This is a genomic window from Pedobacter sp. CG_S7, assembly GCF_040544395.1.
Lineage (GTDB): Bacteria > Bacteroidota > Bacteroidia > Sphingobacteriales > Sphingobacteriaceae > Pedobacter.
Genome location: NZ_JBEONS010000004.1, coordinates 1 through 57,671, shown reverse-complemented (window position 1 = coordinate 57,671; position 57,671 = coordinate 1). Strand labels below are relative to the sequence as shown.

Genomic DNA, 57,671 nt, shown 5'->3' with positions numbered 1-57,671 from the left:
GGATCAATCCTTCTGATGAGATAAATTCCGTATACATCATATCTACACCACTTTGTTTGCATACGAAACGAAAAGGTGGATCGCTCACATCTTCCATCGGTGCAAGCAATAAAGGGAAGGCTCCCAAATCTATATTTCCTATCTTTACAGACATTTCTTTATCTTCAAACCAAAATTAAAAGTACAAATGTACAAATAATAACAATAATGAATTTTTTATACCAAGAAAAGCATGAAAAAAGTGCTTATATACAATTACTTATCCTTTGCTCTTATGCTTTAGCGGGCATTATTTTCTTTTCCATTTTGGGAATGGGAATTCTTTATGTCTACTATGGTGATGGATTTTTGGTAGATCAGGCTGCATTAATTAATGGGAACACAAAATATTTGAATGGTTTAAAATTTGTACAAATATTATCTACTATAGGTTTATTTTTAGTTCCACCGATCCTATTAGCTATAACCGAACATAAGAAGATTAAAGTTTTTTATGGTTTTAAAAAACCACAGGCAACTTTACTTGGAATGGTATTTCTGCTTATGATTATTTCTATGCCTTTTATGGAATGGACGGCTTTGTGGAATCAGAAAATGCACTTTCCATCATTCTTAAATTCCTTAGAGCTTTGGATGAAAGCAAAAGAGGCTGATGCCATGCGGATGACTATTGTTCTGTTAACTGTAAACGGTGTTGGGGACTTTCTGGTCAATCTTTTTATGATTGCATTATTGCCGGCTGTAGCAGAAGAATTGATGTTTAGGGGTGGTGTACATCGGTCTTTTAACCGCATGTTTGATAATCCTCACACAGCTATTTGGCTTTCTGCATTTATTTTTAGTGCTATACACATGCAGTTCTATGGTTTTATGCCCCGTTTATTGTTAGGTGCTGTATTTGGCTATATTTATTTTTGGAGTGGCAGCTTATGGTATGCCATGTTAGCTCATTTTTTGAATAATGCCTTTGCTGTTTGTATGGCCTGGTATTTACAAATAAAACATTTGCCTCTGAGCGAAGCAGAACAGACGTTTCATTTTCAATGGTATGGCTATGTAATAAGTCTGCTGTTATCTTTTATATTATTAAGGAAATTTAAGCAAAAAGCAAGTTATGGAAAACAATTGGATTAAAGTATATACTACGGAGAATGCTTTTACAGCAGAAGTTATTAAACAAGGTTTGATTGAAAATGAAATTCCTGCAGTCGTATTAAACAAGCAGGATTCTTCTTACCGGAGTTTTGGAGTATTGACGGTAATGGTACGTCCGGAGGACTTAGAAAAGGCTAAGGCTTATATTTTAGAAAACGAATTATAATGAAGACTCGTGCAATTACAGCCTTCTTTTTTACGCTGGTGATGTTAGCTTCTATCTTCTTTGGTGCTTATACTTTTACTTTTTTTTACCTCCTACTGAGCCTGGTGGCATTAACAGAGTTTTATAAGCTGATTAAAACGGCTGGATATAAACCTCAGGTAGGTATTGGTGTGGTTACCAGCGCTGTGATATTTTTGGTATTGGCTTCCTATTTTTTTTTAACATTTGAAACCCGCTATTTACTTTTATTGATTCCGCTTATCTTTTCTGTCTTTATTTCAGAGCTTTACAAAAAAGAAGCGTCCCCTTTTGGGGACATCTCTTACACCTTTGCGGGGTTTATTTATGTCACCATACCATTTTGTTTCTTCTATTCCCTGGGTTTTGTTTTCTCAGATGAAGGCTATAATTTTCATTTACCTCTTGCTTTTTTATTAATGTTATGGGCTAGTGATACGGGTGCATATTTATTTGGCAGAAAACTTGGCAAGACCAAGTTGTTTGAACGCCACTCTCCTAAAAAATCCTGGGAAGGTTTCTTTGGAGGTGTGTTTACCAGCGTGCTTGTTGCTTTTATTATTTCTTTGTTTTTTAAGGAAATTAGCTTAGCTGTTTGGATAGGAATGGCCGTATTAGTGGTCACTTTTGGAACCCTGGGTGACTTGGTAGAGTCAATGTTGAAACGTAATCTTAATGTGAAAGATTCTGGTAATATATTGCCGGGACATGGTGGCATCCTGGATCGTTTTGATGGTTTACTTATCGCCGCACCTATTGTCTTTACTTATTTATATTTAGTGCTTAATTAAGTTTTATTTTCCTGCCCTTAGAGGCTTTAATAAGTATTCAAGACCATTAAGCTTAATTTCATAAAGTGTACCCAAAAGTTCTCCAAGTTTACCTGGAGGAAAGCCTTTGCTGTGGAACCACACCAGGTAGGTTTCTGGCAGGTCGCACATCATCCAACCCTTGTGTTTTCCAAATGGCATGCGCATGCTGACCAGGTCTTTTAGTATTTGAGGATTCATTGTTTAAGGTTTTAATGCTGTTTCAGTATTATTTTACGACCATATTGAGCATATCAACAGCCTCATCTACATTATTTAAATTTTCAAAGGCAATTCTTAAAGAATTTTTTACTTCTTTTAAATTACATATTCTAGGATGCATTTGTGCAAAATGCAATATTTTATTGAACATCGTAGAATCAAAAAAAGCACTCTGCTTATCAGAAATGAAATAACCTCTCACTACCCCTTTCTTAAAGCTCAATTTTTCAAAACCCAGTTGTTTGGCCACCCATTGTAAACGTAATACGTTTAGCATCGTTTTAACGGGTTTTGGTACTGGTCCGAAGCGGTCTTTCAATGAGGATTCAAAAGCATTCAACTGCGCTTCATTATCTAATTTAGACAGGGCTGTGTAAAGATTATACCTTTCTGTGATATTCGTAACATAATCATCAGGTATATACAGCTCTAAATCGGTGTCTATTTGTGTAAAATGCACAAAAGGACGTTGAGGTTCATCTTTAAAAAGACCCTTAAATTCATCTTCTTTCAGTTCTTGAATAGCTTCATCAAGTATCTTATGATACATCTCAAATCCAATTTCTGCTATAAAGCCACTTTGCTCTGCTCCCAATAGGTTTCCACTGCCTCGGATATCAAGATCTCTCATTGCAATGTTAAAGCCGCTCCCAAGGTCTGAAAACTCTTCAATTGCACTGAGTCTTTTGCGGGCTTCAGAAGTTAATGTTGCCAATGGAGGACTCAATAAATAGCAAAATGCCTTTTTGTTGGATCGGCCAACCCTACCTCGCATTTGGTGTAGGTCACTCAAACCGAACATATGAGCGTGGTTAATAAGGATAGTATTTGCGTTAGGAATATCTAAACCGGCCTCAATAATGGTAGTAGCTACCAGCACATCTTTTTCGCCATTGATAAAATCAAGCATTACGTCTTCCAGTGCATCGCCATCAAGTTGTCCGTGTGCAATACCGATACGTGCTTTTGGGACCAGCTTTTTAATTAAACCTCCCAGTTGAGGCAAATCATTTACCCGGTTATGGATAAAAAATACTTGTCCACCGCGGTCTAGCTCAAATTGTACGGCTTCTTGAATCAATTTATCATTGAAAACATGCAGTTCCGTATTTACTGCCTGTCGGTTTGGAGGTGGGGTATTAATAATGGAAAGGTCTCTTGCTCCCATTAAAGAGAAATGTAACGTTCTTGGAATTGGGGTAGCTGTGAGGGTTAGCGTATCTACATTAACCCTTAAAGCCCTTAATTTCTCTTTGGAGGTAACGCCAAACTTCTGTTCTTCATCAATGATCATGATGCCCAGATCTTTGAACTTTACGTCTTTACTCAATAAACGATGGGTACCAATAACGATATCCACTTTACCGTCAACTAGTTTTGCCAACGTCTCTTTAATTTGTTTATTAGTCTTAAAACGGTTAATGTAATCTACAGTTACCGGGAACTCTTTTAGTCGCTGAGAGAAAGTTTTAAAATGCTGTGTGGCCAAAATGGTTGTTGGCACTAAAATAGCCGCTTGTTTGCCATTGGCAACCGCTTTAAAAGCTGCTCTGATTGCTATTTCCGTTTTACCGAAACCTACATCACCACAAATTAAACGATCCATAGGATAAGGTGCCTCCATGTCCTTTTTAATGTCATTTGTCGCTTTTTCCTGATCAGGAGTATCTTCATAAATGAAGGAGGCTTCTAATTCGGTTTCCATATAGCCATCTGGCGCAAATGCTGTACCTACCTGCGACTTCCTTAAAGCATAAAGTTTAATCAGGTCTCTGGCAATGTCTTTAACTTTTTTTTTAGTTGTTTTTTTGAGTTTATCCCATGCTTCAGTGCCTAATTTGTTGAGTTTGGGTGCTGAAGCATCTTTACCACTGTATTTGGCTATCCTGTTTAAAGAGTTGATATTAACGTAGAGCAGGTCATTGTCGGCATAAACCAAACGAATCATTTCCTGGGTTTTTCCATTAACCTCAACCTTTTCCAATCCGGCATATTTACCAATACCGTGGTCAATGTGAGTTACAAAATCTCCTGGTTTTAAATCACGGAGTTCTTTTAAGGTAATTGACTGACTACGCTGGTAGCCTCTTTTAAGTTTATATTTATAGAACCGATCAAAAATTTGATGGTCTGTATAAAAGGCAAGATGTTGTTGTGAATCAATAAAACCTTCTCTTAAAGCAAGGTTAACCGGGGTAAATTTAGCGGTTTTATCAATGTCATCTAAAATGGCAAAGAGTCTTTCTGTTTGCTTCGGCGCACCACTAAAAATAAAGTTATGAATACCCTGTTTTTCATTTTCCTTAAGATTATGAATCAAGAGATTAAAATCTTTATTGAATGATGGCTGAGGCTTGGTTTCGAAGTCGAAAACAAATTCGGTTTTATAAAAGTACTGCTTTCCAAATTCTACAAGATAGAAATCATGAAACATGTCACCAATCATCTTTTCATCTGTAAAGCCATATTTTGGGTCTATCCAATCCTGATTTTCATTTTTCTCTTTTACAGGTAGCGCTTTCCAAAGTTCAACCGCTTTTTTATAACCGCTTTTTACAATATCAAGGGTAAATGCGGCATCTTTGATCCAAAGTTGCGTATCTTTTTCAATGTAATCTAATAAACTGATGTTGTTTTCAGTAAGGTATTTTGATTGTACATTTGGAATGATCATCAAACTTTTAACATCTTCAACTGAAAGTTGCGTCTCAATTTCAAAAGTCCTGATACTCTCTACAATATCGCCGAAAAATTCAATCCGATATGGAAGATCATGAGAGAAAGAAAAAATATCTACAATGCCACCACGAATTGAAAACTGACCCGGTTCGTAAACGAAATCTGTCCTAGAAAAATCATAATCAATCAGGAATTCATTGATAAAATCGATACCTAACTTTGTATTGATACTTATTTCAAGAGTATTTTTTTCTAAAATAGCTCTGTCGATTACCTTTTCTGCCAAAGCTTCGGGGTAAGTAACCACTATTTTTCCAAATTCAGAATGATGGTTGAGTTCATTGAGTACTTCTGCCCTTCCCAGCACATTAGCTGTGTCAATTTGTGTGAAGTCAAATGGTTTCCTGAACGATGAAGGAAAAAAGAGGACTTCTTTTTCTAAGATATTTTCTAAATCAGACAAAAAATAGGCAGCTTCTTCCCGATCGGGTAAAATAAAAAGCTGTGGTTTATGTAATAACAAATAAGTGGCTGCTGCAACTGTAGCATCGGCAGAGCCTACTAATCCTTTTAATTGGATTTTGTTACCTTTTGCTCCGTTGAGGGCCTTTGCCAATGCGACAATGCGCTCATCTGTTTTATATCTGTTAATCAGGTCGCGGATGTTCACAATACAAATGTAAGATTTAAGAATTGCTATCCTGTAACAAAGGGTTAAGATTTCCATCTAAAATTAAAGTACAAGATGAAAATGCGGCATCAATTACCAATAGAACTGATCTTTTGGATCACAGCCTTAGTAATTCTCGCCAGTAATAAATTGCCAGATCAGCCTATAAAACATCATTTTTCGGTGTGTCCGTTGGCGAACCTTGGCTTTAGCTGGTGTCCTGGTTGCGGTATAGGAAGATCCATTACAGCATTGTTACACGGAAACTTTAGTACAAGTTTTCAGCTGCATTGGTTTGGTATTCCTGCATTGCTAATCTTGTTGTACCGGATTTGTCTTTTGATCAGGGTGCAATTTAATACCAGCAATAAAGTTAATTTAGAGAGAAAGGATAACAATTATGTTTAATTCACCATTTATGATGCTGCCGGGTATCACGCCCCGGGAATTTTCGTACTTGCAATCTGCAACTACCGGATTTAGTGAACCACAATTAAGGGGTTTTTTAATGTTTTATAGCAGTAAACGAAGAAATCCAGATGATATGGTTTTATATTGTATCCTGGGATTTTTTATACCTGGTTTACCTAGGTTTCTCCTTAACCAAATCGGTATGGGGATTTTGTATTTTTTTACCGCAGGTTTATGTTTCATTGGAACCATCATAGATTTGGTTAATTACAAGAACCTGGCTTTTGAGTACAATCAAAGAATGGTATTTGAAAGTTTACAAATGATTAAAATGGGAAATTTAATGTAAATTTACCTTTATGAAATTATCGCTGTTAACTAAATTTCTGGAAAGCTATGCCCCTTTAAATTATCAGGAGGACTACGATAACTCCGGGCTGATTGTTGGCGAGGGTGATCTGGAGATTGCAGGTGTTTTAGTAGCGCTAGATTGTACAGAAGAAATTGTGGAGGAGGCTATTCTGCATGGTTGCAATGTTATTGTTACCCATCATCCAATAGTCTTTAAAGGATTAAAAAGATTAAATGGCTCAAATTATATTGAAAGAGTAGTCATAAAAGCCATAAAAAATAATATTGCTCTTTATGCTATCCATACCAACCTTGATCATGTACATAATGGCGTAAGCGGCGAGATTTGTAAAAGATTAAATCTAAAAAACCCCAGAGTACTTCGGCCTAAAACGGGTTTATTAAAAAAGCTTATTACCTTTTGCCCTAATGAACAGGCTTTACAGGTACGAGGTGCTCTTTTTAATGCTGGTGCCGGGCAAGTTTCTGATTACAGTGAGTGTAGCTTTAATACGGAAGGTTATGGTACTTTTAAAGGGAGTGCCAATACCAATCCTTTTGTTGGGGAAAAAGGAATACATCACCAAGAGTTGGAAGTTAGGATTGAGACTATTTTTCTGGCTCAGGATGAGCGTAAAATCATAGTTGCTTTATTAGAAAACCACCCTTATGAGGAAGTGGCCTATGATATTTATTCCTTAAATAATAAGTTACATAACGTTGGTGCTGGAATGGTTGGTTGGCTGGACCAGGGCATGGAAACAGAAGAATTTTTGATTTATTTAAGGGATAAAATGAATGCCTCTGTGATTAGGCATACCCAACCTCTGCCCAAAAAAATCAGAAGAGTTGCCGTTTGCGGTGGCTCTGGTAGCTTTTTACTCCCTGATGCACTTGCTGCAAATGCTGATGTCTTTATTACAGGAGATTTTAAATACCATGAATTCTTTGACGCAGATAAAAAATTGATGATTGCAGATATCGGACACTTTGAAAGTGAACAATTTACCTCAAATTTGTTAGTGGAAATTATTCAAGAAAAATTCCCTAACTTTGCAATCCGTTTAACGGAGCATAATACAAACCCCATAAATTATTTCTTTTAATGGAACAAACTGTAGAGCAAAAGCTTAAAGCTTTATACGAATTACAAACACTTCATACAAAAATCGATAAAATACGTCAGATCCGTGGTGAACTCCCTATGGAAGTAGCTGATTTAGAGGACGAAGTTGCAGGATTGGAAACCCGCATTCAGAAATTTAAAAGCGAACTTGATGAGATTGAAGATGCAATTGTAACGCGTAAAAACATGATCAAAGAGTCTCAGAACCTGATCAAAAAGTATGAAACCCAGCTAAAGGATGTTAAAAATAATCGTGAATACGATGCTTTAACAAAAGAGGTTGAAATCCAAACATTGGAAATCCAGGTTTGCGAGAAAAAAATCCGTGAACATGGATTTGAAATTGCTCAGAAAACTGAAGTCTATGAAAAAGCTTTGGCTGATCAAGTATCCAGAAAAAAAGACCTGGATATTAAAAATGGGGAATTACAAACGATTACTTCTGAAACGGAAAAAGAAGAGTTAAACTTAACCAAAAAATCTGATAAGGCAGAAACACTCATTGATGAGCGTTTGCTGATTGCTTATAACAGGTTAAGAAAAAATGCGAATAACGGCCTTGCTGTTGTAACCATTGACAGGGATTCTTGTTCAGGTTGTTTCAACCAGATTCCTCCTCAACGTCAGTTAGATATTCGTCAGCGTAAAAAAATCATTGTGTGTGAGCACTGTGGAAGAATTTTAGTTGATGAGGCTTTAACTCAAGAGTTAGCGGAACAACAATAAGATTTTTATAGAAAAAAACGGCCTGGTAGCAATACCATGCCGTTTTTTTCTATAAAAATCTTATTGTTTAAAGAGAGATTTTAATCGTTTCTTAAAATTTATATACGAACGCATTGATATGCATGCCTGCGCCAACGGAGGTAAATACAGCATATTCACCTTCTTTAATTTTATAATCAGCTATTTCTCCTTTTCTAACTAAATCCAAAAGTGTGGGTATGGTAGCTACAGAACTATTTCCTAACCAGGAAATGGTCATTGGTACGAGTTTTTCCGGAACTTTGTCAATATTATAAAGCTTGAAGAGGCGTTTCATAATGGCATTATCCATTTTGCCATTTGCCTGATGAATAAAAACCGTTTTTATGTCTTCAATACTCAACCCAGCTTTATCAAGTGCCTTTTTAACTACTTGAGGAACATTAATTACTGCAAATTCGTACAGTTTCCTGCCGTTCATTTTAAGGTAGGTATTGGTTTGACAAGCATCGGGGTTATTACTTTTTCCCATCACCAGCAGCGAGCCATAATCTGCAGCAAAAGATTGTGTTTTATGGGATAGAATTCCTATAGGTTGTTCAGATTCCCTTGCTTCATAAATCACAGCACCCGCTCCATCAGAAAAGATCATACTGTCTCTGTCGTGCGGGTCAATAATTCTGGATAATGTTTCCGATCCAATAACCAGTACGCGTTTAGCATCTCCGCTTTTAATAAGATAATCGGCCTGTATAGAGCCTTGTATCCAACCGGGACAACCAAAAATGATGTCATATGCCACACAATCAGGATTAGTGATGTTAAGCTCTTGTTTAACTTTTGCAGCAAGAGCGGGAAGCATGTCCATCCTGTTGCTATCCAATTTTACATCGCCAAAATTATGACAAAAAATGATGTGATCTAAGGTTTCCTTGTCTATTCCGGCATCATCAATTGCATTTTGTGCCGCGAAAGAACCAATAGTGCTGTTGATGTGTAATGGGTCAACATACCTTCTTTCTTTAATTTCAGTAATTTCAGTGAATTTTGTAATAATTTCTGCATTTTCCTTTTCCAATTTAAGGCCGTTTTCGTAAAACGTAGCGTTTAAAAAGGCGTCGCCGGCTATTTTGTTTTCAGGAATAAAACTCCCGGTACCAACGATTACAGAGTATAGATGCTTTTTATTGTCCATTTTGTACTAGATACTATTTTGGTATACAGTATAAAATTAAGAATATTTAATCAAAGAACAAAATTAACTAAAATCGTCAACTAGAAAAACGAATAATTCTTTAGGACCATGAGCACCCAAAACAAGTGTTTTTTCGATGTCTGCCGTCCGGCTGGGCCCGGTAATGGTACTGATCATTGAGGGGAGTTGATTACTATATTTTTTTTTGATCAAGGCAAAAGCCTCTTTCAAATCTGGCACTAATTGTCCGGTACGTGCAATAACAAGATGATGATGAGGATAGATGCTTAATCTTCTACCAGCTGCCCCATGATTGGAGACCATTACAGAGCCGTTACGGGCAATTAAGGCTTCGCAGAGTGTTATGCCAACTTCAGCCATTTCAAAGTCCTTATCGGTCTTATAAAAAGGGAATTCATAATTACTCAATAGTGCTTGCAATTCAGGTTCCCAGCAATATATTTTCCGCCAGTTGTATTTTTCTGCAAGTTCCAGGATATTTTCAATAAAATCCATTCCATTCTCACAAAAAATAAAATTGCCAGAAACAGCGCTTAGCTGTTCGGCAAATTGTATTTCAAGGATTTCCTCGTTATTTTTATAAAGTGCCGTATCTTCTAAATTAGGATATGGGTTGTCTCTTTTTTCTAAAAGGGCCTTCCGGATCTTCTTTAGTATCAACTCTTTTGAAGAAATGTTTTCTTGCATAGGAATTAGATTTGCTGCCGTTCGTTAGAACGGCAGCTTACCATAATTAATTAGTCGCTGTTGGTGAAATGGTTTTAATTTCTGATGGGTCTGTAGTTTCCTCAACACCATCATGAACTAAACCTTCAGCTGCAGCAGTTTGGTCACCCGTACCGTTCACAAATTCATCATAAGTAGTGCGGTTATCAAATGGGCGTTTACCTAAAATCTCTTCTAGATCAGCCTGGAATAAGATTTCTTTTTCCAATAATTTCTTAGCCAATTTTTCTAAACCTTCCCGGTTATCAACAAGCAATTTCTTAGTTGCTTCATAAGCATCAGTAATTATTTTTCGAACTTCCTGATCAATTAATTCAGCTGTTTTATCTGAATAAGGCTTGTTGAAATTGTATTCATTTTGCGGATCATTAAAAGAAACGTTACCAACTACAGCGTTCATTCCGTAAATAGTTACCATAGCATAAGCTAATTTGGTAATCCGTTCAAGGTCATTTTGAGCACCTGTAGATATTTTACCAAAAACAATTTCTTCAGCAACACGACCACCAAGAGTCATACACATGCCATCTGTTAGCTGCTCAGTGGTATATAAAAACTGTTCCTTAGGCAAATATTGTGCGTAACCAAGGGCAGCAACGCCACGAGGTACAATAGATACCTTAACTAAAGGATCAGCATGCTCTAGATACCATCCGGCAATAGCATGACCAGCTTCATGGTAGGCAACAATTTTCTTCTCTTCAGGAGAAATGATTTTATTTTTCTTTTCTAAACCTCCAATAACACGATCTATTGCATCCTGAAAATCCTGCATGTCGACTGAAGTTTTATTGCGTCTTGCAGCAATTAAAGCTGCTTCATTACAAACATTGGCAATTTCAGCACCTGCAAAACCTGGGGTTTGCGCAGAAAGTTTTTTAGGATCAACGGCTTCAGCGGTTTTAATAGGCTGTAAGTGGACTTTAAAAATTTGCTCCCGACCAACTAAATCTGGCTTATCGATAGAGATCTGGCGGTCAAACCTTCCAGGTCTTAATAGTGCCGAATCTAATACATCCGGACGGTTTGTAGCGGCCAGGATAATGATACCTGAATCTGTACCAAACCCATCCATTTCTACTAGCAATTGGTTTAAAGTGTTTTCCCTTTCATCATTTCCGCCCATCATGCTGTTTTTACCACGAGCACGACCAATGGCGTCAACCTCATCAATAAAGATGATACATGGTGCTTTATCTTTAGCCTGCTTGAATAAATCACGGACTCTTGAAGCACCAACACCAACAAACATCTCCACAAAGTCAGAACCTGAAAGAGAGAAGAATGGCACCTGTGCTTCTCCGGCAACAGCTTTAGCAAGTAAAGTTTTACCCGTTCCTGGTGAACCCACTAAAAGTGCTCCTTTAGGAATTTTACCCCCAAGATTGGTGTATTTTTTAGGGTTTTTAAGGAAATCTACGATTTCCATTATCTCCAGTTTAGCCTCTTCAAGACCGGCAACATCATTAAAAGTAACATTTACCTGGCTTTCTTTATCAAATAAAGTCGCTTTAGATTTACCAATATTGAAAATCTGTCCACCACCACCACCTGCACCACCACTCATGCGGCGCATAATGAAAATCCAGAAACCAGCAAACAATAGTATTGGAACTATAATAGTAAAGAACCAGGAGTTAAAAGTACTTTGTCTGGTTTCTTTAACAGCTAAAACACGTGTACCTTCTGGGATATCTTTTTGTGATTCCTTAAGCTGTGTATCCAGCCCGTCCATAGAGCCTGCAGTAAAATAAACAGTAGGGCCATCGGCAGCACCAAAATTGCTTTTGGTACGATAAGGATCATATTTAGGATCCTTTACCTTATCTTTTTTAATAAAGACATCAGCCCTAACTAAGTCTTCATATTTATAAGCAATAATTTTCTCTACATCACCTGTTAAAAGCATTTCTGTTTCAAAAGTTTTATAGGGCACAGGCTTACTGGTGTCGGCATTAAAAAGGAATTGAAGTAAGATCAATCCCAAAATAATTGCGGCATAAACCCAGAAGATATTGAATTTTCCACCTTTTTGGGGCTTCTTTGGAATATTGGGTATCCTCTTAATCAACTTCTGTTTTGTATTTTCTTTATCTTTTATCATTGATTCAAAATGTTATATAAAAATTAAGCGCTTTGATAAGAAGTGGACTGGGCATCGCCCCACAAGTCTTCAATTCCATAGAAATTTCTTTTCTCGGTCTTAAAAATATGAACTACAACGTCAAAATAATCAAGAATAATCCACTCCGCATTTTCCTGACCTTCTTTACGCCATGGATTGGATTGTGTTTTCTTGTAAATTTCATCTTCTACACTATCTGCTATTGCTTTTACCTGGGTAGTAGAATCTGCATTACAGATAATAAAATAATCTGAAGCAGCACTATTAAGGTCTCTTAAATCCAAACGCACAATATCATTACCTTTTTTTTCCTGTATACCGTATACAGCTATTTCAGATAAGTATGTTGAGAGGTTTCCTATTTTCTTATTTACCATTAAATTTTTTAGTTTTGATAATCAACAAATATAAATCAACACTTGCAAAATAACACTTTTTCAACACTATTTGTTGGTCAAAATCTTATCAAATTAGCTGAGGTTGATTCTACTAATAATTATTTAAAATTATTGTTGTCAAAATCCGAGCCATTACCCGAAGGGACTGTAATTATGGCAGATAATCAATTTGCTGGGAGAGGCCAACAACATAATTTATGGCAGTCTGAACCCGGGAAAAACCTAACTTTTAGCCTCTATTTGAAGCCGAAATTTTTGCCCGTGCAGCAGCAATTTTTACTTAACATGGCGATTAGTGTGGCCTTAAATAATGCTTTGAGCGAGTTTCTTGGTGACGAGGTTAAAATTAAATGGCCTAACGATATCTATTACCAGAAGTTAAAACTGGGTGGTATACTGATAGAAAACCTGTTGAGCGGCCAAACCTATAAATCCGGAATTATCGGCATAGGTTTAAATGTTAATCAGGTTGAATTTTCAGGTGATTTAAATTATCGAGCTATTTCTCTATCACAAATTTTACATAAAAATGTTGATTTGACAGCGCTATTAGCAGTTATTTGTAGTCATATAGAGTCTCAATACTTAAAATTAAGAGGGAATAATTACTTTTTACTGCAAGTTGAGTACCAACAAAAGCTTTTTCAATTCGAGAAGACGAGTAAATACCGGTACAATGGCCGGATAATTGAAGGTATGATCACAGCGGTAACTGAACAAGGTTTATTGGTGATCAATAGTAAAGGAGTAGAAAAAGCTTATAATTTTAAGGAAGTAGAATTTATTATTTGAAATAGAAGTTCGCGATAGCTTCATCACCTTTGAAAAAACAAATTATATACTCATGAAAAAATTAACATTAATTTTAGCTATTTTATTTTTCTCTGGCGCAGGTGTTTTTGCACAGATTGAGAATCCTGTGACCTGGTCGTATGGACAAAAGAAAATTAGCAAAACAGAAGCTATCATTTATTTAAAAGCTACTATTGAAGATGGCTGGCATATATATTCGCAAGAATTAAAGCCTGGGGGGCCAATTAAAACCAGTTTTACCTTTGCGCCGTCTAAAGATTACGTAAAAGTTGGGAAAACAATAGAGCCAAAAGCTTCAAGTAAATTTGAAAAAGTTTTCAATATGAACGTGGGTTATTTTGAAAAACAAGTTATCTTCCAACAAAAGGTAAAACTCTTAAAGCCAACAGCAACCGTAAAAGGTAAGTTAGAATACATGGTTTGTGATGAGACTAAATGTTTGCCCCCAACAGAAGTTGATTTTATGGTGCAAGTCAAGTAATCTCATTCACATATTTTATATTTGAATGTAACAAGCGCAGCCAAATCGGCTGCGCTTGTTTTGTTCCCAAATAATTATCGCTAGTTTTACCACCTTAATAAAAACTATGCGCAGGTTTATACTCATTTTAGGCGTTCTTCTTTGCCTTTTCACTTTAAATTCAGTTAAAGGCTTTGCTTTCCAGCAAAATCAAGATTCGACTATTGTTGCGGAAGATATTGAGTTTACAGAAATAGGCTCTGCTGCCGATAGTGCCGCCAACAAGATTGAAAAAGATACGGTTCAAAAAACTAGCCTTACAAAAGAAACGTTGCAAGCCGATTCTGAAAATATACCAAATACTTTAGGTATAGCTATAGAAAAAACGCTTTGGCAAACCTTTATGCAGGGATTGGTAGGTGGGTTTATTGCTTTCTTGATGCCCTGTATCTTCCCTATGGTGCCATTAACGATCAGTTATTTCACAAAAAGAGCGGGTAGCAGGAAAAAAGGAATTTGGCAAGCTATAATTTACGGAATTTCCATTATCATTATTTATGTGGCCTTTGGCTTGCTGATTACAGTGTTGTTTGGTTCAGCAAAGCTTAATGAATTAAGTAGTAGTGGCTATTTTAACTTTGCCTTCTTTATTTTGCTGGTCGTTTTCGCCATCTCCTTTTTTGGGGCTTTTGAAATTACCTTGCCTAGTTCGCTGGTCAATAAAATTGATCAGAAAGCAGACGACAGTAAAGGTCTTGGTGGTATTTTCTTTATGGCTGCCTCGTTGGCACTAGTCTCCTTTTCATGTACAGGACCGATTATAGGAACGTTATTAGTACAGGCTAGCTCAAAGGGAGAAATTCTAGGGCCTGCAATCGGAATGTTTGGCTTTGCTCTTGCGCTAGCATTACCCTTCACCTTATCAGCCATTTTCCCCGGCTTTTTAAACAGCATGCCTAAATCAGGTGGTTGGCTAAACAGCCTTAAAGTTTGTTTGGGCTTTTTAGAATTGGCATTAGCCTTGAAATTTCTCTCTGCGGCAGATTTAGTCTGGCATTGGGAGTGGTTTGACCGAGAAATATTCCTCGTGTTATGGATCGTCATATTTATCTTAATGGGCTTCTATATTTTAGGGAAAATTAAGTTTTCTCATGATAGTGACGTCCCTTACGTTTCAGTACCACGATTGTTTTTCGCCATATTGTCGTTAGCCTTTGGATTGTATTTAGTACCGGGATTATGGGGGGCACCAGTAAATATTTTAAGTGGTATTGCCCCACCATTAAATACCCAGGATTTTATACTCGGAGGTAGCAGCCAAAGTAGCGGATCCACTAGTTCTAGCGATTTTCCAGCTAAAGTAAAATACGATGACGTATTGCATCCGCCCCATGGCTTCCAATCATTTTTTGAATTGGATGAAGGGATGGCTTATGCTAAAAAGATGAATAAGCCAGTGCTGATTGACTTTACCGGACATGCATGTGTTAATTGCCGTAAAATGGAAGACAAAGTTTGGGTAGATGCAGAAGTAGGTAGGTTAATAAAAGAAGAATTTGTGCTGATACAGCTTTATGTTGATGAACGCAGCGTGAAAATGCCTGCAGATAAGGTACATTACTCTGAAGTGTTGCGTACAAATACCAATGATTTGGGCAGGTGGAATGGTGATTTTCAGGCCACACAGTACAAAAGTAACTCCCAACCATTTTATGTTATGGCCGGACAAGATTTAAAACCATTAGTATCCCCACAAGGTGCTATATTTGATGCTAAAGCCTACGCTGCTTATTTGCAAAGTGGGTTAGCTATTTTTAAAGCAAAATAAATGAATAAAATTAAAAATATAGGAGTTTTAACTTCAGGAGGCGATGCTCCAGGAATGAATGCAGCGATAAGGGCTGTGGTGAGGGCTGGAATTTATTATGATTTAAAAGTTACTGGTATCTTAAGAGGATTCGAAGGACTTGTAATGGGCGATTTTATTGATATGGATCGTAAATCTGTAGCAAATATTATTCAGCGCGGTGGTACTATTTTAAAAACTGCCCGCAGCGAAAGCTTTCGTACGCCAGAAGGAAGAAAAAAGGCCTATGATCAACTTATTGCCAATAATATTGATGCGCTGGTCGTTATTGGTGGTGATGGTACTTTTACAGGTGCCAATGTTTTTATTAAAGAGTATAATTTTCCGATTATCGGGTTACCTGGAACGATTGATAATGATCTTGCCGGTACAGATTTTACCATTGGTTATGATACCGCTATTAACACGGTAATCAATGCTGTCGATAAAATCAGGGATACCGCAGAATCGCATAACCGCTTGTTTATTGTGGAAGTAATGGGTCGCGATTCGGGTTTGATTGCTCTTCGAAGTGGAATTGGTGTAGGTGCCGAAGCTATATTGATACCTGAAGCGGAAAAAGGCATGGAAGACTTGATTACCAGGTTGGAGCATGGGCGTAAAGATAAAGCATCGAAAATTATAATTGTTGCAGAGGGCGATGAAGTTGGTGGTGGTGTCTTTAACATTGGGGAGATCTTAAAAGATAAATTTCCGGGATATGACATCCGCGTTTCTGTATTAGGCCATATCCAAAGAGGGGGCAGTCCAAGTTGCATGGACAGGGTTTTAGCCAGTCGTTTAGGTGTTTCTGCGGTCGAGGGGCTGCTAAATGGCCATTCTGGCGAAATGGTGGGCCAAATAAATCTAGAGATTGCATTTACTCCTTTTGACCAAGCCACTAAGCACATCAATATTGAAGAGGTAGGACCTGCATGGTTAAAATTAGTGGAAATTTTATCCCTATAAATAAAGGTAGGCCAATACTTGAATTTTAATTTATTGCATCTTGCTTGCCATTAGTATTTTACTTACTTTTGCAACCCCGCAAGCATGAAGCTCCGGGAACTATGTTGAATACATAAATTAAAGAAACTATGGCAACTAAAATCAGATTGCAAAGATTCGGTAAAAAAGGGAAACCTTTTTTCCACGTAGTGGTAGCGGATTCCCGTTCACCAAGAGATGGTAAATTTATTGAGCGTTTAGGTTCATACAACCCAAACACCAATCCTGCTACTATTGAAATTAACTTTGAAAAATCATTAGACTGGATAAACAAAGGTGCACAACCTACGGATACTTGTCGCGCTATTCTTTCTTACAAAGGTGTTTTATACAAAAAACACTTAGAAGGTGGTGTTAAAAAAGGTGCATTAACCGCAGAACAGGCAGAAGCTAAGTTTGCAGAATGGTTAGGTGCTAAAGGTGAGCAAATTGAAGGTAAAAAAGATAATTTAACTAAATCAAAAGGTGAAGTTAAAATTGCTGCTTTAGCTGCTGAAGCTAAGAAAAATGCTGACCGTGGTGCTGCCATTGCATTGAAAAATGCTCCTGTAGTAGAAGAAGTGGTAGAAGAGCCAGTTGCTGAAGAAGCTACTGAAGAAACTGCTGTTGCTGAAACTCCATCGGAAGAAAACAAAGAAGAAGCATAGTCTTTTTTTAATGCTAGAAAATAGCGAAGGAGTCATTCAACTGAACCCTTCGCTATTTTTATTTAATGAAATTTGGCCATCGCCCTGAATTAAGGGAAATATTGATCGCAATGAAACCTGAAGAAGCATATTACATCGGTTATATTACCAAAACAAAAGGACTGAAGGGAGAGCTGCAGCTCTATTTTGAATATGATGCACCTGAACTGCTGGACTTGGATGTAGTTTTTGCTGAAATTAGTGGTAAATTGGTCCCTTTTTTTGTTTCTACCTATAAATTACAAAATAACAGTACTGGCAATTTCTATTTTGATGATGTTGATCATATTGATAAGGCGCAGGCGCTTGTAAAAAAGAAAATATATATTCCATTAAACAAGCTGCCCGACCGTGATGATGAAGATTTCCATTACAACGACTTAGTAGGCTTTACAGTATCTGATGATACCCAGGGCCAACTCGGTGTAATTACTGAAGTCAACGAATATCCTCAACAATTTGTGGCCACTGTTTCTTTTCAAAGTAAGGAAGTACTGTTTCCGTTGAATGATGATATGATCCTTGAAATTGACGAAGACAATAAAACTCTCTTGGTAGACCTTCCTGAGGGCTTGCTCGACTTATACCTTAATACTTAACCTGCCATATAATGCGTTTCGACATCATTTCTGTGTTACCAGCTTTATTAGACAGTCCTTTTGCTCATTCCATTTTGCAGCGCGCCCAGAAGAAAGGTATTGTAGAAATTGTGGTACACAATTTAAGGGAATATGCAGATAACAAACAAAAGAGTGTAGATGATTATCCTTATGGTGGAGGCTCTGGCATGGTGATGTCTATACCACCTTTTGCAAAATGCATCGAAGCCTTAAAATCGGAGCGGGAATATGATGAAGTGATCTTTATGAGTCCTGATGGTGTTACACTGAACCAGACCATTGCTAACGAACTTTCCTGCAAAGGAAACATTATTGTTCTTTGTGGTCATTATAAAGGCATAGACCAGCGCATTAGAGACATTTACGTAACCAGGGAGATTTCTATTGGAGATTATGTTTTGTCGGGTGGAGAGTTGCCTGCAGCAGTATTAGTCGATGCAATTGTTCGGTTGATCCCTGGTGTTTTGAATGACGAAACCTCTGCGCTGTCAGATAGTTTCCAGGGAGAGCTGTTGGACGCCCCCGTTTATACCCGTCCGGCAGATTGGAAAGGCCATAAGGTTCCTGCTATTTTATTGAGCGGGCATGAGTCAAAAATTAATGAATGGCGCCATGAGCAAGCGGTGGCAAGAACCCGCAAGCGCAGGCCAGATTTGTTAGGTGAGTAGTTATTTGCTCAGCAAGAATATAATCTTGTCTTTATCCTTTAACTGTTCTTTTAAAGTGCTGATCATTTCCTTATAACTTTTTAATTCTAATTCTGTATGTGCCGAAAGATGGTTGCTATCGGCCATTTTCAATGCTTCTTTTTCAGTAACATGACTTGGGTTTGTTTCCTCAAAAAATATAGTGGGGGGTATATCTAAAATCTTTGCCATTAAAAGCAGGTCATTGTACTTCATTGAGCCTTTCAGAAGGCTTAATTTCAAGCCGTCGAAGGTTTTATTCATCTCTACAGAAAGCCAGCTCAGAGACCTGTTGTTCTTCTTTAAGATTTCAGCCACTATAGTTTTCAAATACATAATATTAAATTGAGGTTAAGTTGATTTTTATTTTAGCTAAATCCATTAGGAGCCTAATCTAAAGCTTTGTTGCATGCTTATAAATTTAAGCAAAATACCAGAGGATATAACAAATATTTAAGGAAATAGGTCAACAATTAATAGCACAATTTGTGTGAAATATTTAAAGATTCCGGAAAAAATCAAAATTCGCTTTTATATGTAAAATAAAATCCCTAATATTGCAATCCGATTTTCAATCAACAGAAAGTCGGCTTAATAGCTTAAAATCATGGATTTAGTAAAATTTGTTGAAGAGCAGGTAATTGTAAAAAATGAATTTCCTGCATTCAAATCAGGAGATACAGTGAGTATTCACTATAAAATTCGCGAAGGTAATAAGGAGCGTATCCAAATTTATCAAGGCGTAGTGTTACAACGTAATAGTGTAGGTGCTAATGAAACGTTTACTGTTCGTAAAATGTCTAATGGTATAGGTGTTGAACGTATTTTTCCGATCAACTCTCCTAACATTGCAAAAATTGAAGTTAACAGTCACGGTAAAGTGCGTAGAGCGAAATTATTCTATCTTCGTGCATTAACTGGTAAAGCTGCCCGTATTAAATCTAAAAGAGTTTAATTTCTCTTCAAGCATACATAACCTTCCTGGTTTTACCAGGGAGGTTTTTTGCGTTTAACGCATCACCCACAATTACTTCTTTATTCCACTAATGATTTCTTTTGTATTATCGATCAATATGGCGATAGCATCAGCTTGTGTTTTATTAAATACTTAACCGCAGTTAGTACGGCCCTTATAGGGGGCTGGTAGGGACCTTGTTCGGGAAATCCTATACGAGGTGCCTATGAGCTCCGGAGTACCTTAGGCAGAGGTATGTATGGGCTATTAGCCAAAGTAAACTTCTTGTTCCATAAAAAAAGAGCACCATCAAGTGCTCTTCTATAGGCTAATGTTTAGCTCGTTTATTTTAACTCGCCTAATACGGTGATACCACCTTTAACCATTTGGTTAAGCTCAACATTAACCTTGGTTCCCTGTGGTAAAAAGATATCCACCCTGGAACCAAATTTAATAAAGCCAAATTCTTTTCCTTGTTCTACTATATCGCCCTCTTTTACATACCAAACAATTCGCCTGGCCAGTGCTCCTGCAATTTGCCTGTACAATACCTCTACGCCCGAACTGTGTGCTACCACAACAGTGGTGCGTTCGTTTTCGGTAGAAGATTTAGGGTTCCATGCGGCTAAATACTTTCCTGGGTGGTATTTAAAAAACTTTACTACTCCAGAAATAGGGTTTCTATTGATGTGCACATTAACCGGGGACATAAAAATAGAGACTTGTAACCTCTTGTTTTTAAAATATTCTCCTTCTTCAGTTTCCTCAATAACTACAACTTTACCATCAGCCGGACAAATTAATAAGTTGTCATCCGTAAAAAATGCTCTTTTCGGATTGCGAAAAAATTGAAGCACAATTAAAAATAAGGAAAAAGACAAGATGTAAATCAACCAGCGAAGCCAGGTAATGTCTGCATATCGGTAATCAATAAAAGCATTTATAACAAAAATAAACAACAAAGTGATTGCAATCGTTGTATAGCCTTCTTTATGTATCGTCATTGGTTAAAAAGTATTTTGCGTAAAATTGGTAAAATTTATCCAACAGAGACGCATATCGTTAAAATTATAAGTTTAAATAAGTGTTTATCCTTTAGTTAACAGCACTATAAATGTCTTTCAAGTTTCTGCCCAGTCCATTATAATCCAGGCCATAGCCTACCACAAACTCATTAGGGATTTCAAAACCTATATATTCCAGTTCTGGAACAGGAGCTAGTAATGCGTCGGGTTTTAAAAGCAGCGAACAAACCTTAACCGAAGCCGGAGCTTGCAAACGCACTTTTTCTAGTATATATTTCAATGTTAAGCCTGTATCTACAATATCTTCCACTAAAATAATATCCCGGTTATGCAGGTTGTCTGGCAGGCCAAAGGCTTCTTTAATTATTCCTGTACTTTCCGTGTCTTTATAAGAAGAAACACGGATAAAAGCTATTTCACAAGAGATCTCAATTTCTTTCAAAAGATCAGCCATAAAAACAAAGCTGCCATTTAGCACACCAATAATAATGGGGCAGCGATCCTCGTAATCTACGTTGAGCTGTATGCCTATTAAACGGGTGCGTTTATTGATCTGGTCATTCTCCAGAAAGAGTTCGAAATTTTTATCCTCTATTTGTACGCTATTCATGATGTGATGGCTAAAAACTACTGTCCGTCGTTTTTCTGTTTCTCTAAATCTTTTTCTCTCTGCCGTTGTTCTCTTTTTTCCTGGCGCAATTGTTTATTTGTTTTCTGTAAAGTATCTGTTTTTACTGTAGGCCTTGTTGCAGTATCTTTTTCTTTATTACCCCCAAATATACGGTCAAATAACGTTTTGGAATCATCCTGAGTTTCAATTACAGGCATTTCGCCGTCGTCATCAAAGGCCGTGGTATCTAAAGTAGTGGAGTCTGGCAACAGGTATTGTCTTAATCCCTCTCTTAACCTTACGTTATAAAAACCATAACCACTGCTATCACGAGGTGTTAGGCCGCGATTGGCCATAATATTGCCCATATATTTAAAATAGGGGTACAGGTAGTCTTTAAGGCCACCATCCCCACGAAATTTATACATTGCAATTTTTGGCCGTGGAACAATATTCGCTAAAAATATGCCTTCGCCAATGTTTAAACTGGCCGGGGTTTTACCAAAATAATGCCTGGAAGCCTCTCCGATGCCATATACATTTTGCCCCATTTCAATAATATTGAAATAAACTTCCAACATTCTTTGTTTGCTGATCAGGCGGTTATTTTCTATCAGCCATACAATAAGTATCTCTTCTGCTTTTCGGGCCAGTGTTTTATTCCTGCTCAAAAACACATTCTTAACCAATTGCATAGAAATGGTGCTGCCACCCCTTACAAATTTCTTTTCTTTGAAATTTACTGCAAATGATTTACGGATAGATTCCATTACAAAGCCTTTGTGGGTAAAAAATGAAGGGTCTTCTGAGGTTAACAGTGCATTCTTGAAATTGCTGGATACTTCAGATAAGGGGGTGAAGTTTGGGTTTGCCGGACCAATGGTGATCTTACGCATCGGTTTTCCATACTCATAAGGGGTATAGACGAAAGGCTTGTTAATTTTCTGTAAATTGGTTTTGCCCCAGCTTAAAATTTTGAAATTGTTTGGTGTTAAGCCTGAATTAAACTTTACGCTATCAGGAATAGCGGTGTTGAGGTAAAAATTAAGGTCGTATTTTACCTTCCCACTTACTTTCAGTCCTTCTAAAGATTCAAAAAGCCCTTGTGGGAAGCCATTTAAAACACCTTGTGCCTCTTGCTCATCCAAATGAATTTTAACTTCATATATTTTATTGGGCGATAAAGTGTATTTTAAAAAGGGATGAAAAGTAGCCTCTTTTAAATAAACTGTAGAAGTGCTGTCTAATGCTGCGTAATTTTTTCCAAAGATGATGTTTGCGTCAATTTTCGCATCGGGTACTATGACATCGTTGGCGGCTATTTTTTTATGATTGATCAATAAGTTTTTGATTGACCAGGATCCTTGCACCAAAAATCGGTCACCTTTTTTATCTGCTTCCTTTAAAACCGTTCTAATCGTATCAAAACTAAGTTTTGCCTGTAGTTTTTTGTTCAAGTACGGCAGTTCCACTTTTTTATTATCTGCAAAAAATAGCACATCCAGGTGTTTTCTTGAAGGATTAACCATGCCGTTGATATGCCAAATCGATTCCTTGTCATTGACAACAAGGGTTGATTTTAAGTCGCCATTATCAATAGTGGCTTTGCTGACCATAAAATTAAGTTTGGCCGTGTCATTATCGTTATACTGTAGCAAGAGGTTTTTCACCTCCATGTTATCCGGTATTTTGTATAAAACCTGGTTTAACAAGTTTTGCGCCAGGTTAGCCAGATCAATTTTACCCTTGGTTGCTGTACTATCTTTCTTTTTTCTTTTCAGAATAAAATCCAGGTTAGTTAAAGTATCCCTGGAAACCACGGTGATTTTACCGCTATTGAGCTTCATTTCCGACAATTTCACATTACCAAAAAGCAGGGGAAAAAGCTTAACACCAATGGTGAGGTCTGCAATGGTAGTAAGGGTATCGCGGTCTTTGGGAACCACAGATATTTTGGTCATGTGTACAGTACTCAATCCATTAAAGCCGGCAGAACCGATTTTAACTTCCAATCCGTAGCTTTTATCAGCTTTAGCTATTGCTTTGGCCATCATGGTTTTCAACAAGATGGATCTTTTACTGTAGGCAATAGCGCCCATGGCAATAAACAGGATAATAAAGACGCCTAATACCCATGCGCCAATTTTTATATATTTTTTAGGGACCTTGATTTTCGATAAATCCATGCGATAATATTGCGGTATTTTGATTAACGGTAAACACAAATGTTTATTTCGTGTTAAAATTACGCTTAAAAACCCTAAACTCAAGTTATTGTAAGGTGCTTTTCTTATTTTTGGGTAATGATAATCACGAACGAACAAGTTTTAGCTGCTTTGCGAAATGTGGAAGACCCCGATCTTAAAAAAGACTTGGTTACTTTGAACATGATTAAGGATGTTAAAATTAAAGATAAAAACATCAGCTTTACGCTGGAATTAACAACGCCGGCTTGTCCGTTAAAAGACATGCTAAAGAATGCTTGTTTAAATGCCATTAAATATTTTGTGGCCAAAGATGCCGAAGTTCAAATCAACATCACATCAAGGGTTACCAAACCTGCAGATACCACACAGTTGAACAATATCCGTAACATTATTTTGGTGTCATCGGGTAAGGGTGGTGTTGGTAAATCTACAGTTGCCAGTAACCTTGCTGTTGCTTTAGCGGCAAATGGGGCTAAAACAGGTTTAATTGATGCAGATATCTATGGCCCTTCGGTACCTATGATGTTTGGATTGACAGGAGCAAAGCCATTGGCGCGGGAGACTGAAGATGGTAAAACGCTTATCCTTCCTGTAGAAAAATATGGCATTAAACTACTTTCGTTAGGTTTTTTTGCCGATCCTGATCAGCCTGTGCCATGGCGCGGGCCAATGGCTTCTAAAGCTGTTAAACAGTTGTTTAATGATGCAGACTGGGGTGAGCTTGATTACTTGATTGTAGATTTGCCGCCAGGTACGGGCGACATACATATTACCATTACCCAAAGTTTTCCAATTGCGGGTGCGGTCATTGTGACCACACCACAACAAGTGGCTCTTGCCGATACCAGGAAAGGTTTGGCGATGTTCAGGATGCCTGGAATTAATATCCCAGTATTGGGGGTTATTGAAAATATGTCTTACTTTACGCCGGAAGAACTGCCTGATAAAAAGTATTATATTTTCGGTAAAGATGGTGGAAAAGCCCTTGCTAAGTTATTTGATGTGCCTTTTCTTGGAGAGATACCAATTGTTCAAAGTATAACTGAAGGTGGCGATAATGGCACGCCGGTAGCCTTGGAAAAAGGGAGTATTTTGTCGGCTTGTTTTTCAGAAATAGCTGGTAAAGTTGCACAACAAGTGGCAATAAACAATGCACAGGGGGGTAAAGTGCTAAATAATTAGTATTTTTATAAAAGATGGAAGAATTAAAACATAGCCAGATGAATTTAATAGAGCAAGTAGAGCAGGCATTGGAAACGATAAGACCATATTTAATAGCAGACGGTGGAAATGTTGCCATAGAAGAAATTACATCAGAAAATGTAGTAAGATTAAAATTATTGGGTAATTGTGGCTCTTGTAAAATGAGTTTCATGACTATGAAAGCTGGAATAGAACAAGCAATAATGAAGTCTGTACCTCAAATAACCGCTGTTGTTGCTGTAGATCTGGCCGAACCGGTTTAATTTCATTTAACAATTTTTAACGATCGTCTGTTATAGATACCTTTACTTTTGTACAATGAAGTATATTTTTACCTTATGGTTGTCGTTTTCTTTTCTTGGTGGTTTTGCACAGCAAAAACTAACCAGTATTAAACTGATACAATTCTCTGGAATTATTACGGATATAGATAGTAATAGGGTAGTGCCTTATGTAACTTTGAGTAACCTGAGTACTAACGAACAGCGCTCAGCCAATTATAAAGGTTACTTTTCATTTGTTGCGCACCCGGGTGATACCATTTTGTATACTGCGGTAGGTTTTACCAAAACGCAAATCATCATTCCGCAAGACCTTAAAGAAAATAAGTATACAGCGATGGTTAAAATGCAATCTGAAATTGTATACCTGCCCACGTTGAATGTTTATCCCTGGGCAACGTCAGAGGAATTTACCAAAGATTTTTTGTCTATGAAAGTAGCGGATGATGATATGGAAATAGCAAAGAAAAACTTAAATGCACAAAGTTTGGGAGGTATGGCCCAAACGTTATCAAGAGATGCCGGTGAAATATCGGCGATAAACTGGCGCTTAAATCACGACAGGTCCTTAAATAAAAATATGGTGCAAACGAATCCATTACTAAATCCGTTTGCATGGGGTAAATTTATGCAGCAAATATTTAACGGGGATAAAACCCGAGCTGATAATTAACGCTTTTTTGTAACTTTAGGGAAGCGCATTTTGTATTCTGTATGCACATTTCCTTTAGTAATGTTGTCTAATTTAGACTTCAACATTCTTTTACGTAGCAAGCTTAGTTTATCAGTAAACAATTTGCCCTCAATGTGGTCATACTCATGTTGGATAACACGTGCAGACATACCTGAAACTCTTTCCTGGTGTAAATTCCATAGTTCATCATAATATTTGATCAGGATGACTGGTTTGCGCATCACATCTTCTCTGATGTCAGGAATACTTAAACAGCCTTCATTAAAAGCCCATTCATCACCAGATTCTTCTACAATCTCTGCGTTGATCAGTACTCTTTTGAAGCCTTCTTTTCCCTCTTCATCTACACCTGTATCAATAACAAACAGACGGACGGGTAAACCAATCTGAGGGGCCGCTAATCCTACTCCACTCGCTGCATACATCGTTTCGAACATGTCGCTGATGAGTTGTGTTAGATCAGGGTAAGTTTGCTCAATATCTTTACAAACTTTTTTTAAAACCGGGTCGCCGTAGGCTACTATTGGTAACTTCATGGTACAAAAATACAAATATTAGCTTAAAGGATAAAAGGTTAGGGCACTTAGATTTTTTTCATCGAGTATTTCATTGCTGATTTCGGCCATTTCTGCCCTGCTAACGGCCTGAATTTTTTTAAATACGGTCAGTAAATCGTCAATTTTATCGTAATCAATTAGGCTTTTTGCCATAGAAATGATTAATCCTATCCTATTTTCTTCTCCCAGAGCAATCTGACCGATAAACTTATGCTTTGCTTTTTGCAGCTGCACTTCAGTAAGTGGTTTTTCTCTAAGTTTTTTTAATTCTTTAAAAATTAAGGTAAGGGCCCGATCTACTTTTTCTTTATCGGTGCCGAAATACACCGTAAATAATCCGGTATCACTCAAAGGGCTATAGCCGCTTTCTATGGTATAAGCAATGCCGTATTTTTCCCGGATTTGCAAATTAAGAATAGAACTCATCCCGTTGCCACCTAATAGGTTGTTGAGCAATAATAAGCCAGTTTTATGGGGATGATGTAAACTGTATGCCTGACTCCCTAAAACGGTATGTGCTTGTGAAATTGGCTTTTGAAAGGTTTTTTCTACTACCGGATTTTGATGTGGTGCGGTCCTTTTCTGTTTTTTTAAATTGGCGGGGATCTCTCCGTAATATTTTTGGCCTATTTTAACTAATTTGGACAGGGAGTAATTGCCAATAACGGCAATTACTATTTGATCGGTAAGGTAGTTTGTGGCAATAAAATCTTTAACGTCTTTTTTAGATAAATTGCCCACACTTTCTACAGTACCTAAGATGTTGCGACCCAAAGGGTGCCCTTCAAAAAGAAGATCTTCAAAATCATCATAAATGGCTTCCTCTGGTTGATCAAGGTAAGATGCAATTTCATCTAAAATTACACTTTTCTCCTTATCCATTTCTTCTTCAGGAAAGGTGGAGTGAAAAACGATGTCGTTAAATAATTCCAGCGTCCGGTCTAGATAAGGGTTTAGAAAAGAAGCATGAATGCAAGTATATTCTTTGGTGGTATAGGCATTTAAGTCTGCCCCCACGCTTTCCAGCCTGTTTAAAATTTGGTTGGTGCTTCTTTTTTCTGTACGCTTAAAAATCAGATGCTCAATAAAATGCGCCAGGCCTGATTGAGATGCGCTCTCATCTCTTGAACCACTATTTAAAATGATACAAGCATGAGAAATGGCAAATACAGAGGGCACGTGCAAAAGCCGTATGCCATTGGGTAAAGTATGAACGTTATATTCCATATTAAGGGCAAAGATACACAACTGCAGGATAAGCTGTTTACTGTCAAAATGTCAAATTTCAAGATTGGAACAACGCTTGATAGAACGCTGGTATAAAACAAAAATTAGTCTAAAGATATGAGCATAGAAGAAAAAGGAAGTATTTCCATACACACCGAAAACATTTTCCCAATCATTAAAAAATTCCTGTATTCAGACAATGAGATTTTTTTAAGGGAATTAGTTTCCAATGCGGTTGATGCCGTTCAGAAAATAAAACGTTTAGCAGCACTTGGTCAATACAATGGCGAGTTGGGTAATACACAAGTGGAAATTGCTTTGGATGAGGAGAAAAAAACCATTACTATTTCTGATAGTGGTTTAGGAATGACTGCCGAAGAGATCAAAAAATACATTAATCAGGTGGCTTTTTCTGGTGCAAGTGAGTTTGTAGAGAAATTTAAAGATGCAAAAGATGCCAATGAAATTATAGGTAAATTTGGTTTAGGCTTCTATTCTGCCTTTATGGTGGCTGATTTGGTGGAAATTCAAACTTTGAGTTACCAGGATGGAGCCGAAGCTGCACGCTGGGTTTGTGATGGTAGTACTTCTTATGAAATTACTGCTGGTACCAGAACCACCCGTGGTACTGATATCATCTTGCACGTTAACGAAGAGTCTGCAGAGTTTTTAAGTAAACATAAACTGGAAGAAATTCTAGAGAAATATGCTAAGTTTTTACCCGTGCCCATTAAATTTGGTACTAAAACTGAACAAGAGCCTGATGGCGAAGATGAAGAAGGAAAACCTAAATATACTTCAGTAGAGGTTGATCATATCATCAACACTACTAATCCGATCTGGACAAAAGCACCTGCAGATTTGTCAGACGAGGATTACCTTGATTTTTATAAACAATTATATCCTTTTTCCGAAGATCCTTTATTTTGGATACACCTGAATGTAGATTATCCTTTTAACCTTACCGGCGTATTGTACTTCCCGAAAGTGAAGAATGATTTCGAGATGCAGCGCAATAAAATTAAATTGTATTCACGCCAGGTATTTATTACGGATGAAGTAAAAGATATTGTTCCTGAATTTTTAATGTTATTGCATGGGGTGATTGATTCGCCAGACATCCCTTTGAATGTTTCCAGAAGCTTTTTACAAGCCGATAGCAATGTTAAGAAAATCAACAGCTATATTACTAAAAAAGTAGCCGATAAGTTAGGTGAGCTTTTTGTTAAAGACCGTAAGGGTTATGAAGATAAATGGAGCGATATTGGTCTGTTTGTGAAATATGGTATGGTGAGCGAAGAGAAGTTTTATGATAAAGCTAAAGACTTCGCTTTGTTAACCAATACTAAAAATGAAAACTTCACTTTAGAAGAGTATAAGGAAAAAGTAAAAGGCTACCAAACAGATAAAAATGGACAGTTGGTTTATATTTACACTAATGATCCGGCAAAACAGGATAGCTTTATCCAGTCTGCGAATAAAAAAGATTATGATGTTTTGTTGATGAATTCTCCTATCGACAACCATTTTATCCAAAGTTTAGAGCAAAAACTAGAAAAAACGGCATTGAAACGTGTTGATTCTAGCGTGGCTAGTAAGCTGATTGAAAAAGATGAAAGTACAGAATCGGTATTGACTGAAGAGCAATCTAAAAAAATACAAGCTGTATTTGAAAAGGCCATTACTAAACCGGGTATGCATGTGGAGGTTGTTGGTTTAAACGCTGAAGAACTTCCTGTAACGGTAACGATGGACGAATTTATGCGTAGAATGAAAGATATGTCGCAAATGGGTGGTGGAATGGGTTTTTATGGCAGCATGCCTGATAATTATAAAGTAGCTATCAATGGTAACCATAAATTGATTTCCCGCATCTTAAAGTCGGAAGACGAAGAGGAGCAAACTACATTGGCAAAACAGGCTGTCGATTTAGCATTATTAACGCAAGGAATGTTAACTGGTGCCGAATTAACGGAATTTGTGAGTAGAAGTGTTGAGTTGATTTAATGCCTTCTCCTAAATGATTGAGCCCATTGCGTTTTGTGCGCAATGGGCTTTTTTATGGTGCCGCTTTCGCCAATTTATCCTATTCTTTCCGTTATTTTAGGGGATGCTGAGTGTCTTAAAATAAACTCGGATATTAATTTAGTAAATTTAAAAATGAATAAGAAGATTTTTAGTAAAAAAGGAATAGGGAATATTATATTCATTTCGGTTATACTCGTGCTACTTTTTGTGCCTTCTGCAAAGGCTTTATTGCTGCAGGGCTTAATGAAAGCAGGGCTTTTTAAGCCAGATACATCACTCCCGACAACAAATAATACGGCAGATTTATCTGGCATTAGTTTTAAAGACAGCAAGGGTAATGTGGTTGACCTCGGTAACCTGAAAGGCAAAGTGGTATTTGTAAATTTCTGGGCTACCTGGTGCCCGCCTTGCATAGCTGAAATGCCTGCTGTAAACAAGCTTTATGAACTTTATAAGGATCATAAAGACGTCGTGTTTTTGATTGTTGATGCTGATGGTGCTTTTGAAAAATCACAGAAATTTATGGATAAGAAGAGCTATAAACTTCCTATATATGCCGTTGCCAGTGCTATTCCAGAAAGTATCTTTAAAGGCTCTTTGCCAACAACGGTGGTCTTTGATAAAATGGGTAGAATGTCTTACCATGGTGAGGGTGCTGCAAATTATGCAGATCAGAAATTTGTTGCCTTCATGGAAAAGTTAATCAAGATGTAAAATTTCTTTTAAAACCAACTTTAGGGAGTTGTTATTGCAATATATGAGTTAATTTTGTAAAGCTTTAAAACAAGAAACCTTTATCAGCTTTTAGCGTAGCATCAGCAATGAATATAAAGCTACTGATCGTTTTGAAACCTTTAAAAATGATATGATGAAGAGGAATTCAATGATGCTATTGTTCATTTTCGGAATAATGGCAATTGTATAGCCTGCTTTCTGAGAAGTCTGACACCCGGAACTGGCTAAAATTATGTATTATAAGAATACCATTGCAGAAGGGTAAAAATACCATTACGCTAGAATTAAAAACGGCAAGCGGTGAGGTGGAATTGAAGATAATTAAAGTTATTGGTAATGGTAGGCTTCAGATCTATAATTATCCCACTTTACGATAGTAAAAAATTTTTCAAAGCATTAGCTTAGGTCAACCTTATCAATGCGTTTAATCAATTCAATATTTAAAATAAATAAAAATTATGCAACAACCATTTGACATTACCATAGGAAAAATCGATTATGCTGTTTTCCCTGAAGGAAATGATACCTACGTGATCTTTAAAGATGGCATTGAATATGTTCATCTTCAAAAAGACACCGATTTGCAATGGATAAAACTTGATCAGGAAACGGGAACTCCATTATTTGAAACCAATGACGAAGTTAACCAGATAGGAAAAGAAATCCTTGCCCATGTTCCAGATCCTGATGACGAGGATGGTGAAATAACAGTAGGTCTTCCTGAAGAAAACTAACCTGCCCAACTTTCTCGGTCCAGGCTGCGGTAATGAATGGCTTCGGCTAAGTGTTCCAGTTCTATGGTTTCACTTTCGGCAAGGTCAGCGATTGTTCTGGAAACCTTAAGGATACGATCGTAAGCCCTTGCAGAGAGGCCTAGCTTTTCCATCGCCTTCTTAATTAACATTCTGCCGGCATCATTGATTTCACAAATGCTCCGGACCATTTTAGGGCTCATTTGCGCATTACAATGTAAGGTTGGGTTTTCTACAAAACGCAAGTCCTGTAATTCCCTGGCTTTGATAACTCTCACTCTTATGCAGGCACTCTTTTCTGTTTCTTTTAAAGAAGAAAGATCGTTAAAATTTACAGGGGTTACTTCTACATGGAGGTCTATTCGATCTAATAAAGGCCCCGAAATTTTGCTCAAGTATTTTTGTACGATGCCAGGCCCACAAATACACTCTTTATCGGGGTGGTTATAAAAGCCACACGGACAAGGGTTCATGGAGGCTATGAGCATAAAGCTTGCAGGGTATTCTACGCTAGATCTGGACCTGGAAATGGTAACCTGCCGGTCTTCCAGGGGTTGTCGCATTACCTCCAAAACCGAACGTTTAAATTCTGGCAGCTCATCTAAAAAGAGTACGCCGTTGTGTGCCAGAGAAATTTCTCCAGGCTGGGGGTAAGCACCACCACCAACCAGCGCCATGTCAGAAATGGTATGATGTGGACTACGGTAAGGTCTTTCTGTCATTAAAGAATCTGCCGCATTTAACTTTCCTGCTACAGAATGAATTTTGGTAGTTTCTAAAGCTTCCTGTAAGTTTAAAGGGGGTAAAATGGTGGGTAATCTTTTGGCCAGCATGGTTTTTCCCGCACCTGGAGGTCCAATTAATATTAGGTTATGACCGCCAGCGGCGGCTATTTCCAACGCTCTTTTAATGTTCTCCTGTCCTTTAACGTCACAAAAATCCTGTTCGTAATGGTTTACATTTTCGTAAAATAACTCCCGGGTTTTAACAACTACAGGTTTAAAAGTGCTGGCATCTTTAAAGAAAGCAATTACCTCCTGCAGGTTTTTCATGCCATAAACTTCTAGCTCATTCACTATGGCGGCCTCTCTGGAATTGCCGACAGGAAGAATAAACCCTTTAAATCCAGTAGATCTGGCTTGGATAGCAATGGGGAGTGCCCCTTTTATAGGCTGTAAGCCCCCGTCTAAGGACAGTTCGCCCATGATGAAGTACTGATGAAGGTCTTTTTGTTCTATTTGTCCTGAGGCAGCTAAAATAGCTATAGCGATGGGGAGGTCATATGAAGAGCCTTCTTTGCGTATATCGGCTGGCGCAAGGTTGACTACTATTTTTTGTCTGGGCATTTTCAGTCCCGCAGTTTGAATAGCACTTTCAATTCTACGTAGACTTTCTTTAATGGCATTGTCGGGCAAGCCAACGATATGATATCTGTTACCGCCGCCGATACTTACCTCAATGGTAATGGTTAGGGCATTGACACCGAATACGGCACTTCCAAAAGTTTTTACCAGCATATTTATAAAATCAAATAAGCCAATTTAAACTAAAAGGAAGTGATGTTGGTTAGAAAATTGCTTACATTTTTCCCTGGGGCATTTTAGGCATATTTCTCATCATTTTAGCAGCGGCAGCGGGGTTAGAGAATTGCTTCATTACTTTCCGCATATCTTCAAACTGTTTAATAAGTTTAGTAACATCGTCTACTTTATTTCCAGAACCATTCGCAATGCGGATACGTCTGCTTTGCTGAATGCTATCTGGGTTTTCTTTTTCGAATTTCGTCATAGACTGAATGATGGATTCTACCCCTTTAAATGCATCATCTTCAATCTCTACGTTTTTCATCATTTTACTTACACCAGGAATCATACCCATCAGGTCTTTCATGTTACCCATTTTTTTGATCTGTTGGATCTGGTTGTAAAAGTCGTTGAAATCGAATTTATTCTTACGAATTTTCTTTTGAAGTTCTGCGGCCTCTTTTTCGTCAAACTGCTCTTGTGCACGTTCCACCAAAGAAACCACATCACCCATCCCTAAAATACGCGATGCCATACGCTCTGGATAAAAAACATCCAGTGCTTCCATTTTCTCGCCGGTACCAATAAATTTGATGGGTTTGTTAACTACCGATTTAATAGAAAGGGCTGCACCACCGCGGGTATCACCATCTAATTTGGTTAAAACAACACCAGTAAAATCAAGTCTTTCGTTAAACGCTTTTGCAGTATTCACTGCATCCTGACCAGTCATGGCATCAACCACAAACAAAATTTCATGAGGCTTGGTATTTGCTTTTACAGCAGCAATCTCATTCATCATTTGTTCATCGATAGCCAAACGACCAGCAGTATCAATAATAATTACATTGTTGTTTTGTGCTTTACCTGCAGCAATACCTTCCATAGCAATAGCTACTGGGTCTTTAGAATCTTTGTTGGCATAAACCGGAACACCGATTTGTTCACCAAGAATCTGCAGTTGGTCTATAGCTGCCGGGCGATAAACATCACCGGCCACCAATAATGGTTTTTTGCCTTTACTTTTCAGGTAATTGGCCAGTTTTCCAGAAAAAGTCGTTTTACCTGCTCCGTTTAAACCGGCAATTAATATTATCGTAGGATTGTTCTTTAGATCAAGTTCCGTTGCTTCGCCACCCATTAAGGCAGTCAGCTCATCATTCATCACCTTAGTCAATAATTGACCCGGAGAAACAGCCGTAAGAACGTTTAAGCCTAATGCTTTTTCTTTAACGTCATCAGTAAAAGTCTTGGCTGTTTTGTAATTTACGTCGGCATCTAAAAGTGCTTTACGAATCTCTTTCATGGTTTCGGCCACGTTGATCTCCGAAATGCTTCCTTGTCCTTTTAAGACTTTAAATGCACGGTCTAGTTTATCCTGTAAATTCTCAAACATTTTCTTTAGTACTTAGTGTTCAATTTTTTGTAGTTGGCAAAGTTATTAAATTTGGTTGAATCAAAAGCGATAATAACTTAATCTTTTACCTTGGAAATATAAATACCAGTCCGAGGGATAAAGTTTGACTTCCTTGGATTTGAGAAGAGGTGTTTTTATCGTACAAACCGACACCGGTAATGGAGGTATTCATGAAACGGTTAACCTTTGCTGTAAGGGCAACATCCAAGCGATGATTTGTAAATCCAATGTCATCATAAGGCACAAACATCATGTATTTCATTTTCAAATTTATGTTTTTGAAGATGTCTTTATCGTAATTTGTTACCACTTGGAAAGCTAATTCATTCCTGATTTGAGAACCAATAGGAACGCCAAAATTCTTATTCTTGTCGTTATGGATCGCCGTATCCAAAACGAAAGTTTGTCTGGCTGTACCAGTACCTATTCTTGTAGAGAAGAATTTATTCGGTTTATATTCAAAACCAAAAGATTCTGTTAAGTACCCGGGAGACATAAATCTGGATAATAAGGCCGCAACTTCATTCCCGTTATTAGGTCTTGAATAAGAGAATCCTTTATCAAATTGCGATTCAAAGTTTACAGAGCCAAATAAATACCAATTTTTTGATAATTGCACGGCTACTTTATGATCCCAATAAATCCTATCGACCGTTTTCTTTTCCAGCTGGTCTCTATTTTTCACTTTACCATAGTTTAGAATAACTTCCTGGGCATAACTGAAATCTTCCTTTCTATATTCTGTTTTGTAATTAATAATACCGGCAATGGCCATTGAATTTACCCCACCACCACTCCAGTTATTACTAAAAGCAGCCTGATTTAAATTAATGCCAATTGATGTCTTTGTGTTCCAGTAATTAATTTTGGCGCTCACCACCTTTGGTGGAAGTGTTAATGGTGTGAAAATTAACGATCCCATTCTTGAAGGCAGCGGACTGTGCTTCAATTTAATCTGAAGATCTTTGGTATTAATTGGTATGGTGTCAATTTCCTGCGCTATTAGTCCGTTGGAAATAAAAAAAAACAATAATATGCTGATATAAAAACCTTTCATTAGTACAAAGAAAACAAAAATGTTCCTTAACGGAGACCTAAAGTTAAATTAATTGAATATTTATGGTGTTAATTCTTCAATAACTGGCTTCGGAAGTGGTTGCAACCGCAATGAAGCAGGATTTCTTTTATAAGCTTTAAAATTGTTTTTAATAAAGACCACAAAAGCATAATCTGAAGCCGCTAACACAAATTGGTAAGTAGGCCTGTATTGCTGCATAAAATCAGTAAGTTCAAAATTGCTGATGCCGAGCATACGGTGCACGAAATCAGGCCGGAAGCGGAAATCTATAATCTGTTCTTTGTAGTCTTTCTCTAATATTCCTTGCAGGCGTCGGGCATTGGCACCTTTGCGACTTAAAAGATTATAAATGGCATCGATACCTAGTCCAACACCTCCACCACCAAGATTTAGGAGGTCTTTCGAGCTGCCACGGTCTAAAGCATATTTATAATCTTTAAGCGTTTTGTTGTATTGATCTTGGGGCGTAGGCATGCTACCCACTATTTTCACTTCTTTCAGCCTGATAAACAGTGGAGTTAACTGGAAATATACTGAATTCTGACCTTTGAAAATAACGGTATCGATGGCATAGCCCTGTAAGGCAGCAAAAAGCGTATCTCCATGATTTGCCTTTATAATAAATTCACCTTTATTGTTGTTGTACAAAGCCTCATCGGTTCTGGAATTGTAAATATAGACTTTTGCCAAGCGCTGCCTGGTGTTCCTGTCCATTACAAAACCTTGAAAAGATTTTTGCTGTGCAAAAGCGGTTAAAGAAGAGATAAAAATGATAAAATAGAGTCCTGTAAATTTCATTCGCATGCAAAACTACAACATCATCTGATGCGTGTTTTATTATTAACATTATTTAACTACTTGTAGTTGCTGTCCAATTTTTATGCCGTTATCCGAAAGATTATTTAATAATTTTAATTCATCCACGGTCAAGTTATAGCGTTTGGAGATGTTAAATAGCGTATCATTCTGTTTAACCGTGTAGTATTTTTCTGCAGGTGAATAATTTTGCTGTTTAGCGGCCGGCAAATCTACGGGTTTGAATTTTTGCTTTTCTTTAGGTATGTTTTCGTTGATTTCCGTGAAAACACGGTCTTCACGCAAGATTTTTTCTTTTTCAGTCTCCGGCAAATCGTATTGATACAATTTGTATTTACTGATCAGGTTAATCAGCAGGTCTGGATATTTAGGATTTGTGGCATAACCAGCCTGTTTTAATCCATAAGCCCAATTTTTATAGTCATTTTTATCCAGCTCGAATAAAAAGCTGTAGCGTTTTCTTTTTAAGAATTCAGAATGGTCTTTATAAGATTCACGTGCATCTTTATAAACCCTGAAACAGTCATCCCGCTGGTCATCATCTTTATAATACGCTTTCCCTCTCCATTCAGAAGTACATTTTACGCCAAAGTGGTTATTGGCATATTTCGCCAAACTACTGTTGCCACTGCCAGATTCAAGAATACCTTGTGCCAGGGTAATACTTGCAGGAATGCCATATAAGTTCATTTCTTGGATTGCTACAGCTTTAAAAGCCTCAATATAACTCAAAGTAGAATAAGCAGTATAGTTTGGATCGGCTTTAGTGGCTTGTTTTTCTATCTGCCGATTGTTTCTGCTGTATTGTCTGGATTTACAGGAGCCTAAAAATATAATCAGTATGGGTAGCAAGAGCTTGTATTTCATTTTTTACTTTAATCGTGAAACGGGTAAAACCGCGTTTAAATATTCCGCTGGTTTTTTATCGTATTTAAAAAGCTCATATTTTTTAATAACAGCTATAACTTTACTTGACCAGAGTTTACTATGTGCATAGCCTCCACGTTGTATTCCTTTAGCCCAGGCCAAATAATCATCCTCGTCATATTTATCAAAGAGGCGACTAAAAGCAGCCCTGTCTTGCAAAACTTCAATGAAATGATCATAAGAATCTTCTACAGAAGAATAGCCTTTATAAGCAGATTTAATTTCTTTACTAGAATTTTTACCTTTTACACCAAAATGATTATTGAGGTATTTAGCTATTCTGCTAGTACCAGCGGCAGATTCATGAATAGCGACTGCTAGGATGATACTCGCCGGGACATGGTTTTCTCTCATGAGTTCTTGTGCATAAGCTACATTATTATGAATGTATTGTAGCGTGGTTTGAGCGTGGGAAGCAGTAGCTGCAAACAGCAGGCTGATCCAGATAAACATTAGCTTTTTAATCATATTATTTTTTTTCTTATGATGAATATTCCGTCTCTTACGGGTAGTATTAGTTTCTCTACCCGGTCGTCTTTTGCTATCTTGTCATTAAATGTAATAATATTTTGTGTGTCTTTATCTTGTTGGTTGCCAAGTACTTTTCCACTCCATAAAACGTTATCAACAATTACTAGCCCGCCGGGCTTGATCCGCTCAAAAACCAAATCATAATAAGTACCGTTGTTTTTTTTATCTGCATCAATAAAAACGAGGTCAAAAACTTCGTCTATTGCATTTACGGTACTTGTGGCATCTCCAAGAATATAATTGATTTGGTTGTTATATTTAGATTGGGCAAAATTTTTCCGAACCATATCCTCCAGTTCGGTGTTGATATCTAGTGTGTAAAGAATTCCGTCGGGGGTTAAACCTTCGGCTAAACATAAGGTAGCGTAGCCTGTAAAAGTACCTATTTCTAGAATTCTTTTGGGTCCAACCATTTTGCTTAGCATACTGAGCACTCTACCTTGGTAATGTCCAGACAACATTCGCGGCATCAGCACTTTCAGGTTTGTTTCCCTGTCAATTTGCTGCAGCAGTTCACTTTCTGGCTCACAATACTTCAGTAATAAATGCTGCAGGTCTTCACTAATCATGCTCATATAATCGTAATTAACGCTCTTCTTCCATGAAATATTGCAATATTATGGTTGCCGCTATGGTATCTACCCTTTCTTTGTTCCTGCGGTCCTGCTTTTTCAGTCCACTTTTCATGATCGTTTCCTGGGCTAGTTTAGAGGTAAAACGCTCATCTACCCAGAATTGTGGAATCTCTGGGAAATGCTTTTTTAAAGTAGTGGAAAAACCCTTTACATGTTGGGCAGAATCAGAAGGAGAGCCATCCATTTGCTTAGGATCACCGATTACAAAAGCTTCCACCTGTTCGGTTTGGAGGTATTTCTTTAAAAATTCCAATATTTCTTTGGGGTGTATCGTGTCCAAACCGGTCGCAATAATTTGCAGTGGATCTGTAACGGCAACCCCGATACGCTTGGTACCATAATCGAATGCGATAATACGAGCCATTTTACAAATATGCGAAACCATATTAAAAATTTAGTATTTTGCACCAAATGCAATTCAAAGAGATCATCGGACAAGAAGCTATAAAGCAGCAATTGATACAGACAGTTGTTGAGAATAGAGTGAGCCATGCGCAGTTGTTTCTCTCGAGTTCAGGTAGCGGTGCATTACCCTTGGCAATTGCCTATGCCCAATACATCAATTGCCTTGATAAAGCCCCTTCAGATAGCTGTGGCGTTTGTTCTTCCTGCAGAAAATACAGCCGTTACATCCACCCCGACTTACATTTTTCTTATCCATTTTTCGCTTCAAAGGACATTAAAATTGCCGTCGACGTATTAGACGAATGGCGGAGTATGTTGTTGAAGGATTTTTATTTTGACATGGACATCTGGCGTTCCAAACTCAATGCGGAAAATAAGCAGGCAAACATTAACATTGCCGAGTGCCATGATATCATCAAGAAGTTAAGCTATAAAGCCTTTGAGGGAGAGACCAAGGTATTGATTTTATGGTTACCTGAGTTTTTAGATAAGGAGGGCAATGCCTTATTAAAGATTATAGAAGAGCCGCCAAAAAACACTTTATTCCTTTTGGTAGCCAATAATCAAGAGCAAATTTTATCCACTTTATTGTCGCGCACACAAATTGTCAAGATTCCTAAACTTCCGAATGCCACGATAGAAAGCTACCTGATGGAAGGCCATGGCCTATCAGAACAACAGGCAAAGGAATACAGTTATCTTTCTGATGGAAATGTAATTGAGGCGAAATTATTAGTGGAAAATACGCAAAACGATCATGCTGAGAAATTTGCTGAATGGTTAAGGATGGGCTACGGCAACAAAGGATTAGACTTAATTACCTTTGTAGACCAGGCAGCAACATGGGGAAGAGAGAACCAGAAAAACTTTTTAAAATATGGAATAAGTTTTTTGCGGGAATGCAGTTTATTGCTTAGTGATGCCGAAGAACTGGTGAAATTACCGGTAAGCGCATTGGTAACAGCGAAAAAGCTAACGGCTCATGTACTTGATTTAAATATGGCAGCAGCTATTATAACTGAGCTAGAAGCAGCCCATTACCACATTGAAAGGAATGCGAATCCAAAAATTCTGTTTTTAGATGTATCTTTACAATTGATTAAAATAATCAAATTTAAAACGCTCCCGAAAGGGACTCAATATATATATAATTAATTATGGGATGTGGAAGTTGTTCAACAGGAGGCGGTTGTGCCCCTGCAGGCTGCAAAAGTAATGGCAATTGCCTTACTGGAGGTTGCCAGAAATTAGAAGTTTACGATTGGCTGTCAAATTTAGACATGCCTTCAAATTATATACCTTTTCAAGTTGTTGAAGTAAAATTTAAAGGTGCTAGAAAAGAGTTTTACCTGAATAATGATAACATTTACCTGGAAATAGGTGAATTAGTAGCGGTTGAAGGCCCTACAGGTGGTTATGATATTGGCCATATTTCCTTAACAGGCGAGTTGGTACGGACACAAATGAAACGCCGTAAAACACCACTTGATCAGGTAACCCGTAAAATTTACCGTAAGGCATCAGAAGCAGATGTAGAGCGTTGGAAGCTGGCCAAGGATATGGAATGGGAAACGATGCATAAAGCACGTAAACTGGCTTTAGACCTGCGTTTGTCGATGAAAATTAGTGACGTAGATTACCAGGGTGATAAAACGAAGGCTACTTTTTACTATACAGCTGAGGGTCGCGTTGATTTCAGGGAGCTGATTAAAAAGATGGCAGAAACCTTTAGAATAAGGATTGAGATGCGCCAGATAGGGATGCGTCAGGAAGCTGGAAGATTAGGTGGAATTGGTTCATGTGGAAGGGAGTTATGCTGCTCTACGTGGCTAACCAACTTTAAAACAGTGTCTACTGCTGCTGCAAGGTATCAGAATTTATCGTTGAATACGTTAAAGCTAGCGGGTCAATGTGGTAAATTAAAATGCTGTTTAAATTATGAGCTGGATACTTACCTGGATGCCTTAAAAGACATTCCAGACCGTATAGAAAGTTTGCAAACGGAAGTTGGTGTTGCCCGTCATCAGAAAACGGATATTTTCAAGAAATTAATGTGGTTTAGCTATGCAAACCAAGAGGATTGGATTCCATTAAAAGTAGATCGGGTAAAAGAAATTATGGCCATGAACAAACGTGGACAAAAACCTGTTAACTTGAAAGAAGAAGCGGTAGAGCTGGAAGCGACGGCAGTGGTTGAAAAAGTACTTGACTACGAAAATGTAGTTGGGCAAGACAGTTTGACTCGTTTGGATGATAAAAAGAACAAACAAAACCGCAATAACAAGAATCCAAATCAACGGAACACCCAAACGGCAGGTAGAACAGAAAGAGCTCCCCGATTGCAGCAGCCCAAGAAAGCAGGAGAGGTAACGAAAAAAGTGGATCAGGTAAAACCTGTTGGGGAGCCAACAAAGCGACCTCCACAAGCCAAGAAGGTAGTTGATGAGCGCAAAAAAGTGGCAGAATCACAACCGGGAGAACCCGTGGTGAATAAAAACAAAAGCAGGAATAACCGCAGAAAAAATAACAAGCCAACAGACCGGCCTACAGATAAACCAACAGATAAACCTTCTGATAAGCCAGTAAATGAATAAAATAAAACTCCTGGTTGTTGTATTTGCGCTACTCACTTCGAGTTTATTGTGCGGATGCATCACAAACAACATCGCAGATGTCAATGTTTCGATGCCAAAGCATCGCTGGAGTTATATTAATAAAGTTTACACCCAGGTAGATATAAAAGATCATACGAAAGCGTATGATCTTTTATTTAAATTAAGGCATACGGCAAAATACAGTTATTCCAACATCTATATTTTATTCCATTTAAAGGGACCAGGCAATAAAGTGGTCACCCGCAGGTATGGTTATAAGCTAGCTGAGTTTGACGGGAAATGGTTAGGTGCAGGATCAGGAGATTTATTTTCCTATACTTTGCCTTTACTGCGTAATTATCGCTTTCCGGCGGCCGGAAAATATACGCTGGTTATTGAACAAAGCATGAACGATAACCCTTTACGCGCAATAAGTGATGCAGGGATATTGGTGGGTTTTAGTGAAACACCAAATCAATAAGTTATAACTTCACCAAGGCTATAATAATGGCATCAATTGTTCTAGTGCCATGCCTCTGGAGCCCTTTAATAAAATCAGGCTATTTTTAATTGGGTTTTGCGTTAAATAATCGCAGGCTTCCTTTGGCGTATTAAAGAACTCGCCGGCATACTTCCCTTTAAGGGTGTAAAAATACTTTCCTATAAAGATAAGAGTGGTAAAGCCCGCTGCAGCAGCCTTTTTTGCAATCAAATCATGCTGTTCCGCAGCTTCCTTTCCAAGCTCAAACATATCCCCCAAAATAGCCGCTTTACTAATGGCGGTTAAGCCAGTTAGGTTATTTAGAGCAGCTTCCATGCTACTAGGATTGGCATTATAAAAATCGCAGATTAAGGTATTCTCTGCTGTTTTCTGAAGCTGAGAACGGTTATTTTGAGGAAAATAATTTGCCAGTCCAAGGTTAATTTGTGCGGCACTCAAACCGAAAAACTCCCCCACACAGATGGCCGCTAAAATATTCTCAAAATTATAAGCACCCGTCAGGTTGGCCTTTGCCGTAGTGGTTTCGCCACCAGAAGACCAGTTTAATGCAATAAAAGGGTCCGATTTAATCAGTTTTCCATAAACTTTATCCTGCATATTTGTGCCGTAATAAATCACCTTATTCAAGGAAGCGGCAGCGCTCATTTCCAGCAAATAAGGGTTATTGCGGTAAATAAATACGATGCCAGCATGTTGCTTTAAGTAGGCATACAGTTCAGCTTTGCCTTTTTTTACGCCTTCAAAACCGCCGAAGCCATCCAAATGAGCCATGCCGATATTGGTAATTAAGCCATGCGTAGGCTGGGCAATGCTGCATAATAATGCGATTTCACGCTGGTGATTAGCGCCCATCTCAATTACAGCAATTTCAGTGTCGGCTGTAATAGCCAAAATGGAGAGCGGCACACCAATGTGGTTATTTAAATTGCCCTTGGTGGCAAATGTTTTAAACTGCTCAGCAAGTACGGCTTTTAAAAGCTCTTTAGTAGTTGTTTTTCCATTACTTCCCGTAAGGCCAATTACCGGGATTTTCAATTGGAGACGATGGTATTTTGCCAACTCTTGTAATGCAATAAGCACATCAGGCACCAAAATGCAACGATCATTAATTTGATAATGCTCCTCATCGATCACGACCAAAGCAGCTCCTTTTTGCAACGCCTTTTCAGCAAAAGTATTAGCATTAAAATTTTCACCCTTTAAAGCAAAAAATATACACCCCTCGCTAATATTCCTGGTGTCGGTTGAAATTATTGGGTTAACTAAATAATGCTGATAAAGAATTGGGATGTGTGGCATGCCGGAGAAATAAATTGATTATGTGTTGGTAAAATTACGTTATGCACCACAAACAAAAAATAATCTTTAGTAAATTAGCTGAATATATATTTATATGAAGCCATTTTTCCTTTCATTACTTGTTATTTCGGGCATTTTCTCCGCTACGGCACAAACAAAATCTCCCGATGAATATTTGGGTTACCCCTTGGGCAGTCGTTTTACGATCCATCAAAAAGTAGCAGACTACTTTAAATATATAGCCTCACAACATAAAAACATCAAGCTGGTTAGCTACGGAAAAACGTATGAAGGCAGGGAGCTAATGGTTGCAATTGTATCTGCACAAAAAAACATAGATAACCTGGAAGAAATTAGGAAAAACAATGTTGCTATGAGCATGGCCTCGAGCAGTAACGTCGACCCGAAGCAACAACCAGCAATACTTTGGCTGAGTTATAATGTGCATGGAAACGAAGCCAGTTCGACAGAAACTGCTATGAAAATGATTTACAGTTTGTCGCAAGCCACCATGCCAAACGTTAAGCAATGGTTAAGCAATACAGTAGTTATTATTGATCCCTGCTTAAACCCTGATGGTAGAGACCGTTACGTACAAAACTTCAATTCGGTTGCAGGCATTCTTCCTGATGCAAACCCTGGGGCCCGCGAGCACCAGGAGCCTTGGCCAAGAGGACGAGTTAACCACTATTATTTTGATTTAAACCGCGATTGGGCCTGGCAAACGCAAATAGAAACCCAAAGCCGCATGGCTTTATACCAGCAGTGGATGCCAGAAGTGCATGTAGATTTTCATGAACAAAGTTACAATGAGCCTTATTATTTTGCTCCCGCGGCAGAACCTCTACATGAAAGCATTAATAAATGGCAACGCGAATTTCAGGTAACGGTAGGTAAAAATAACGCCAAAAAGTTTGATGAACAAGGGTGGCAATATTTCACTAAAGAACGATTCGATTTATTATATCCTTCTTACGGAGATACTTACCCTATTTATAATGGTGCAATTGGGATGACTTATGAGCAAGGTGGTATTGGTGCCGGGTTGGCAGTTAAAATTGCAGATGGAGATACGTTAACATTAAAAGACCGCATTGACCATCATTTTACAACGGGTATGGCAACCATTGAAACCGTTTCTACACATGCAGAAAAATTAGTAGCAGAATTTAAAAATTTTTTTGTGGCCTCGGTTAATAAACCTCCCGGACTTTTTCAAAGTTATGTTGTTAAAGCAAGCCATTTACCAAGACTGAAGAAACTAGCTGCGTTGTTAACCAAAAACCATATTGAATTTTCTTATGGTGGCGACCGTACATTAAACGGTTTTGATTTTGAGAGTCGAAAAAATAAGTCCTTCAAGTTAGAAAGAAATGATTTAGTGATCAATCTACATCAGCCTAGGGCAATTTTGGCAGGCGTATTATTTGAGCCGCAAACGGTGGTTACTGATTCCAATACCTATGACATCACAGCATGGGCATTACCCTATGCTTATGGATTAGAAGCGTTTGCTTTAAAAGAAGGCGTAAAGGGAAAATACATGAATCTGGAAGAAAATAAAGCTATTTATACCAAAGCAGTTAACCCCTATGCATGGGTTTTTTCATGGAATGCGGTCGAAGATGCGAAAGTATTGATGGCTTTACAAAAAGCAAATTTAAAAGTGCGCATAGCTGAAGAAGGCTTTACGAGTGAAGGCCAAACTTATCCTGCCGGCACCCTATTAGTATACAGAAAAGAGAACGAACAACAGCAGGGTACTCTTTCGGCTAAAATGGAGGCTATTTCATTGAGCGAAAAAATAACGCTTAAAAGCATTGGTTCGGGCTATGTTGAAAATGGAAAAGATTTTGGCTCTTCTGTATATCGGCTATTAAAAATGCCTAAAGTGGCTGTGGTATCTGGAGCAGAAACTTCAGCTCAGTCTGTCGGAGAGATATGGAGCTTTTTTGAGCAAGAATTACAGTACCCGGTTTCTATGATTAGTGTGCAGAGCCTGGGCAACCTAGATGTAGCAGATATCAATGTATTAATTCTTCCTGATGGTAATTACCCTAAAAACCTGGAGGATAAACTGAGCAGCTGGGTACGGAATGGGGGCAAATTGATTTTGATGGAAGATGCAGTTAATGCTTTTTCAGGAACTAAGTCATTCGAGATTAAAAGAAAGGAATTTCCAAAGCAAGAAAAAGCAAATGTGCGTGCTTATGGCGATAAAGATAAAGACGATTTCAATGATGCAATACCTGGAGCTATTTTTAAGGTAAGCCTTGATAAAACCCATCCATTAGCTTTAGGCCTGGGAAGTTACTACACTTTGATTTCCAGTGATAAAATCTATGAACCATTAGTAGAAGGCTGGAATGTGGGTATGCTGAAGCCAGGCGCTTATATAACCGGTATTGCTGGTAAGAATGTACAAAAGAAACTGGAAGCAGGACTTTTATATGGGGTACAGCCTTTAGGTAAAGGTAATGTAGTTTACTTAGCAACAGACGTGTTGTTCAGGTTATTCTGGGAAAGCGGCAAACAGGTTTTCACCAATGCTGTATTTATGGTTAATTAAGTTATACCCCATTTTTTTTAGTTTCTTTCCACAAAGTTTACGCGGTGTTTACACAATTGCAGATTGCGTATGCACTGTGTAAGCATTGCGTTACCATTGCGTTAACATTGCGTTAACCCTTATGGATCTCCCTTTTTTTACTATGCTTTTAATAAATAGGCGCTGTTCGCTTATGCCTTGTTTTATACGGTGAAAGTGTGGCATTATTTCGTGACTTTAATATAAAAAGTCACGAAAAAGAACGATTGCACACAAAGATTGAGACTTAAGCATTAGTTACGTATTGGTGTTTTTTTTTACTAATTCTTTCGTCTGTTGAATTAAGCTTAATCCTGTAAAAAGTTTGTTATTCGGGCTTGCTTAATAATTCATGTATTTTCTTTTAAAAAAGTGTAAACTACTGTTAATCAGCGTATAAAAAGTTTAAATCCTTTTTAATTGGATTATGAAATCGATATATTAGATATATATTATTCATACTAATTCTTAAAAAAGATGAAAAAACTTTTACAAAGTTTGTTCGTATTAATGCTATTTGCGGGAACTGCAATTGCCCAGCAACGAACAATCACGGGAACAGTTACTGGTAAAGATGATGGCTTACCAATACCTGGTGTTACGATTAGAGTTGCAGGCTCAACAATTGGAACAAGCGCCTCATCAGACGGTAAATATGTGATTAGCATTCCTGCAAATGCAACACAATTAGAGTTCTCCTCGCTTGGATTTATTAATCAAAGCAAGCTAATAGGAACATTAACGGTTATCAATGTTGTTTTAGCAAGTGATGCGCAATCTTTATCAGAGGTTGTTGTTACTGCATTGGGTATTCGCAGGGCCAAAAGTGAGTTGCCTTATGCAGCACAGGAGGTTAAAGGCGAAGACTTAACACGGACGAGGGATGTGAATTTTATTAACGGACTTTCGGGAAAGGTTGCCGGTTTGGATGTTAAACAATCCAACTCGATGGGTGGCTCAACAAACGTAGTCATGAGAGGTTATAAATCCTTAACGGGAAATAACCAGGCTTTGTTTGTGATAGATGGGGTCCCAATTAGTAATGCTAATAATAATACTGTCGACCAAAATCGTGGTGCTGGCGGTTATGATTATGGTAATGCTGCTGCGGATATAAATCCTGATGACATTGCTTCAGTAAACGTTTTAAAAGGAGCTGCCGCTTCAGCTTTATATGGCTCCAGAGCAGCAAATGGAGTGATCATGATCACGACTAAAAAAGGCAAAAAGAATTCATTGGGTATTACGGTGAACACTGGAGTTACATTTGGTAAAATTGACAAGAGTACGTTTGCGAAGTACCAAAAAGAATATGGTGCTGGTTATGTGAATCAATATTCACCCGATGGCGCTTATGATTCTCCAGATGGCAACTTTTGGTATGAAGATGTTTTTGGCAAGGGAAATAGTTTACTAACCCCATTTACAGAAGATGCTTCTTACGGTGGCGCATTCAATCCAAACACCTTAGTTTATCAATGGAATGCCTTTGACCCCAGTTCGCCAAATTATGGAGTAGCTACACCTTGGGTTGCTGGTACAAATGACCCTTCAAGCTTTTATAAAACGGCGGTAAGTTCTTCTCAAAGCATTACCATAGATGGCGGTAGTGATAAGACAACCTTCAAATTCGGTTATTTAAGGAATGATGAGACTGGAGTTTTGCCAAACAGTAAAATTACAAGAAACAACTTTAACCTTAGTGGCGAACATGATATTACAGAAAAGTTAACGATCAGCACTTCGGGAAACTATACCAATGTAAATGGTAGAGGCCGGTATGGAACAGGATATGATGGTGCTAACCCAAATCAGCAATTCAGACAATGGTGGCAAACGAATGTTGACCTAAAAGAATTGGAAGATGCTTACAATAGAGAGCAAAAAAATATAACGTGGAACTGGTCTGACGCAACAGCGACACGCCCAATTTACTCTAATAACCCTTACTGGTCAAGATACGAGAACGTCGAGACTGATTCCAGAGACAGGTATTTTGGTAATGTGGTGGTTACCTGGAGGCCATTGGAATGGTTAGATGTGCTTGGTCGTGTAACTTATGATGGCTCGAGCGAAATGCAGGAGGAACGCCTGGCAGTGGGTGGTGCAGATCTTTCTGGTTATTCGAGATTTAACAGGTCGGCATCTGAGATAAATTATGACTTGCTGGTAAATTTCAAGAAAAACATAAATGAAGATATTACTTTTCGGGGTTTGTTGGGAAGTAACCTAAGGAAAAATAGTGTATCATCAATATTTGCGGAAACTAACGGTGGTTTATCCATTGCTAAATTTTATTCCTTGTCTAGCTCTGTGAACTTAATTAACCCACCTATAGAAAAATATGAACGGGTTGCTGTAGATGGTTTATTTGCAAGCGCAAATTTTGGCTATAAAGAACTAGCATTTTTAGACGCCAGTATTCGTCGTGATCAAAGCACAACTTTGCCTGTCGATAACAATAGCTATTGGTATCCTTCTATTGCAGGTAGTTTTGTGTTTTCTAATTTAATGAAAGATTCAAACTGGTTAAATTATGGTAAACTACGTTTAAACTATGCTGAAGTAGGTAATGATGCTGCGGCGTTAAGCCTGTATGATACCTATACCATAAATACGGTTTTTGATGGGAGTATTTTAACGTCAATGCCTATCAGTAAAAATAATGCTAATTTAAAACCTGAACGGACCAACAGTGTAGAGGGAGGTTTAGAGGCTAATTTTTATAATGCCAGATTTGGGCTTGATTTCAGTTATTACCGTTCAACATCAGTAGACCAGATTATGGCAGTAGATGTATCTACAACTACCGGTTATGGTAAAAACTTTGTGAATGCAGGAACAGTTAGAAACGAAGGAATAGAGCTAACAGCATTTGTGTTACCATTTAAAACACAAGATTTCAGCTGGACATTAAACTTAAATTTTTCGAGAAACAAAAACAAGGTGGTGGAATTGTACGGCACCAATACCAACCTTCAATTGGCAATGTTTCAGGGAGGGGTAACACTTAATGCTACTGTTGATCAACCTTTCGGTACGCTAAGAGGACGTGATTTCGTCTATGTTAATGGCGAAAAACAAGTTGGAACGGATGGGTATTATGTATTTGGACCAGCAAATCAGATCATTGGAGATGTAAATCCAAAATGGCAAGGTGGTATACAGAACAACCTTAGGTATAAGGATTTTAGCTTCAGTTTTTTGATTGACATAAAAAAAGGAGGAAGTATATTTTCTCTTGATCAATACTACGGACAGGCAACAGGTATTTATCCTGAATCTGCGGGTTTAAATGATCTTGGCAATCCACAAAGACTTCCAATTAGTCAGGGTGGTGGTGTAATACTTCCGGGTGTAGATGCTAACGGGAATGCCAATACCGTAAGGGTTGAGGCTTATGATAATGCGGTTACGCCTTATGGTTATTCTAATAATCCACAAGCAGCTTTTGTTTATGATGCGAGTTTTGTGAAATTACGTGAAGCTGCTATCACTTATAGTTTACCTAAAAAATGGATTGGTGAAAAAACAATTAAGGGGGTAGATGTTTCATTGGTAGGTCGTAATCTTTGGGTTATTCACAGCAATGTTCCTTATTCTGATCCTGAGGCCGGCTTGAGCTCTGGAAATATACAGGGATATCAAAGTGGTGCTTACCCTTCTGTCAGGACACTTGGTTTCAACTTTAAAGTTAGATTTTAGGCTGATTAATTTACCATAATAGCTGTGAAACTGGAGATAGCTTCATAACCATTAAATCAAATTTACAATTATGAAAAAAATATTAATATATATATTGCCTGTGATGCTCTTAGCGTCCTGTGCAAAAAACTTAGAAGATTATAACATTGACCAGAAGAACCCATCTATGGTTTCTGCAAGTGGGATGTTTGGTAATGCACTGAAGCAATTGGCGGATAACCAGGCGAGCCCTAGCGTAAACATTAACGTGCTAAGGTTCTGGATGCAACAATGGACGACCACAACTTACCAAGATGAGCCGAGGTATAATATTACTACCCGTAATATTCCTTTAAACTATTGGACCCCATTTTATCGGGAAGTATTAATAGACTTAAAAGAAAGCCGAAGACTGACCGAAGCTGATTCAGACATTAGTGCCGCTGTTAAAAACAATCGCATTGCAGTAACCGAGGTTGCCGCAGTTTATACCTGGTCGGTATTGGTGAATACTTGGGGAGACGTACCTTATTCAGAAGCGTTGGGCACTGTTAACCAACCTAAATATGATAAAGCGGCTGATATTTATGCTGATTTGTTTAAACGTTTAGATGCAGCAATTGCATTAATCACTCCTGGGTCAAATTTTGGATCGACAGATTTATTGTACCACGATAACACTGCCGGGTGGCTCAAGTTTGCGCATAGTTTGAAATTAAAGTTAGCCATAACTCTGGCTGATGTAGATGAGCCTACTGCCCGGGCTGTAATAACGACTTCTGCACCAAATGCTTTTACCAGTAATAGCGATAATGCTGCATTTCAATATTTAGGCTCGACGCCAAACAATAACCCTATTTCTAATGCAATTAACCCTACATATACCAGTAGACAGGATTATGTTGCCGGGGAAACGTTAGTAAATAAAATGAATGCACTTGATGATCCAAGAAGGGTTTTTTATTTTACTACTGTTAATGGTGTGTTTATAGGTGGTAAAATTGGTGTAAACAATACTTATGCTAATTTTTCACATGTAAGCAATGACATTATTGAGCCGACTTTTGAAGCACTTTTCATGGATTATTCAGAAGTTGAGTTTATTCTGGCTGAGGCTGCGGCAAGGTGGGGCATTGCCGGTAATCCTGCAGCGCATTATAGTAATGCAATTACTGCTTCTATCACTTATTGGGGGGGTACACCAGCACAGGCCATTGCTTATTTAGAAAAACCAGCTGTTTTATATGCTTCTGCAGCTGGAAATTATAAACAGAAAATAGGTGAGCAAAAGTACATTGCGCTTTATAACCGTGGTTATGATGCTTGGACGGAATGGAGACGTTTAGATTATCCAGTGTTAACACCCGCAACCGGTGCGTTAAGTGTTATTCCATTGCGTTTAACTTATCCAACAAGTGAACGTACCTTAAATAAGGCAAATGTGGAAAGTGCTGCGGCGGCAATTGGTGGAGATGCCGTTGGGACTAAATTATTTTGGGATAAGTTCTAAATTTTTTATTATCTTTTTAACTAAAAAGGGGGTGATGTTGTTAACATTACCCCTTTTAGTTAAAAAGATAGATGGTTGACGCCAATAAATTGTGAGTTGTTATTTTGAATATTATTTTTGATGAATTATGGTTCAAAAATTAACTATATATTTGAATTATAAAATGAAGGGTAGCATTAAAATCGAATAATTTATACAAAAGACTGATTTTTTTTTAAATTAAAAGCGGTATTAAAATGTTACTAATCAACTATATGTGAATTTCGTTAAATCTTATCAGGAAGCGTTAAAAACGCAGTTATGTGTGTTTCTTAGCAAATAAATACCAGCAAAATAGTATTTTAAAAGTTAGGTTATATCCCCGTTTTTTTTTAACATTAGAAAAGAAAAATTATATTTTTTTTGGTATATGTTTTTAAACGAATATATTTAGGGATTATTATTCACCTAAAATTAACAATTCATGAAAAAACTTCTACAAAGTTTGTTCGTGTTGATGCTTATTGCCTCCTCAGCAATTGCGCAACAACGGACAATCACTGGTACAGTTACTGGTAAAGATGACGGACTACCACTACCTGGCGTAAGTGTTAAAATCAAAGGAGCAACAGGCGGTACAAGTACTGATGCCAACGGAAAATACTCAGTTTCTGTTCCGTCAAATGGAACAGCCTTACTTTTTTCTTCGCTTGGCTATGTTGTTCAAAATCAAACAATCTCTTCTGCTACTGTTATTAATGTTTCTTTAACACCAGATGCAACATTATTAGGCGAAGTAGTTGTAACGGCTATGGGTCAAACAAGACAAGCACGGACCTTAGGCTATGCGAATTCAACTGTTAAGGCAGATGAAATTACAAAAGCAAACAATGTAAATGCATTGTCTGGTATACAGGGTAAGGTTTCCGGCGTTAGTATATCTAATTCTGGCTCTGTCGGTGGATCTACTAAAGTTATTATCCGTGGTGTTTCTTCTTTTACTGGCAATCAACCATTATATATTGTTGATGGTGTGCCAATTAGTGATAACAATGCAAGTACAGTGACTTCTAGCAGATCTGTGGATTTGGGTAACCAGATCAACGACATCAATCCTGATGATATTGAATCCATGAGTATATTAAAAGGAGCTTCTGCAACAGCTTTGTATGGTTCTAGAGCAGCACACGGTGTGATCATGATCACTACCAAATCAGCTAAAATGAATCAAAAGCTTAGCATTACTTACAATGGAGCAATAAACTTCAGTAATGTCTCGATGACACCAACGACCCAAAATGTATTTGGACAAGGATGGCCTAACTTCGCTTTAGAAGAAAACGGATCTTGGGGCCCAAGATTAAGTGGAATCGTTCAAAACTGGGGAACTGAAGTTGACGGTGTGAGCCAACAAAAACCTTATTCTTATGTTGAAGATAACCTTCGTAATTTTTACGAAACTGGTATTGATCATACCAATAACATATCGATTTCAGGTGGAAGTGAACATAGTTCTTTCGTTTTCTCTTATGGAAATGTTGGTCAGCGTGGTATTACACCAGGTAACGTAGATAGATTTACAAGAAACAATTTCTCTTTTAGAGGAAATACTAAGTATGATAAATTTGAAAGCAGCTTTAGCTTAAACTACGTAAGAAAAGATGCTAATTTAGTTTATTCAGGTCAGGGAACTGCCGATGGGGGTGCTACCCTTTATCAGGAATTAATTCAAACGCCTGTTGACATCAACCTTAGTACTTTGAAGGATGTAACTAACAAATACAACAATGCTGATAATTTCTATACATTGTATGCTGATAATCCATATGCTGTAATCAGGAACAACGGAGCTCAAGTTCAGGACGACCGTGTTTATGGTAAAGTTGATTTATCTTACGAATTTATCAAAGGCTTAAAAGCTGTTGGTCGTTTAGGTGGTGACTTTTCTACTACTAGGCTAATTGATAAAGGGGCTGTTGTAACTTATACACCAGGTTCATGGTCTGATGTTGGAGCAAAATCTCCGGTAACTGGAAGATATGGCGAAAACTATAGAAGAAACAACCAGATCGATGCGACTTTAATGTTGCAAGCAGATTACAAGTTAACTGATGACTTGACTTTAAACGCAACAGCTGGCGGTAATTACAACCAAAGGGGTTACAATTCCTTAGATGCTTATATTACAGGATTAAATGTTCCGGGATGGTACAGCTTGGCAAATACTAGTGCTTCTCCAATCAATGACTCTAAAGATGTACGCAGACGTTTGTTTGGTGCTTTTGGCGCATTTGATTTCGGTTTCAAAGACTTTTTATATGTGAATGTAGCTTTGAGAAACGATTGGTCTTCTACTTTACCACAGGGTAAAAATAGTTACTTTTATTCAGGCGCAAATGCTTCCTTGCTCATCACGGATTTATTTAAAGAACTTAAATCTGATCAAGTTAATTTGTTAAAAGTTCGTGCTGCATATGGTAAAACGGGTAATGATGCTAGTGTTTATTTAACTGAAGATTCATACCAGAACACTAATGCGCTCCTTCCAAGTGGAAGTATACTTTTACCTTTAAATGGTGTTGCAGGTTTACAGCATCATAAAACTTTAGGAAATAAAGATCTTCGTCCGGAAATGACGACAGAGTCAGAATTTGGATTTGAAGGTCGTTTCTTTAACAGCCGTATTGGTTTAGATGTTTCTTATTACAACAGAAAAACAAAAGATCAAATTATTAATGCAATACTTGCTCCAGAAACTGGATATACTAGAAGAACCAGAAATATTGGTAATATTCAAAACCAAGGTATCGAAGCTGCTTTAACTTTCGTACCTGTTAAAACTAATAATTTCCAATGGAACTTTGGCGTTAACTTCACTAAAAATGTAAGTAAAGTACTTTCATTATATGATGATGTTAAAGAGCTTAACATTTATAGCGCTTATTCAGTAGATTATGTTGCTGAAGTTGGAAAGCCGTTAGGTACTTATAAAGTTCCGCAGGTTGAAAGAGTATTATCAGGTCCTAATGCTGGAAAAATTGTAGTATTAGCGAATGGTATACCAAAAACCGATTTAGTTAACAAAAAAACAGTTGGAGATTCTAACCCTGATTTCGAATTAGGTTTTTCTAATACGTTTACTTACAAGAACTTATCGCTTTCTGCTTTAGTAGATTGGCGTAAAGGTGGATATTTCTATTCATACACTTCCCAGTTAAATAATTTTGTGGGTAACTCTACTGAAACTACTTTCAACTACCGTCAGCCATTTCTTGTTCCTAACTCTGTAAAAGAATTGGGTAATGTAAACGGAGTAATGACATATGGAGAAAACACTAACCAGATTTCAGTAAACAACACATATGGCTACTGGTATTCAAATACCAATAACTCTATGTATGAGCATGCTGTTTTAAAACGTGATTACTTGAAATTACGCGAGGTTGTATTGACTTATGCTTTACCTAAATCTTTTGTATCTAAATTAAAGCTACAAAATGTCAATTTAAGCGTGGTGGGTAGAAACTTATTAACCTGGACGCCTTCTACAAACAACTTTGTTGATCCGGAATCAACTAACTATGGTAATGATATTACATCAAACTTTGGTGAATTTGCTTCAGGGCCTACACTTAGAACCATTGGTGGTAGTATAAAAGTTACTTTCTAATTTAAAAAATAAGAAAAATGAAAAGAATTCAATTAATCGGTTTATACGCAACGTTGCTTTTATCTGTAACGGCATGTAAAAAAGATTTAGATATTAATAGAGATCCTTACTTGCCAAGTACGGCTACGCCTAAATTATTGTTGCCGTCTGGTATTGCTTATTCAGCAGCAAAAATTGGTGGAGATCTACAAGTACTCGGTGCTTTCTGGTCTCAGCACTACACACAAAATAACACTTCAAACCAGTATAAAAATATAGATCAATATGCTGTTGGTGTTCCAGATTATAACACGATCTGGACTAACCTTTTTATGGGGATGAAAGATTTATCTCTGACTATGGAAATGGCCAAAGAATCAGAAGCATGGGATTATTACTTAAGTGCATCGGTGTTGCAAGCATTTGATTTTCATATTCTAAATGATCTTTACAGCCAGGTTCCTTACTCGGAAGCATTGAAGGGCGATTTAAATTCAACCCCTAAATTTGAAGAAAGTAAGGCTCTAAATGTTAAACTACTTGCACAATTAGATGAAGCAATTTCTAAAGGTCCGGCAGCAAAAGCATTGTCAAATGTAGGTGCTGAAGATTTTATCTTTCAAGGTGACATGGACCAATGGATAAAATTTGCTAAAACATTGAAGTTGAAAATATTAATGCGTGATTTTGTAGCTAATCAAGCCGCGATTCAAGCACTTTTAACTCAAAATGATTTTCTTTCTAATAAAGATGCTAAAATGACTGGCTTCTCTGATGTTGAGAACAAATCGAACCCTCTTTATGAATATGACAGACGTAAATTGAACACTTTCTTTAATATTAAAGCAAGTAACACTTTATTAACCTTTTTGAAAGTTAATAATGATACAAGGATTCCTAATTTCTTTGAAACGAACGTTAAAGATTTATATGTAGGCATTGATCAGGGTAATTTTACCTTAACTGGACCTTTAGCAAATGCAACTTCAAGGGCGACATTAGCTGCAACTGATCCTGTTTATTTTGCTTCAGCTGCAGAATCTAAATTTTTACAAGCAGAAGCATATGCGCGTCTTGGTAATACAAATTCGGCTAAAACGAATTACGATGCTGGTGTAACATTAGCTTTTGAACGATGGGGTAAAACTGCCGAACCATTTATTGCTATAGGGGGTCCTTATGCATTCCAAAATGGTTCACTTGATGCAATGATCAAATCAATTATTACTCAAAAATGGGTTGCTGCTACACGTACTCAGGCGTGGGATTCTTTCTTCGATCAAAACAGAACAGGCTATCCAAAAATCAGTGCTGTTACTGCTGATAATAGTGCTTATGTTCCAGGTGAATATACTGTCTCAGTAAATTCTGGTTTAATTGCCGGTGAGATTCCAAGAAGATTATTATTTCCTAAAATTTCTGCTGATAATAATCCTAATACACCTAAACCTGTTTCAATAAACACTAAAATGTGGTGGCACAAATAATAGTTTTTAACTTTTAATATCAAATCATGAAATCAAAAAGATTAATATATTTAATGCTGGCATTTATAAGTTTAACAGCTGCCAGTTGTAAAAAAGATCAACCCGAAGTTGTTGTTTCTCCAGTGTATCCTATTTCTGGTGAATGGTATGTTCATGTATATAAAGCTGACGGTATTACACTTGCCAGACCTACATATACCACACTGAGCACATACAATACTTCTGACAATTCTAACAATATTATTTGGATGAAAATGTTAACAAGCACGGTTAATTACTCCTTATTAGCTAAGGTAAATTGTGATGTTAATGCAAAGACAATATCTGCTACAGATGCTGTAAATACTGTCTTTACTCCAAATGTAAAGGTTACAATTTTAGAAGGAAAAGTGTTGCTTGATGCAACTAAGTTGAAGGGCAGCAAAACTATTGCTGATAGTATTTATGTTAAATATAAGACTGAAAAAGATGGAAATACTTATGTGATCTCTGGTCACAGAAGAAGTCAGTATGTTGAAGATCAGTACTAATTGTGGACTGACCCCATAAAGTTTAGACGAAATTTATAATTAAATTTTCACATATGAGCCCGATATTACATCGGGCTCATTCCTTTTAGATTCAACCTTATCCGATTATTATTATTGTAATACTTTACGTATTCCATGATATCCTTCTTTAATTCCTTAATGGATATATATTTTTTAACATAGAACATTTCAGATTTAATGGTGGCAAAGAAATTTTCGATGATCGCATTATCTAGGTAGTTTCCTTTTCAGCATACCCTGATATTATTTCATTTGGTGCTGCCAGCCCTGATAGGAATGCAGAATTAGATTAGCTTTTTTTGGAATTCTTTTAAAGGCTTTGGTTAACATATCGGTAATCTGTTTGAAATTCGGACGATCTGAAAGTGAATTGTTGATGATCTCACCGTTAAACAATTCAATGATGGGAGAAAAGTGGTGCGATCTTTCTTTGTTCCCCTTTGTACGATTTGTACTTTTTGACCCTATTATTACTCTTTAGCCCCAGTTGATTCATCAGCATTAAAACCATTTTATGATTGATGGTGTATCCCAATTTCTTTAAGCCTTACACCACGTCTGTATCCGTATCGTCTTTTATGCTTAACATACAGTTCGTTGAAAGAAGTTTTAATAGACTCGTACTTTTCCGTAACCTTACTTCTTTTGATTTAGTAGTAATAGGTGCTCCGGGCGATGCTGGCAACCTGCAGTAATAGTAGCAAATCATGTTTTGGCCTTAATTCAAAAATAATTAACGCTTTCTCTTTTTCTCTCGGCTTCCTTTTGAATTAGGCACGTAACTTTTTTAGGAAGTCATTCTCTGATCGTAAAATCGGCACTTATTCAAGAATCTTTTAATGATCCGTCAAGGGTTTGGTTGTCTTTTTGCTGCAATACTCTTCTTTCATTTGCAAGCCCTGCAACATCTTCTTATTCAAAAATGCTAATCCACTTTGTAAGCACACTCAAGGATCGAATTCCAAATTACAGGTATGTTTCACTCAAACCTATAATTTATATACCATAGTGAAAGGTTTATTTTTAAAAATTAAAATCATAATTAAATTTCTAATAACCAGCTGTATGTGAAATGAGTTAAATCTTATCTGAAGGTATTAAAAACGCGTATGGTTTTGTTTCTTATCTAGTAAATACTACTAATTTTTCCTTAAATGGATGAAATTTATCCTTGTTTTTTTTTAGATATTCGAAAAGAAAAACTTTATTTTTTTTGGTATATGTTTTTAAACGGTAACGACTCAGGTTGTCTATGAATTAGCAATAGTTGAGAAGGCATTGAGTATTTGCTGCTGATTTTTCTTACATGTATCGGTAATGGAACGAA

General features: G+C 37.5%; 53 protein-coding genes (1 of these 53 running past the window's edge). 30 read left to right on the top strand and 23 right to left on the bottom strand.

All coding sequences use genetic code 11. The annotated features are described in order from the left end of the window. Positions 1-154, bottom strand: the start of a protein-coding gene (gene dusB / locus AAKU52_RS04040) for a tRNA dihydrouridine synthase DusB (protein WP_354330493.1). It extends 854 nt beyond the left edge of the window; only the first 154 of its 1,008 coding nucleotides appear in the window; the start codon lies at positions 152-154; its stop codon lies off the left edge, out of view. 53 nt (positions 155-207) lie between these two features. On the opposite strand from dusB, the gene AAKU52_RS04035 reads away from it, so the two are divergent. Genes AAKU52_RS04035 through AAKU52_RS04025 form a run of 3 tightly spaced genes read left to right on the top strand, consistent with a single transcriptional unit; the run spans position 208 to position 2,130 of the window. Beyond that, positions 208-1,134, top strand: a complete 927-nt coding sequence (locus AAKU52_RS04035) for a CPBP family intramembrane glutamic endopeptidase (protein ID WP_354330491.1) — start codon at positions 208-210, stop codon at positions 1,132-1,134. Beyond that, on the top strand, positions 1,115-1,321 hold the full coding sequence (locus AAKU52_RS04030; protein ID WP_354330489.1) for a putative signal transducing protein: 207 nt from the start codon (positions 1,115-1,117) through the stop codon (positions 1,319-1,321). The genes AAKU52_RS04035 and AAKU52_RS04030 overlap by 20 nt, the downstream gene beginning before the upstream one ends. Next, entirely contained in the window at positions 1,321-2,130 is an 810-nt protein-coding gene (locus tag AAKU52_RS04025) for a phosphatidate cytidylyltransferase (RefSeq protein WP_354330487.1), read from the top strand. Before AAKU52_RS04030 ends, AAKU52_RS04025 begins: the two co-directional genes overlap by 1 nt. Positions 2,131-2,133: 3 nt before the next feature. On the opposite strand, the gene AAKU52_RS04020 is transcribed toward AAKU52_RS04025, so the two are convergent. Both AAKU52_RS04020 and mfd read right to left on the bottom strand, forming a co-directional pair. Next, positions 2,134-2,349 carry a DUF3820 family protein gene (locus tag AAKU52_RS04020; RefSeq protein WP_354330484.1) on the bottom strand — a complete coding sequence of 72 codons (216 nt, stop codon included), beginning with the start codon at positions 2,347-2,349 and terminating at the stop codon, positions 2,134-2,136. 28 nt (positions 2,350-2,377) lie between these two features. Further along, positions 2,378-5,719 (bottom strand): transcription-repair coupling factor, encoded by a 3,342-nt coding sequence (gene mfd / locus AAKU52_RS04015; RefSeq protein WP_354330732.1) that lies wholly within the window; start codon positions 5,717-5,719, stop codon positions 2,378-2,380. Positions 5,720-5,794: 75 nt separating this feature from the next. Here mfd and AAKU52_RS04010 point away from each other — a divergent pair, with 75 nt between their 5' ends. From AAKU52_RS04010 to AAKU52_RS03995, 4 genes are read left to right on the top strand one after another with little or no spacing between them, the layout of a single operon-like run. Continuing rightward, entirely contained in the window at positions 5,795-6,127 is a 333-nt protein-coding gene (locus tag AAKU52_RS04010; RefSeq protein ID WP_354330482.1) for a DUF2752 domain-containing protein, read from the top strand. Then, complete coding sequence (locus AAKU52_RS04005; protein WP_354330480.1) at positions 6,120-6,479, top strand: TM2 domain-containing protein; 360 nt, start codon at positions 6,120-6,122, stop codon at positions 6,477-6,479. The genes AAKU52_RS04010 and AAKU52_RS04005 overlap by 8 nt, the downstream gene beginning before the upstream one ends. Positions 6,480-6,489: 10 nt before the next feature. After that, complete coding sequence (locus AAKU52_RS04000; RefSeq protein ID WP_354330478.1) at positions 6,490-7,587, top strand: Nif3-like dinuclear metal center hexameric protein; 1,098 nt, start codon at positions 6,490-6,492, stop codon at positions 7,585-7,587. Further along, entirely contained in the window at positions 7,587-8,333 is a 747-nt protein-coding gene (locus AAKU52_RS03995; RefSeq protein ID WP_354330476.1) for a zinc ribbon domain-containing protein, read from the top strand. Before AAKU52_RS04000 ends, AAKU52_RS03995 begins: the two co-directional genes overlap by 1 nt. A 91-nt stretch (positions 8,334-8,424) precedes the next feature. On the opposite strand, the gene AAKU52_RS03990 is transcribed toward AAKU52_RS03995, so the two are convergent. From AAKU52_RS03990 to rsfS, 4 genes are all read right to left on the bottom strand, one after another. Next, positions 8,425-9,507: a 3-oxoacyl-ACP synthase III family protein gene (locus AAKU52_RS03990; protein ID WP_354330473.1), complete on the bottom strand. Its 1,083-nt coding sequence runs from the start codon at positions 9,505-9,507 to the stop codon at positions 8,425-8,427. A gap of 63 nt (positions 9,508-9,570) precedes the next feature. Beyond that, complete coding sequence (locus AAKU52_RS03985; RefSeq protein ID WP_354330471.1) at positions 9,571-10,215, bottom strand: LutC/YkgG family protein; 645 nt, start codon at positions 10,213-10,215, stop codon at positions 9,571-9,573. A 46-nt stretch (positions 10,216-10,261) separates the two neighbouring features. Then, positions 10,262-12,358 carry an ATP-dependent zinc metalloprotease FtsH gene (gene ftsH, locus AAKU52_RS03980; RefSeq protein ID WP_354330469.1) on the bottom strand — a complete coding sequence of 699 codons (2,097 nt, stop codon included), beginning with the start codon at positions 12,356-12,358 and terminating at the stop codon, positions 10,262-10,264. Between the two features lie 23 nt (positions 12,359-12,381). Next, on the bottom strand, positions 12,382-12,756 hold the full coding sequence (gene rsfS / locus AAKU52_RS03975; RefSeq protein WP_354330467.1) for a ribosome silencing factor: 375 nt from the start codon (positions 12,754-12,756) through the stop codon (positions 12,382-12,384). A gap of 42 nt (positions 12,757-12,798) precedes the next feature. Between rsfS and AAKU52_RS03970 the strand changes: the two genes are divergently transcribed. The 7 genes from AAKU52_RS03970 to trmD all read left to right on the top strand — a co-directional run bounded on the left by AAKU52_RS03970 (position 12,799) and on the right by trmD (position 18,878). After that, positions 12,799-13,569 carry a biotin--[acetyl-CoA-carboxylase] ligase gene (locus AAKU52_RS03970; RefSeq protein WP_354330465.1) on the top strand — a complete coding sequence of 257 codons (771 nt, stop codon included), beginning with the start codon at positions 12,799-12,801 and terminating at the stop codon, positions 13,567-13,569. Positions 13,570-13,621: 52 nt separating this feature from the next. Continuing rightward, entirely contained in the window at positions 13,622-14,071 is a 450-nt protein-coding gene (locus AAKU52_RS03965; RefSeq protein ID WP_354330463.1) for a protein-disulfide reductase DsbD domain-containing protein, read from the top strand. Positions 14,072-14,177: 106 nt separating this feature from the next. Further along, positions 14,178-15,878 carry a protein-disulfide reductase DsbD family protein gene (locus tag AAKU52_RS03960; protein ID WP_354330461.1) on the top strand — a complete coding sequence of 567 codons (1,701 nt, stop codon included), beginning with the start codon at positions 14,178-14,180 and terminating at the stop codon, positions 15,876-15,878. Then, positions 15,879-16,865 (top strand): 6-phosphofructokinase, encoded by a 987-nt coding sequence (gene pfkA / locus AAKU52_RS03955; RefSeq protein ID WP_354330459.1) that lies wholly within the window; start codon positions 15,879-15,881, stop codon positions 16,863-16,865. A gap of 128 nt (positions 16,866-16,993) precedes the next feature. Continuing rightward, positions 16,994-17,551: a 30S ribosomal protein S16 gene (locus AAKU52_RS03950; protein ID WP_354330456.1), complete on the top strand. Its 558-nt coding sequence runs from the start codon at positions 16,994-16,996 to the stop codon at positions 17,549-17,551. Between the two features lie 65 nt (positions 17,552-17,616). Beyond that, a complete protein-coding gene (gene rimM / locus AAKU52_RS03945) occupies positions 17,617-18,189 on the top strand; it encodes a ribosome maturation factor RimM (protein ID WP_354330454.1) in 573 nt (190 codons plus the stop codon). A gap of 11 nt (positions 18,190-18,200) precedes the next feature. Next, positions 18,201-18,878: a tRNA (guanosine(37)-N1)-methyltransferase TrmD gene (gene trmD / locus AAKU52_RS03940; RefSeq protein WP_354330452.1), complete on the top strand. Its 678-nt coding sequence runs from the start codon at positions 18,201-18,203 to the stop codon at positions 18,876-18,878. On the opposite strand, the gene AAKU52_RS03935 is transcribed toward trmD, so the two are convergent. Continuing rightward, on the bottom strand, positions 18,879-19,232 hold the full coding sequence (locus tag AAKU52_RS03935) for a hypothetical protein (protein WP_354330451.1): 354 nt from the start codon (positions 19,230-19,232) through the stop codon (positions 18,879-18,881). It abuts the gene before it with no gap. 271 nt (positions 19,233-19,503) lie between these two features. Here AAKU52_RS03935 and rplS point away from each other — a divergent pair, with 271 nt between their 5' ends. Continuing rightward, positions 19,504-19,851, top strand: a complete 348-nt coding sequence (gene rplS, locus AAKU52_RS03930; protein WP_354330449.1) for a 50S ribosomal protein L19 — start codon at positions 19,504-19,506, stop codon at positions 19,849-19,851. A gap of 344 nt (positions 19,852-20,195) precedes the next feature. Here rplS and AAKU52_RS03925 read toward each other — a convergent pair whose 3' ends face one another. The 3 genes from AAKU52_RS03925 to AAKU52_RS03915 form a co-directional block, all read right to left on the bottom strand. Further along, on the bottom strand, positions 20,196-20,855 hold the full coding sequence (locus AAKU52_RS03925) for a phosphatidylserine decarboxylase family protein (RefSeq protein WP_354330446.1): 660 nt from the start codon (positions 20,853-20,855) through the stop codon (positions 20,196-20,198). Between the two features lie 91 nt (positions 20,856-20,946). Continuing rightward, positions 20,947-21,486 (bottom strand): hypoxanthine phosphoribosyltransferase, encoded by a 540-nt coding sequence (hpt, locus tag AAKU52_RS03920; protein WP_354330444.1) that lies wholly within the window; start codon positions 21,484-21,486, stop codon positions 20,947-20,949. A gap of 17 nt (positions 21,487-21,503) precedes the next feature. After that, complete coding sequence (locus tag AAKU52_RS03915; protein ID WP_354330442.1) at positions 21,504-23,672, bottom strand: transglycosylase domain-containing protein; 2,169 nt, start codon at positions 23,670-23,672, stop codon at positions 21,504-21,506. A gap of 117 nt (positions 23,673-23,789) precedes the next feature. Between AAKU52_RS03915 and AAKU52_RS03910 the strand changes: the two genes are divergently transcribed. From AAKU52_RS03910 to AAKU52_RS03900, 3 genes are read left to right on the top strand one after another with little or no spacing between them, the layout of a single operon-like run. Further along, positions 23,790-24,875 carry an Mrp/NBP35 family ATP-binding protein gene (locus AAKU52_RS03910; protein WP_354330440.1) on the top strand — a complete coding sequence of 362 codons (1,086 nt, stop codon included), beginning with the start codon at positions 23,790-23,792 and terminating at the stop codon, positions 24,873-24,875. 38 nt (positions 24,876-24,913) lie between these two features. Further along, a complete protein-coding gene (locus AAKU52_RS03905; protein ID WP_354330730.1) occupies positions 24,914-25,159 on the top strand; it encodes a NifU family protein in 246 nt (81 codons plus the stop codon). 55 nt (positions 25,160-25,214) lie between these two features. After that, positions 25,215-25,850 carry a hypothetical protein gene (locus AAKU52_RS03900; protein WP_354330438.1) on the top strand — a complete coding sequence of 212 codons (636 nt, stop codon included), beginning with the start codon at positions 25,215-25,217 and terminating at the stop codon, positions 25,848-25,850. On the opposite strand, the gene def is transcribed toward AAKU52_RS03900, so the two are convergent. Further along, positions 25,847-26,407: a peptide deformylase gene (gene def, locus AAKU52_RS03895; protein ID WP_354330436.1), complete on the bottom strand. Its 561-nt coding sequence runs from the start codon at positions 26,405-26,407 to the stop codon at positions 25,847-25,849. The genes AAKU52_RS03900 and def overlap by 4 nt on opposite strands. An 18-nt stretch (positions 26,408-26,425) precedes the next feature. Next, positions 26,426-27,655: a M16 family metallopeptidase gene (locus AAKU52_RS03890; RefSeq protein ID WP_354330434.1), complete on the bottom strand. Its 1,230-nt coding sequence runs from the start codon at positions 27,653-27,655 to the stop codon at positions 26,426-26,428. 117 nt (positions 27,656-27,772) lie between these two features. Here AAKU52_RS03890 and htpG point away from each other — a divergent pair, with 117 nt between their 5' ends. The 3 genes from htpG to AAKU52_RS03875 all read left to right on the top strand — a co-directional run bounded on the left by htpG (position 27,773) and on the right by AAKU52_RS03875 (position 31,152). After that, positions 27,773-29,662: a molecular chaperone HtpG gene (htpG, locus tag AAKU52_RS03885; RefSeq protein ID WP_354330432.1), complete on the top strand. Its 1,890-nt coding sequence runs from the start codon at positions 27,773-27,775 to the stop codon at positions 29,660-29,662. Positions 29,663-29,815: 153 nt separating this feature from the next. Further along, on the top strand, positions 29,816-30,397 hold the full coding sequence (locus AAKU52_RS03880; RefSeq protein ID WP_354330430.1) for a TlpA family protein disulfide reductase: 582 nt from the start codon (positions 29,816-29,818) through the stop codon (positions 30,395-30,397). 479 nt (positions 30,398-30,876) lie between these two features. Beyond that, complete coding sequence (locus AAKU52_RS03875) at positions 30,877-31,152, top strand: hypothetical protein (RefSeq protein WP_354330428.1); 276 nt, start codon at positions 30,877-30,879, stop codon at positions 31,150-31,152. On the opposite strand, the gene AAKU52_RS03870 is transcribed toward AAKU52_RS03875, so the two are convergent. The 8 genes from AAKU52_RS03870 to ruvX form a co-directional block, all read right to left on the bottom strand. After that, the gene (locus tag AAKU52_RS03870) at positions 31,149-32,687 is read right to left on the bottom strand and encodes a YifB family Mg chelatase-like AAA ATPase (RefSeq protein ID WP_354330426.1); all 1,539 of its coding nucleotides are present in this window, start codon (positions 32,685-32,687) and stop codon (positions 31,149-31,151) included. The two genes, AAKU52_RS03875 and AAKU52_RS03870, sit on opposite strands and share 4 nt — an antisense overlap. A gap of 61 nt (positions 32,688-32,748) precedes the next feature. Beyond that, a complete protein-coding gene (ffh, locus tag AAKU52_RS03865) occupies positions 32,749-34,089 on the bottom strand; it encodes a signal recognition particle protein (RefSeq protein WP_354330424.1) in 1,341 nt (446 codons plus the stop codon). An 85-nt stretch (positions 34,090-34,174) separates the two neighbouring features. Next, positions 34,175-35,167 carry a DUF3078 domain-containing protein gene (locus AAKU52_RS03860; RefSeq protein WP_354330422.1) on the bottom strand — a complete coding sequence of 331 codons (993 nt, stop codon included), beginning with the start codon at positions 35,165-35,167 and terminating at the stop codon, positions 34,175-34,177. 60 nt (positions 35,168-35,227) lie between these two features. Then, positions 35,228-35,986, bottom strand: coding sequence for a hypothetical protein (locus AAKU52_RS03855; protein WP_354330420.1), 759 nt, complete (start codon positions 35,984-35,986; stop codon positions 35,228-35,230). Between the two features lie 48 nt (positions 35,987-36,034). Then, positions 36,035-36,871 carry a glucosaminidase domain-containing protein gene (locus tag AAKU52_RS03850; protein WP_354330418.1) on the bottom strand — a complete coding sequence of 279 codons (837 nt, stop codon included), beginning with the start codon at positions 36,869-36,871 and terminating at the stop codon, positions 36,035-36,037. 3 nt (positions 36,872-36,874) lie between these two features. After that, positions 36,875-37,399 carry a glucosaminidase domain-containing protein gene (locus tag AAKU52_RS03845; protein ID WP_354330415.1) on the bottom strand — a complete coding sequence of 175 codons (525 nt, stop codon included), beginning with the start codon at positions 37,397-37,399 and terminating at the stop codon, positions 36,875-36,877. Next, positions 37,396-38,037 (bottom strand): O-methyltransferase, encoded by a 642-nt coding sequence (locus tag AAKU52_RS03840; RefSeq protein WP_354330413.1) that lies wholly within the window; start codon positions 38,035-38,037, stop codon positions 37,396-37,398. The genes AAKU52_RS03845 and AAKU52_RS03840 overlap by 4 nt, the downstream gene beginning before the upstream one ends. Positions 38,038-38,047: 10 nt before the next feature. Continuing rightward, positions 38,048-38,461 (bottom strand): Holliday junction resolvase RuvX, encoded by a 414-nt coding sequence (ruvX, locus tag AAKU52_RS03835; protein ID WP_354330728.1) that lies wholly within the window; start codon positions 38,459-38,461, stop codon positions 38,048-38,050. Between the two features lie 47 nt (positions 38,462-38,508). Here ruvX and AAKU52_RS03830 point away from each other — a divergent pair, with 47 nt between their 5' ends. From AAKU52_RS03830 to AAKU52_RS03820, 3 genes are read left to right on the top strand one after another with little or no spacing between them, the layout of a single operon-like run. Beyond that, complete coding sequence (locus AAKU52_RS03830; protein ID WP_354330411.1) at positions 38,509-39,657, top strand: DNA polymerase III subunit; 1,149 nt, start codon at positions 38,509-38,511, stop codon at positions 39,655-39,657. 2 nt (positions 39,658-39,659) lie between these two features. Continuing rightward, on the top strand, positions 39,660-41,096 hold the full coding sequence (locus tag AAKU52_RS03825) for a PSP1 domain-containing protein (RefSeq protein WP_354330409.1): 1,437 nt from the start codon (positions 39,660-39,662) through the stop codon (positions 41,094-41,096). Beyond that, entirely contained in the window at positions 41,089-41,577 is a 489-nt protein-coding gene (locus AAKU52_RS03820; protein ID WP_354330407.1) for a gliding motility lipoprotein GldH, read from the top strand. Before AAKU52_RS03825 ends, AAKU52_RS03820 begins: the two co-directional genes overlap by 8 nt. An 18-nt stretch (positions 41,578-41,595) precedes the next feature. On the opposite strand, the gene AAKU52_RS03815 is transcribed toward AAKU52_RS03820, so the two are convergent. Next, positions 41,596-42,897, bottom strand: coding sequence for a UDP-N-acetylmuramoyl-tripeptide--D-alanyl-D-alanine ligase (locus AAKU52_RS03815; protein WP_354330405.1), 1,302 nt, complete (start codon positions 42,895-42,897; stop codon positions 41,596-41,598). 94 nt (positions 42,898-42,991) lie between these two features. Between AAKU52_RS03815 and AAKU52_RS03810 the strand changes: the two genes are divergently transcribed. The 6 genes from AAKU52_RS03810 (at position 42,992) to AAKU52_RS03785 (ending at position 56,323) form a co-directional block, all read left to right on the top strand. Next, positions 42,992-45,466 (top strand): M14 family metallopeptidase, encoded by a 2,475-nt coding sequence (locus tag AAKU52_RS03810; protein ID WP_354330403.1) that lies wholly within the window; start codon positions 42,992-42,994, stop codon positions 45,464-45,466. A gap of 495 nt (positions 45,467-45,961) precedes the next feature. Beyond that, positions 45,962-49,189, top strand: a complete 3,228-nt coding sequence (locus AAKU52_RS03805; protein WP_354330402.1) for a SusC/RagA family TonB-linked outer membrane protein — start codon at positions 45,962-45,964, stop codon at positions 49,187-49,189. 70 nt (positions 49,190-49,259) lie between these two features. Continuing rightward, on the top strand, positions 49,260-50,678 hold the full coding sequence (locus tag AAKU52_RS03800) for a SusD/RagB family nutrient-binding outer membrane lipoprotein (protein WP_354330400.1): 1,419 nt from the start codon (positions 49,260-49,262) through the stop codon (positions 50,676-50,678). A 463-nt stretch (positions 50,679-51,141) separates the two neighbouring features. After that, a complete protein-coding gene (locus AAKU52_RS03795; RefSeq protein ID WP_354330397.1) occupies positions 51,142-54,327 on the top strand; it encodes a SusC/RagA family TonB-linked outer membrane protein in 3,186 nt (1,061 codons plus the stop codon). Positions 54,328-54,344: 17 nt separating this feature from the next. Next, positions 54,345-55,793 (top strand): SusD/RagB family nutrient-binding outer membrane lipoprotein, encoded by a 1,449-nt coding sequence (locus AAKU52_RS03790; RefSeq protein WP_354330395.1) that lies wholly within the window; start codon positions 54,345-54,347, stop codon positions 55,791-55,793. 53 nt (positions 55,794-55,846) lie between these two features. After that, positions 55,847-56,323 (top strand): lipid-binding protein, encoded by a 477-nt coding sequence (locus AAKU52_RS03785; RefSeq protein ID WP_354330393.1) that lies wholly within the window; start codon positions 55,847-55,849, stop codon positions 56,321-56,323. Positions 56,324-56,388: 65 nt separating this feature from the next. Here the strand turns inward: AAKU52_RS03785 and AAKU52_RS03780 are convergent, their stop codons facing one another. Next, a complete protein-coding gene (locus tag AAKU52_RS03780; protein ID WP_354330725.1) occupies positions 56,389-56,547 on the bottom strand; it encodes an IS3 family transposase in 159 nt (52 codons plus the stop codon). Between the last annotated feature and the right edge of the window lie 1,124 nt (positions 56,548-57,671).

Excerpts from the sequence above, each read along its gene's own strand:
- AAKU52_RS03795 (WP_354330397.1), top strand. The coding sequence starts at position 51,142 with ATGAAAAAACTTCTACAAAGTTTGTTCGTGTTGATGCTTATTGCCTCC.
- AAKU52_RS03935 (WP_354330451.1), bottom strand. The coding sequence starts at position 19,232 with ATGTATTTGAAAACTATAGTGGCTGAAATCTTAAAGAAGAACAACAGG.
- AAKU52_RS04010 (WP_354330482.1), top strand. The coding sequence starts at position 5,795 with ATGAAAATGCGGCATCAATTACCAATAGAACTGATCTTTTGGATCACA.
- hpt (WP_354330444.1), bottom strand. The coding sequence starts at position 21,486 with ATGAATAGCGTACAAATAGAGGATAAAAATTTCGAACTCTTTCTGGAG.
- htpG (WP_354330432.1), top strand. The coding sequence starts at position 27,773 with ATGAGCATAGAAGAAAAAGGAAGTATTTCCATACACACCGAAAACATT.
- pfkA (WP_354330459.1), top strand. The coding sequence starts at position 15,879 with ATGAATAAAATTAAAAATATAGGAGTTTTAACTTCAGGAGGCGATGCT.
- AAKU52_RS03850 (WP_354330418.1), bottom strand. The coding sequence starts at position 36,871 with ATGAAATACAAGCTCTTGCTACCCATACTGATTATATTTTTAGGCTCC.
- ruvX (WP_354330728.1), bottom strand. The coding sequence starts at position 38,461 with ATGGCTCGTATTATCGCATTCGATTATGGTACCAAGCGTATCGGGGTT.
- ffh (WP_354330424.1), bottom strand. The coding sequence starts at position 34,089 with ATGTTTGAGAATTTACAGGATAAACTAGACCGTGCATTTAAAGTCTTA.
- AAKU52_RS03900 (WP_354330438.1), top strand. The coding sequence starts at position 25,215 with ATGAAGTATATTTTTACCTTATGGTTGTCGTTTTCTTTTCTTGGTGGT.
- AAKU52_RS03990 (WP_354330473.1), bottom strand. The coding sequence starts at position 9,507 with ATGGACAATAAAAAGCATCTATACTCTGTAATCGTTGGTACCGGGAGT.
- trmD (WP_354330452.1), top strand. The coding sequence starts at position 18,201 with ATGCGTTTCGACATCATTTCTGTGTTACCAGCTTTATTAGACAGTCCT.
- AAKU52_RS03910 (WP_354330440.1), top strand. The coding sequence starts at position 23,790 with ATGATAATCACGAACGAACAAGTTTTAGCTGCTTTGCGAAATGTGGAA.
- ftsH (WP_354330469.1), bottom strand. The coding sequence starts at position 12,358 with ATGATAAAAGATAAAGAAAATACAAAACAGAAGTTGATTAAGAGGATA.
- AAKU52_RS03875 (WP_354330428.1), top strand. The coding sequence starts at position 30,877 with ATGCAACAACCATTTGACATTACCATAGGAAAAATCGATTATGCTGTT.
- AAKU52_RS03790 (WP_354330395.1), top strand. The coding sequence starts at position 54,345 with ATGAAAAGAATTCAATTAATCGGTTTATACGCAACGTTGCTTTTATCT.
- AAKU52_RS03845 (WP_354330415.1), bottom strand. The coding sequence starts at position 37,399 with ATGATTAAAAAGCTAATGTTTATCTGGATCAGCCTGCTGTTTGCAGCT.
- AAKU52_RS04025 (WP_354330487.1), top strand. The coding sequence starts at position 1,321 with ATGAAGACTCGTGCAATTACAGCCTTCTTTTTTACGCTGGTGATGTTA.
- rplS (WP_354330449.1), top strand. The coding sequence starts at position 19,504 with ATGGATTTAGTAAAATTTGTTGAAGAGCAGGTAATTGTAAAAAATGAA.
- AAKU52_RS03880 (WP_354330430.1), top strand. The coding sequence starts at position 29,816 with ATGAATAAGAAGATTTTTAGTAAAAAAGGAATAGGGAATATTATATTC.
- AAKU52_RS03855 (WP_354330420.1), bottom strand. The coding sequence starts at position 35,986 with ATGAAATTTACAGGACTCTATTTTATCATTTTTATCTCTTCTTTAACC.
- AAKU52_RS03860 (WP_354330422.1), bottom strand. The coding sequence starts at position 35,167 with ATGAAAGGTTTTTATATCAGCATATTATTGTTTTTTTTTATTTCCAAC.
- AAKU52_RS03995 (WP_354330476.1), top strand. The coding sequence starts at position 7,587 with ATGGAACAAACTGTAGAGCAAAAGCTTAAAGCTTTATACGAATTACAA.
- AAKU52_RS03805 (WP_354330402.1), top strand. The coding sequence starts at position 45,962 with ATGAAAAAACTTTTACAAAGTTTGTTCGTATTAATGCTATTTGCGGGA.
- AAKU52_RS03960 (WP_354330461.1), top strand. The coding sequence starts at position 14,178 with ATGCGCAGGTTTATACTCATTTTAGGCGTTCTTCTTTGCCTTTTCACT.
- AAKU52_RS04035 (WP_354330491.1), top strand. The coding sequence starts at position 208 with ATGAATTTTTTATACCAAGAAAAGCATGAAAAAAGTGCTTATATACAA.
- AAKU52_RS03905 (WP_354330730.1), top strand. The coding sequence starts at position 24,914 with ATGAATTTAATAGAGCAAGTAGAGCAGGCATTGGAAACGATAAGACCA.
- rsfS (WP_354330467.1), bottom strand. The coding sequence starts at position 12,756 with ATGGTAAATAAGAAAATAGGAAACCTCTCAACATACTTATCTGAAATA.
- AAKU52_RS04005 (WP_354330480.1), top strand. The coding sequence starts at position 6,120 with ATGTTTAATTCACCATTTATGATGCTGCCGGGTATCACGCCCCGGGAA.
- AAKU52_RS03915 (WP_354330442.1), bottom strand. The coding sequence starts at position 23,672 with ATGGATTTATCGAAAATCAAGGTCCCTAAAAAATATATAAAAATTGGC.
- AAKU52_RS03810 (WP_354330403.1), top strand. The coding sequence starts at position 42,992 with ATGAAGCCATTTTTCCTTTCATTACTTGTTATTTCGGGCATTTTCTCC.
- def (WP_354330436.1), bottom strand. The coding sequence starts at position 26,407 with ATGAAGTTACCAATAGTAGCCTACGGCGACCCGGTTTTAAAAAAAGTT.
- AAKU52_RS03965 (WP_354330463.1), top strand. The coding sequence starts at position 13,622 with ATGAAAAAATTAACATTAATTTTAGCTATTTTATTTTTCTCTGGCGCA.
- AAKU52_RS03785 (WP_354330393.1), top strand. The coding sequence starts at position 55,847 with ATGCTGGCATTTATAAGTTTAACAGCTGCCAGTTGTAAAAAAGATCAA.
- AAKU52_RS03870 (WP_354330426.1), bottom strand. The coding sequence starts at position 32,687 with ATGCTGGTAAAAACTTTTGGAAGTGCCGTATTCGGTGTCAATGCCCTA.
- AAKU52_RS03890 (WP_354330434.1), bottom strand. The coding sequence starts at position 27,655 with ATGGAATATAACGTTCATACTTTACCCAATGGCATACGGCTTTTGCAC.
- AAKU52_RS03830 (WP_354330411.1), top strand. The coding sequence starts at position 38,509 with ATGCAATTCAAAGAGATCATCGGACAAGAAGCTATAAAGCAGCAATTG.
- AAKU52_RS03820 (WP_354330407.1), top strand. The coding sequence starts at position 41,089 with ATGAATAAAATAAAACTCCTGGTTGTTGTATTTGCGCTACTCACTTCG.
- AAKU52_RS03840 (WP_354330413.1), bottom strand. The coding sequence starts at position 38,037 with ATGAGCATGATTAGTGAAGACCTGCAGCATTTATTACTGAAGTATTGT.
- AAKU52_RS03800 (WP_354330400.1), top strand. The coding sequence starts at position 49,260 with ATGAAAAAAATATTAATATATATATTGCCTGTGATGCTCTTAGCGTCC.
- rimM (WP_354330454.1), top strand. The coding sequence starts at position 17,617 with ATGAAATTTGGCCATCGCCCTGAATTAAGGGAAATATTGATCGCAATG.
- AAKU52_RS03925 (WP_354330446.1), bottom strand. The coding sequence starts at position 20,855 with ATGACGATACATAAAGAAGGCTATACAACGATTGCAATCACTTTGTTG.
- AAKU52_RS03985 (WP_354330471.1), bottom strand. The coding sequence starts at position 10,215 with ATGCAAGAAAACATTTCTTCAAAAGAGTTGATACTAAAGAAGATCCGG.
- AAKU52_RS03825 (WP_354330409.1), top strand. The coding sequence starts at position 39,660 with ATGGGATGTGGAAGTTGTTCAACAGGAGGCGGTTGTGCCCCTGCAGGC.
- AAKU52_RS03815 (WP_354330405.1), bottom strand. The coding sequence starts at position 42,897 with ATGCCACACATCCCAATTCTTTATCAGCATTATTTAGTTAACCCAATA.
- AAKU52_RS04000 (WP_354330478.1), top strand. The coding sequence starts at position 6,490 with ATGAAATTATCGCTGTTAACTAAATTTCTGGAAAGCTATGCCCCTTTA.
- AAKU52_RS03950 (WP_354330456.1), top strand. The coding sequence starts at position 16,994 with ATGGCAACTAAAATCAGATTGCAAAGATTCGGTAAAAAAGGGAAACCT.
- AAKU52_RS04030 (WP_354330489.1), top strand. The coding sequence starts at position 1,115 with ATGGAAAACAATTGGATTAAAGTATATACTACGGAGAATGCTTTTACA.
- AAKU52_RS04020 (WP_354330484.1), bottom strand. The coding sequence starts at position 2,349 with ATGAATCCTCAAATACTAAAAGACCTGGTCAGCATGCGCATGCCATTT.